Genomic DNA, 57,671 nt, shown 5'->3' on the forward strand with positions numbered 1-57,671 from the left:
ATCGACGAGCAGTTTAATTAAGAAAATAATCCCCTCAATATAACCGAGGGGATATTGAATACTAATGATTTTGTTTTTTTAGTCTGTCTACTTGACAGGGAGCACTTCAGTCTGTTAGGTTGGGCTAATCGTATTTGAACTGCCTTCATTGTCTGCCTACTTCTCAACATGCAATTGAAATCCGGACTGCTCAGCCTGTACCTCGAGCATCAGATCGCGTACCCGGTCTGCTTCATTCCCCAGTCGTTCTTGGCTGATTCGGTAGTTGGTCCATTTTAGCTCTAGTGGAAGTTTAATCGCACCTGTCAGGCAATCCCACAAGGCGTCGAGATTACCGCCATAAAAATCCGGCAGATGCAGCTTAGCCTTTAATTGCTGATGAAGTTCAGCGCTACTAGCAAATTCTTGTCCATCCAGAATCACAATATTCATGGCTGTTCCTTCCTTTATTTCATCCGTGTAAATGATGCATAGTGGTCTGTCGTTTTGTAGATGAGTCCATCATTGGAGTACACGATCCGATCCGAATTACGGAAACCGGAAGTATAGTTGATATCCGCTTCACGCCATGTACGTCCGCTTGCTGCGGGCAGAAGACCCTCCCGATTACCGAATGTGTCTCCGCCGATGCTTTTCCCGGGAGCGACGACAGCCAAGTTTCCTTTTGACGCTACCCAGCCGAGTCCTGTTGCCTGTGATTTGGTAATAAAGTTACATGGTAACGTTCCGTTTGCACTCAAATAGTTTGCTACACCCGTAAACGTATTGATAATGGTACATGTTGCAGCAGATGCCTTCTGCTGTCCGACTGGAGTGAACTGTGAACCTGTGAGGAAAACAAACGTTAGCAACAATGCCAGTAATGCGGTGGATATCAACTTTTTCATCAATCCGGCCTCCCGATCCTTCAAAGTAGATGAACATGTCACGATATATGTTCTGTAAGCCGCAACGCTCTAGTTGGATGTTCTGCTAAATTATAGTAAACAAGTCATCTCATGACTATTTATATCACACCATTTTGGTAGAAATATCAAATCAAGGAGTTTAAATTGTAAAATATTATAATTACAACATTTTAAGACAGAAAAAAAGACTCTCATATCTAAATATGGAGTCTACATGTTCTAGTATGTTTGGTTTGAATGGGTCTAATCGATCAGCTGCACACGTTGACGAGTTCGTGCCGATTCCAGGCACGCATCAATGACACGCATGTTCTGAATGGTATTTTCCGGACTGAAAGGCAAGGCTTCCCCTTCAAGTACAGCAGCTGCAAACGTGTCCGCCTGAAGCACATAGGAATTGGATACCGATACACGTTCCTCACGACTGACCGAATCCGTGTGCACAATAATCTGAGGTGGAATATCACTGTTCTCCCAGCCAAATACTTTTGGCAGTTCGATTCGCCCATCCGTACCCAGGATCTCCATCTCTGCTCTTCCTGAAGCCCACATGCCACAGTCAAAAGTTAAAGCTACCGAATTCGGAAATTCTACCAGTCCCGAGGCCATCATATCCACTCCATCATGCTCGTCCGAAAAAAGAGCGTGTACTGTCACCGCTTCCGGCTCTTGTCCCAGATACATCCGGGCCGCCGAGATCGGATATACGCCAAGATCGAATAAAGATCCGCCGCCCATCTCTCTTTTGAATCTTACATTCTCCTTATCATCAGCGGTATTACAGGTGAAGTTGCCATGGATGGCTCTTACAGTGCCAATCTCCCCGCTGGCTATAATCTCTTGTACACGTCTGTGCTTGGGATGATATCGATACATAATCGCCTCTGCAAATAGAACGCCTTGCTGATGACATACCTCAATCATTTCTGCCGATTCATCAGCATTCAAGGCAGCTGGTTTCTCACATAACACGTGCTTGCCAGCCTGTGCCGCTTTGATGGTCCATTCTTTGTGCATATGGTTAGGCAAAGGAATGTAGACGGCTTCGATGTCCGGATCAGCGATGAGTTCTTCGTAACTGCCATAGGATCTCGCAATGCCGAGTTCTTCGGCAAGGGCTTCCGCTTTTTCCTTACTGCGGCTAGCAATCGCCAAGACTTCACCACGTTCGGACTGCTGGATTGCTGGAATGACTGCATTTTTGGCTATGGTCGACGTACCGAGTACACCCCACTGTAACTGTTTATCCATGCTTATCTTCCTTTCGTACCGTAATTGTCCTCATCTGCCTTGTGTAACATGCCGAGACAACGATCCAGATCCGTTTTGACCTGTTTCTTGTATAATTCAGCTTTCTCTGCACCATCATCCGTGAAGTGATATAGAACGATTTCCTGAAAATCGACCTTTGGATCATTGCCCTTCAGCTTCTTCGTGCGATAAAATACACCCTGCTGTACCAATTCATGTAATGCCCGATATACTTCGCTCTGGGGTGGTACATAACCGTAGTCTTTGAATTCCTGCTTCATCGCCTCCAGCATCTCGTAACCATATCCCCTGTGCTGTTCAACCATCGTAATCAGATAGAGCTTGATAAATGCCCGTTGTGCAATCATAAAAGCCACGTTCATACCCCTCCTGTCAGAACCTATATATCTAGTATTATAAAACTTATGTTCGGGTTCTGCCATCTTTCTCCGCTTTGCTTCCCTTTTATCGATCGTATAAGAGGGCGAGAAAGTAATGGTGTGAATACGCACCAACATAGAGGAAGCACAGTAAAAGGTTTACTTTTGTGAATTTTTCATGTAATGAAATTTTAAAATAATTATAAAAGTTGGTGTATCCAGGAGATTAATGTGAGCCACGCCAATTCCATGTATTAAACACAATGATGCAACGCTCGCAATTTTGCTCGCATCGGTATGCCTGTGCTTCTGCAATACTTCCTTTACGCCTTTACCTTGTTATGAATTTTTCATATGTTGTTATATTCATTTATTGCGAACAGACTTTGGTACGGTTCCCACAATCCATTTCCCCCAGCTTACGCGGGAGATGAGCCATGTCAGCACACAGGATAAGGCGAGAGCCAACAACCAGGTGATAATCATTCGAACGACAGGGTTCAAGCCCATAGCGACATAAAACAGTTCATCCGGAATGTAGCTGTACCGCAGCATCAACATATGCATCAGATATCCGCCGTACGATACACCACCAATCCATCCAAGCAATTGTATAGTCCTGAGATTGTGCAACTTACCAGCTAGCTGATACATGACCATAATCGAAGCAATCAGAAAGAGTGCCATATCAGGACGAATCAGGCTGACCGTATAAAACGTAATTTTGATTCCCTCCGGCTTCTGAAACTCCAGCATTAATAAATATGTAAACCGAAGACCCAGCACAATAAACATCGTCCAATATACCCAACGTAACCGATGAATCCATTCATTCCAGCGCTGGACAGATAATCCCGCCGCTGCACCAAGCACAAAATAAATAAAGAAATAGAGGAAATTGCGGTCTGCATACGTTGTAAAAGCATCCGTCAGTACCGGGATATTCAGCCATTCCATGAATCTGGCGATGTTACCTAATTGATCTGCGAGCACCAGATACACAGCACCCGTAATCAGCAGCGCAATCATGCGGCCCTTGGCCTCATATCGGTTATATACATAACGAATGGCTCGCAAGAAGAGCGGAAATAACAGATAAAATTGGATCAGCATAATAATGTACCAGAAGTGTGAAGTCGTTTTGCCAGTAATCAGCTTCAGGCCAAGGTCTGGGATGTCATTCCATCCAAATCCGGTCCAGCCCCGCGGTGCAAGTGTAAAATATATGAGTGACCAGATGAGATAAGGAACGATGACATCGGTTACTCTTTTTCTCATGAACTGGCCATAATGCAGCTTGTCTCCCGTGTTATAAAAAAGCACCATACCTGTTATGAATATGAACAAAGGAACTGCAAATTTGGAGAGCATCAGCAGTATAGCCAATAACACGCCATCCTCCAGTCTCGTTTGCGGTACAAGGGAGTAATGTGCAATGGAGTGCTGGAGAACCACTGCTGCAAAGGCTATTCCCCTCAAGCTCTCAATTTCTGTAATACGTTCTCTGCGAGGCATACATTCAGCCGTCCTTTCTTGGTTTTGCGATAAAAACAAAGTACAATGAAGCCGTAGATCTGATGAACGGAGTGATTCATATTTCTTTAACTGACAAGGACTTAACCACTACCGACTCCAAGTATGTGCAGCAACATCTGGCTAACGAGCGAACTTTTCTGGCATGGGTACGCACCGGTATTGCCATGGCAGGCATCGGTTTTCTTGCTGCAGGATTTGGCTTCAATTCCTCGGCTTATGACCGTCTTGCGCACATTGCCGCGATTATCACAGGTATCACTTCCCTGGTTGGCGGTATATCCATCATTTTATATTCGGCAGCAGCCTATCATCGGAAGCGTACACAAATCAATGAACAGACGTTTCAGGCATCGACCGGATTAATCCGGTTTCTTACCATGATGCTACTGGTGATTGGACTCGCTTTGGCTATTCTGCTGTATGTATTGTTATTCCCTGCTTGAGGAAGTAAAAAAACATCATCATTTTAGTATGCACAACTATAACACAGGGACAAAAGCCGGCTTCCCTTAAGGAAACCGGCTAATGACCATCTTGTGGATCATATATGTCATTTTATTTACAGGAACGTATTATTACCCAATCGAGCTGCCTTGCTTTGGGCTTCCAATCTGCGTTCTTCCATGTCCAGATCCGGACGTTCGGCAGGCACATCTCCGCGATGAGCTGCTTCGGCTCTGTCCCGATTAATCTGACTGTTGCCGCTGAACACATCGTACACATCAGAGTCCCGATCCGTAGAATCTACGAGCAGCAGGATTTTACCATTTTGTACATACTCCTCATACTGTCTGGCATCCTCTTCCGGAATACCAAGACCTACTAATCCACCCACCAGTCCACCAGCTCCCGCACCTACAGCTGCACCGGTAAATGCTGCTGCAATGGGGCCTGCGGCCAGAATTGGTCCTATGCCGGGTATGGCCAGTGCACCGATACCTGCGAGCAGACCAGCTACGCCACCAAGTACACCACCTGTTGCTGCACCAGCAGCCACGCCTTCAGGGGCTTTCGTACCTGTCTCTTCCCGAATCGCCTTCAGTTCATCCCGATCTTGCGTCACCACGGAGATTTCGTCTGAAGTGAATCCTTGTGCTTTCAGACCCTCGATAGCCTGCGATGCTTCACGTTCTGTATTAAACACACCTACGATTTTCTTCTGCATAGTGAATCCCTCCTCATCTTATTGAGTGGTTCGCTATGTTATTACCCGCCCTGTTTTCTTTCAAACGCTTGCAAGCCAATATACTAATCTGAAAAGACAAATTAATTCATCATTTCCCCCGTGGTTTGGCTCGGTTGGTCGCGACTGCTTCAAGCGGATTATCCGGCCAGTAATGCTTCGGATAACGGCCTTTCAGATCTTTTTTAACCTCAAAGTATGTCTCTCGCCAGAAATTAGCTAAGTCTCGCGTGACTTGTACAGGTCGCTGGGCTGGTGACAACAGGTGGATGGTCAATGGAACTCGCCCTCCAGCTATGCGAGGCGTCTCCTGTTGTCCAAACATTTCCTGTAGTCTTACCGCAAGCGTAGGATCTTCCGGACGGCTGTAGTCCACGGGAATACGGGAACCACTGGGCACCTGTATATGCGTTGGTGCTTCATCGTCCAGTTGTTGTCGCTGACCCCAGCTCAGTCCACCGAGCAATACATCATGCATCGATAATCTCTTCAGGTCGGCTGCAGATCTCATGCCTGTCAGATAAGGTGTGAGATGTTCTGCCAGCTCTTCGGTCAGATCATCTTCGATAAGGTCTGGCCACTCGGGTAGATGGAGATGCAGGAACCGCAGCCTGTCCGCAAGTTGTCTGGATGCTTTGTTCCAGGGCAGACAGTCCAGTCCTTCCATTCGTATTCCTCTTAGCAGTGCTTCGAGCACCTGATCTTCAGGCGGCTGTGCAATACTGCTATCTTTGATTACAATGGCTCCGATCCGCAGTCTCTTATGTGCCCGCACACTTCGAGTGTTGGAATCCCAAGCCACTTGCACTTCATTGTGCAGCAGGTGCTGGCCTGCCTGCAACAAAGTGTGCTCCTGCAACGGCGCAGCCAGCAGGATGCGCGTATCTGCGCCCTGGTCGTCTGCCTCGGCTGCGACCAGATAAGCTGAACGGCTCAGCGATTCTGTCGCTGCGAGCCGTACACCGCGGCCGCTGCTTAGCAGATAGCGGCCGTCCTCCCGGCGCTGCCCAATCCGGTCCGGATAGGCAAAGGACAGCAGCAATCCGCAGCTGTCCTCATCCGGCCGCACCGGATCGGCCGCCGGGCCGAGCGCCGAGCGCAGCTGGCGGCTCTCCTGGAGCATGCGCCGCACGGCCGCGCCGTCTGCGACAGCCGCTGCCGCTTGCGGCATGCCGCTGCTGTCCGCGGTCAGCAGCGATTCTACGCGCGGGCGGAGGTCCGTGCCCGCGCCTGCACTTCCACTGCTGCGGAGGCCGGCAGGCTCCTGCAGCAGTGCCGCCAGCATGCTGGCGTAGCTGGCCAGCCCAAGCTCCGCCGCGCGGAGCAGCATGCTGGCCAGTCGCGGATGCACGCCAAGCGTGTTCATCCGCCGCCCGAAGGGCGTGATGCGGCCTGTGTCGTCCAGGCCGCCCAGCTGGCGCAGCAGCGCCTGTGCCTGGCCGTAGGCGGCGTCAGGCGGGGTGTCCAGCCATTGCAGCTCTGCTGGGGACTGAACACCCCAGACGGCAAGCTCCAGCGCCAGCGGCGCAAGATCCGCGGAAGTGATCTCTGGCCGAGCTGCCTCAGGCAGCCCGCCATGGACCTCTTCGCTCCACAGCCGATAACATACACCCGGGGCGATTCGCCCTGCACGCCCCCGTCGTTGATCGGCTGACGCCTTGGACACCGGCTGGGTGACAAGTCTGCTCATGCCTGTACGCGGCGAGAATGCCGATGCTCGACTCAGCCCCGCGTCTACCACAATCTTAACTCCAGGGAGTGTGAGACTGGATTCAGCAATAGAGGTGGAGAGCACAATTTTGCGCGACCCCTCAGCGGCTGGCCGTATGGCCTCATCCTGTTGTTCCACCGGCATACTGCCATACAGAGAATGAACTTTCACATGTGCAGGAAGAGAACCCTTCAATAACTCCCGCTCTGTACGGTGTATCTCTTTAGCGCCAGGAAGAAAAACAAGCACGTCCCCCTCTTGTTCGGTCAATGCCTTGACTATGGTCTGAGCCGTGAATGGTTCCAGCTGTATAGCTGCTGGTCTCGGCACATATCGTGTTTCCACCGGAAACGTACGTCCCGGACAGTGAATTGATCTTGTATCTTCGCCAAGCAATGCACACACGGGAACAGGATCAAGGGTTGCCGACATCACCAGCAGCTTCAGATCCGGACGCAACATCGCTCGGGATTCCAATGCTAGAGCCAGACCCAAATCCCCATGTAGATGACGTTCATGGAATTCATCGAATATAATCATCGCCGTGTCCTCAAGTCCCTGATCCTGCTGCAACATCCGGGTCAACACGCCTTCCGTCACAACTTCAATGCGTGTCGCTTGACTCACCCGGGTATCCATGCGTACCCGATATCCTACGGTCTGTCCAGCCTTTTCCCCAAGCGAAGCCGCCAGCCTCGACGCAGCTGAACGTGCGGCCAGCCTTCGGGGCTCCAGCATAATGATTTTCCGTCCGGCAACCCACGGCTCCTCCAGCATAGCGAGCGGTACGACAGTCGTTTTTCCCGCACCCGGTTCTGCAATTAACACACCTGTATCCTGATCCCGAAATAACTGTCTTAGCTCCGGAATAATCTCTTGTATCGGTAACTCTATATGCATATGATCGCTCCTAATGAATGTACCCTACTGCTCTTCAGTATCACTGTTCGAATGTTAGCATTATAACAAAAAAAGCCGTTCCAGAGGAACGACTATCCAAGACACACTTATTTAGCATCATGAAATTACGCAACATACCTATTTAGCTCAGCAGTGATTCAGCACCATCAATGACAATCTCTGCTCCGGTAATATGTCTGGATTCAGACGAAGCGAGAAAGCTTACCAGATCCGCAACATGTTCCGGCTGACCAGGTCCATCTGCAAGTGGCTGCTGGCCTTCCGGGAACTCCATTGGAATAATGATCTGTTGCAGATCATCCGTTTTGACCGTACTTTGATCGATATTGGTCGCAATTGCTCCTGGACAGATCACGTTTACACGTATCTTGAACTTCGCGAGCTCAAGCGCCGCCATCTTCGCAAAAGCAACCTGTCCTGCCTTGGATGTGCTGTACGCCGACATACCAAAGCTTGAGAAGCGTTGATTGCCGTTAATCGAACTTGTAATGATAATGCTGCCGCCACCCCGTTTTTTCAAGTGAGGCAATGCATATTTAACGGTGAAAAATGTGCCATCCAGGTTGGTTGTAATAATCTGCTGCCAATCTTCAACCTGAATCTCTTCAATGGGTGCCGATACCCCATTAATGCCCGCATTGGCAAAAACAATATCCAACCCGCCGAATAACTCGACGGTTTCAAGTACTGCTTTTTCCACACGTGCCGGGTCGGAAATGTCAACATCGAATGCTCGCGCCGCACCTGGATGCACCGCATTAATCTCTGCTTCTGTTTCCGAGATCCGATCATTCACCAGATCAAACAGTGCAACTTGTGCACCTTCCTTGGCCAACTTAACCGCAGTGGCTTTCCCAATTCCTGAGCCTGCTCCGGTAATAATCGCCACCTTGCCTTGAAACCGTGACTTGCCGTTATGTTGTGTCATTATCCATCCACTCCTTCAATTTAGCAATTATGTAAGAATGTAAGGTCAAGCTCATCGTTAAAGTCAATTCTTCACAATATTACCCAAAAAGAGTGTCTTTTAAATCAACACCAGCAAGTTTTTTCACAGTTGATCTTCACCACTGTTACGGCTACATCAGGTCTATCCAACACTTTATGTCCGGCAGTTCACCATTCCAACTCAATGAAAGCGGCATCATCTTCAAGACCACCCGTATGTGTAGCATCCAGCAATACCTGAATGTGTTCATCAGGCACGTAGGCCTGGATCGCATCCAGGTCGTTCAGTCCATCTGTATATAACTGAAGACGTAGCGAGTCACTTGCTGTACCTTTTGTCTCATAGATGTGCGGCTTGCCACCCACGGGACCATCAAGTGTAGACCAACGCTCATTCGTTTTGCAATGTGCCTGGAACATGTCAGACTGTTCCTGATTATTGCGCCAGAGACGAATACGTGAATCTCCTTGCCACGCTAACCATACACGGCTTTTGCGTCCTCCTCCCGTGAGCTCAATCCGCCCACAGACATACATGGCCTGACTCCCACGGCTTCGTTTTTCCATTAATACTTCACGCAGCAACAGAGGGGAACTTTCCAATGGTTGTAATTTCTCCAGTTGCTCGGATGCAGGAAGGGTCAGATCATGAAGAAGACGTTCCACGGCCTCAACCGTCGGGTGCTGCGTCGTTTCCAGCCAATCCAGCAAAGCATTTCCCAGAAACCGTGCCGCAAAGTCGCCCAGATAACTCATGCCTACTCCATCACATAATACAAAATTGCAGACATTCCCATTCATGCGGACCGCAGCAAAATCCTGTCCGGAATCACCCTGATTAACCGTCTCTGCGGCTCTGCCGTAACCATATCTGCACTTGAATGCACCTTGATAACGAGTTAATGGCTGTTCTCCGGTCTGCACACTCACATACCGAAAGTTGCCATGCCGTTGCTCGACATGGCCCCCCTTATCACCAGCAGACAATGTTGCCAATCGCATCGCTCTCATGATTCCCCTCCTATCTCACAGGCGTAGCAGCGGACATCTGGAACCCGATCGATACCAATTCTGCACAGGTACCTGGCAGCATCATGAGTGCACCGGGAGCAAGCAAATAATCAGCTTCAACAAGCATTTCCCGATAACTTTCGGGCAGGACGGATGACATGTTACGCAGCTTCTCTCCATGCTCATCCTGAAGACTCGTTTCCGGAGAGATGCCCTTCCATCTTCTAGGTTCAGCAATCGGTCCTTCCAGCAGATGATCGGATATAAAAATATTCTCGACCAACACATTGCCGTCCGGCACACTCATGCCCATGATTCTTTTGGCAATCGGCTCGGGATCTTCACCTGTAGCCACCCCATCGGTCATGTGACATACAAGCGGCGCAGGACAATCCTGCATATTCGGAATTTCGGCCTGTAGAATCTTTTCCGCCTGTAGGAAAGCCTTCGCAGAATCCGAAAACCGTCTCGGTGTCAGGTCAGGCAACGAACCGACTGCAGCGATTTCGTCAATCCCTTTGATTCCGTTCAACAAGTCATATACATCATCACTATATGCTAATATCGCTATGCGATAGCGAGGTGTCAGACGATTTCCCTTCGTGGACCGAAACACCATTTGGCGGATTGCAAGTGATAGTGCATCATAGACAACGTCAATCCGCCGACGATTTTCCAGAACCATATTCATGGAGGCGCTAATATCAATTAAATATATAATAAGTGCGGGTGTACGCTGTGATGCTTGAATCGTGTAGTTCATCTAGGGTGAGCCACCTCCGTCGTTCAAGTTATTATTATAGGTTGGGCAACGTGTAGCTGTTGTTGCTCAGGAATTTGTTAATGGCACTCATTCGAGCCGCTACTTTGCCGACCCCTTTGAAATAGGCAGCATCGGTATTGTAAAGTTTTTTGAAATCACGAGCATACGATTCCGCATTTTCAATTTTTCTGCCTATTTGCGCATTATACGTTTTATTGTAATGAGCAATCAGCGTGACCACATTCTCGGCACGTTTTTTCTTGAGCGCAGCTGCCCGAGCAATCTCCTGCTGACGCTGTACTTCAGCTGCTGCCTTGCGCTCCGCTTCCTGTCTTGCAAGCTTGGCATCATTCTCTTTTTTCCAGACCAGATAAGCTTCATATTTTGCCTGTTTATCATACTTCTCCTGCTGTGCTTTCTTGGCAGCTTCTTTCTTCTGCTGCTCCTGCTTCACCAGATAGGCCTCATATTTCGCTTGCTTGTCATACTTGGCCTGTAATGCCTTGCGTTCTTCTTCTTTTTTCTTCGCTTCAGCTTCCTTTTGCTTGGCTTCAGCGAGTTTTTTCTTTTCCTCTGCGTCCAGTTTTGCGGCCTCCGCAGCCTTTTGTTTTTCTTGTTCTTCCTGCTGTTTGAGCGCTGCCGCCTTCGCAGCTTCAGCCTCTTCTGCAGCCTTGACCTCGGCCAGTCGTGTAGCTTCCAGTTGTTCTTTCTGCTTCACCTCTGCCTGATCCGCGAGTATTTTGACCGTTGGCACGGATCCTGCCAGCAATACAATAAGCACAGCAGAAGAGATCATGAACTTTTTGGATCTGTAGAAAGGGACCGGTACAGGCTTACTTGTATCCTCTTTTGGATGGAGCTTGGCATCCAGTTCCTTGATTGCAGCCTCTACTTCCATCTGCATCGCACTGTTATGCGGAATGAAATGATACAGCGAACGATACACTTCCAGAGCAGCAGCCGGCTTGTCTTCATCCTCAAGGGCTCTTGCTTGCAGGAATAAACGGTTCACAACCGCTTCCTGATCAGGAGATTGATGTGTTTGAGAGTTGTTCCCCTCTTGAACATTCGTCGTTTCGCTTGCTAGGTCTGAGCTTTTTTTCAGATTACTATTCACAGCATCTGGCTGCTCAGCAACTTCTTCTTCTGAGGTCGCAGCCGCAGCATGAGCCTGTTGGACGTCTACTGCCGCCAGTGCGACATACCACTCACCAAACGTCGGACAACTGCTCAGATCGTGACTTTCCCAGGCGCGAATAAACAGATCGGAAAGTTTCGAACCCCAACGCTTCTCCAGTGACTCCCGCATTGCATAATAGCGTTCACTCACCGTTTGCATTTCATGTTGGTCAAAATAGCTTTCGCCCCAAGCTTTCTCTACAATAACCGGGTCTGACCAGCTTAACATCTCAGCAATAATTACGGCTCCGGCAAATCGGTCAGCATACGAACTCCACAAACCGCTGTGCACTGTTCGATGGGCCGCATAACCGGGTGACCCGGCAAGCAGGGCATCCGGACGATCCATCTTTGAACCGTACATCTGCTCGACATCCACGAGTTCTACCGCAGACGTCTTCCCCAGGTTCTCCACTTCGGAAAAAAACGGAATCATTACATTGGGTGCGGACATATCGCAATGAGCCAACCCGCGTTGCTCCATCGCCGAACCCGTTCCGGCAAGCGCTCTGGCCAGCTTCAGGCTCTCTTCTGCCGTCAACTGTCTTTGATCACTGATCACGTCGAACCAGGTCTGACCTTGCACCCATGGCATCAATACCGCATATAACAGATCGGGATGTTTTCCAATGAGCGCTCCGTTTCTTTCCGGAGTGAGCACATCACGCTTGCATACCTGCAAACCTGGCAGTTCACTATAGGACTCCATATGCTCAGACTGATATACCATAGCCGGAATACGGAATTTAGGAAAAAATACTTTTAGTGCTTTGGCCCCATGAATGGAACCATTACGGGGTATCAATTGATAAACAATCCCCTGCCTTCCGGCTTGGGCGTAAGCCAGACCCGGCGCAGCCGGATGTTGCCCAATCGTATAGGCAATGTCGTTAATCACCACTTCATCCCCGGGATTTGGTTGAAAAGACATGCTTATCCCTCTCTCTGTCCTAGTGTCATAGTTGCAACAAAAACCGGGTGTTGTGAAAACGCCCGGTTTTTGCTGTAGTTGTACATCTTCAGCTTGCTACCCACCTATAATTCAGAGCGAATTCAGACTTCAAATCGGCCTGATCTATGTAAAGCAGATTAACGAGCTTGGTCAGCTGTACGGAATTTGTTAGCAATAGCTGTAAGTTCAGCGCTGATGCTGTTCAGCGTTTGAACGAATGATTGCATTTGTTTGCTAGCTTCTTGGAACTCCTGGAAGAAGCGTTGTTTTGTCATACCTTCCCATTGTCCTTCCATGCTTGTGATGGATTGAGTCAATGTAGATACGATTTGCTGACTTTGCTCACCGCTTTGTTTAAATTGGTTAGAAACTTGATCAAGCTGCTCTGGGGTAACTAAAATACGTCCTGCCATTGGTAAATTCCTCCTTGGTTTGTGCAATTAATTTTTTACTTGTTCAAATTGTACTATACCAGGATCAATCGGACAAAAGCCGAAGGACCTACTCCTATTTACCCCATTTTCAGCACTTGAAACTTCTCCTAACAGCCTATTTACAAAAAAATTCACTTTCTGCTGTCCATTTATTCTCCCTGATCAGGAGACCACAGGCTCGGTTCCTCTTCTACCGCGAAAGGAAGGATCTGTGAATCTCCATGCTACCGGCTCAGGCTGCATGGCCTGCACCAGTGTAGCGGGGGAGCCATCAGGCGGCGCGGCATCCTGCACACGGTATACGGCCGCCATTGCGGAAAGGGGATCGGATACTACAGCTACAGTTGCAGAATGTGCAGGCATGATTTCTCCTGTACGGTTGTTCTGAAGAACATTCAGCATATTGACCGCATTACCATAGGCTGTGTTCACATGACTCAGCACGGAACGATACTCCATGTCTGCCTGCTGGAATAACAACGCTTTGCGTCCCAGCTGTACGCTCAAGTCCATCAAACGACGGAGCGCATCCTCGCCCAGTCGTTTACTGTGATTCCATTCACTCATCACCGCTGCGCGGGATTCAACCTCCCACTCCAGCGAATGAATCGCCTGATCCAACACTGTCATCTTTTGCTGTATTTGCTCCGCTGCATACTGAATCTGCCTGCTCAGTGCCCGAAGCACATCCGGTTCCACACGAATGCGCATTTACCATCACCTTTCCTCTTCCCCTGCAGGCTGTTTAAGCCAGTCCAGCAGCATCTCGTGAAACTGTTCTCTAGTCGTCAGTGCTGCAACAAGCCAATCATCTGAAGCGGCGGTGCTCATCCGGAACAACCAGTTGGATACCGCACTTGCAGCAAATGCTGCCGACTGCGACTTCCACCCGTCTTCATTCCATACAAGCAACCGAAGCTCCCCATCTGACTCCTTACCCACCAGACAGCGTGCCAGCGCAAGTGACCCCTCAGGATCACTTGTCTCCTGTGCGAGTTCATCTGCTACGGTCTCTACCTTGCTGTTTTCCAGTTCATTCATAACATCATAAAACTTTTTCTTGGAGCACATTAATGCCGGTTTCTCCGCAGGAGAATGGCCGCTCCATTTCATCCGCTGAATCAGGACATCAATGGCCTCACGAACACTTCCCAGATCGTTAAGCCGGAACGAGTCTGGTACATCGTCAACACGGGAAACTTCAACGACCCGCTCATCCGTGCAATGGATATAACTCTCATATGACTTGCCGTTGATCGTGTAGCGAATCCAGCAAGCTCTGTCGGACAATCCGGCAATGGCTACTCTGGAGAAAACGGTCGGTGTCATGATCAGCTCATCCGTCTCCTGATCCTGAATCAGATATCCTTTGTCAAGCAGGGAGGTCTTGACACGCTCCCACTCCATCGCGATATCCTCCGCCATATAGCCTCGAAACGGATCTTCCACACCAAGCAGTCGGTCTGAACCGAGAATACCGGCCAGGAAAAAAAGTTCTTTTGTTTGCAACGTGACTACCTTTTGCTTAGAATCATGAACCGTCAACATTATGAGCCACCTCCCCTCAAACTACAACATGCCATCGGTCACGAATTTCAGAAATCCAATCGGTCATTTTCCAGCTGTCATCACATGAAACTGCACCTTTAACCCTGGAATATTTACGTTTTACATAATAACCTTGACCTGGAGGCAGTACCTTCAGCCCAGCTGAACTACCTCCGGATTCGGAATAAGGTATACGGAAGAACGAGAGATCGTTAGGGTCTAAAGTCCCGAATAGCATTCCGCTCTGGGAAGCCTTCACATCCGTTACCCAGTCAGAACCAAAGGTCGGGAAGTCTGCGGGTACCCCTGACAGAATGACATGAACACCGCGATCCCTTCCTTGACGAACAATCGCTCCCAATTGATCTTTTACATTAAAATCGTTTAGCTGCTTGGACAAGGTGTCCGCATCATCGATGACGAGCACAAGTTCCGGTCCACCGGAAGTCTCGCCTCTTTTCAGAACTTCATCGTACAACTGTTGAATCACAGGTGCAAGCTGTTCTTCTCGCGATACGTGTCCACGGACATGGGGCAAACTGCTGATTTCTCCCAGCCCACCTGCACCATAACGCATATCTACCGTGTATATTTGCACATCTTCCGGAGAAGCATGATAAGCCAGTGATAACATCCAGGTTAACAAAAATGTCGTTTTGCCGCCTTCCATCGGACTCGTTACCATGAAATGCGGGCCTTCACGAAGATTAAGCTGGAACGGTTCCAGATCGTCCGTAAGCAGCCCTACAGGTACAGTTACAGACGAAGTATCCCAAGCCTGACCATATGTTCCTGTCCGAATGAGTAGATCCTTGAGTCTGATCTCTTCCGGAAGGGGAGCAATCTGTGGTGCTTCTTCCCCTGTCCAGCCTTGGCGAATCTCAGCGATCGTCCGGCGCAGTGCCGAGGAACGCTTGCCCTCATCTGCTCCAGCAGAAGGTAATGCCGCCTGGAACATCAACGGTGGCACCTGCCCTTTAACCAGACCTCTACCTGGCGGAAGTTGGTTTGGTGCCTTGGAGGGTCTTCCCACGGCATAATAATAATCACTTGGATCGGATAATTCAAATGAAACTGCATTAGGAATATTGCTTCTGAATTTCTCAAATACATCCGTTACCCGATTGGCAGTTAGCACAAATGTGATGCCTAGACTGCCGCCTTCACGCAGGATCGTCTCCAGAAGTTCATTTTCTTCCGGGTAGGCATTACGGAATGAAAGATAACCGTCGATAACCACCACAATCTGCGGGACGGCCGCATGAGCTGTCCGACGGTAGGCCGAAATCGTTTTAACGCCCGCCTCCGAGATGATATCTTTGCGTTGTGCTAACAGCTTGAGAATATAGCGGAATAACCGTTTGATTCGGTCTTCCTCCTCAGCCATCATCACGCCACCGATCTGAGGAAGTGCTGCAAAATCCTTCATCATGCGTCCCATATCGATAATGTAACCATGCCAAGGTTCAGTTCTGTGGGAACGTGCCAAGGACATCAACAAGGTCTGAACAAATGATGTTTTTCCGAGTCCCGGCATGCCGTAAACGACCAGATGGCCTTGATCCACAGGCAATGCAAGCGGCTGCTGGCGTTGATTAGGGAGGTCATCCAGCAATCCAACCAGTGGTTTCAGACCACTCGCGCCGCCATCAAGCAGCACATCGCGATTCTCTTCTTCCTGCCAGTCCTGAAGACCTTCCCATTCCAGTGTCTCTGGTAAAGGTGGCAACCACGGTCCTGGCAAACGACGGATACCTGCATCTGCTGCAGCCTTCGCTACATAGTCAATAAAGACCTGGAGCTGTTTCGGAACATCTTCCCCTTTAAGAACGGCTCTCCGCTCTCCGGTTAGCAGGGGTTCCCGCTTACCGTTCAGGCGCACTTCCATAACAGGCAATACAGTCGTTGCGTCCTCCTGCTGGTTATACGGCGCACCACTCCAGGCGAATTGCATCTCTTCAAATACTTCATCACTACCGACCTGGAAATATCCACGCCCCGGCTTCGTAATCCAGGCAGCATTTGGAATCTTGATCATGTCCCTGCTATCTCCCTCACTCTGTACGCGTAGGCAGATCCGGAAGCGAGAATTACTCCATATTTTATCATCCACAACGCCAGCTGGCTTTTGGGTAGCCAGGATTAGATGGACCCCAAGTGTCCGTCCAATGGCCGCTATACTGATCAATTCATCCATGAACTCCGGCTGGTCCCGCTTCAATTGAGCAAACTCATCAATGATAATGACCAGATGCGGAAGTGGTTGCTCATGTCTGGAACGCAGAATCTTGTAATATTCATCAATGTGCTGGAGGTTTCCCGCATCATTTAATATTTTTTGCCTTCTGACCAGTTCGGCACGAAGGGAAATATTCGCCCGCTCAATCAGATTTCCATCCAGATTGGTGATCGTACCCACTACATGTGGCAGATCAACAAATGTATTGGACATCCCGCCACCTTTGTAGTCAATCAACATGAACGCCAGATCATGTGGATGAAATTCAGCAGCCAGTGAGGCTACGATGGACTGAATGACCTCACTTTTACCTGAACCGGTTGTACCCGCAATCAGACCATGGGGGCCATGACCCTGACGTTCGATTTTATCATGCAGGTTAAGAGCAATTTTTTTCCCACCAGCTCTTACGCCCATAGGTACGGGAAGTGTGTCAGGATATCTCGTCTGTCCCCACCTGGACACCACATCCAGATCCTCCACACGTGATGTGCTCAGCATATCGAATAACGGGAGCAGTTGCGGGATATCCGAAGCAGATGAACGCTTCAAACGAATCGGTGACATATATCGGGAAAGTGCCTCTGCCATCTCCTTCGAGATTACATCAGGCTTGTACGTTTGCTGAATAACATCCGCATCTTCGGTTTTTTTGATATACACACCTTTGCCCTTGGAGGCTTCCATAATCAATTGACAGTGCATTGGAAGAGATTCCTTGCGATTAGCCAGTATAATGGTGCATACATCGATCTCCTGCGCCGACTCCAATAGTAGCGGAAGTAGCGGTTCTTCTTCAATCAATTGTGTATCGGAGAGAATCACAACGTAACACGGCGTTTGCACGCTTTTCTTGTAACGCTCTTCCTTATTGTTACGGCGCCGGTTCAACACGGAAAACAAGCTGTCCGCCAATTGATGCGCACCGCTGTGCCTGTCGGCCATATAGCGTTGTCCCTGGTCTTCATCCCAGATATGAGGCATCCAGCGAAGCCAATCCCATTCTTTGTTGTCTTTCTCTTCATAGAATGCAGCAAGCTTGAGTTCATCCGGTGAATGCCGTACCGTCAGTTGTGAGATAATGACTCGCAGGGAAGCGAGAACCTCATCCCGATCACCGACCAGCCCCATAACTTTCGATTGAAACAGTGGCAATGTGATGGAAGCATCCGGTACCGTCTGGAATTCGGCCGCAAGTTCATGGGCAGCCTCGATGAGCTCATCCTTTTCGTAGCCATCAATCCGTGGAACCTGAAGCTTGATTCGGAATGGAATCTCTCCCGTACCGATACGCACTTGAAGGAAATCATCGTCCTCCGGTGAACGTTCCCACAAGGAACTGTTCCGATTCTTCACCACTTGAAGACACACACCCGGATCACCGTGAATCTCGTACAGACTCTTCACTTGCTCTGCCTGTGCTTCCTTCAGTTCTTCGCGGTGTTTGTCCAGTTGAGCAAGATACATGACTTTGCGTTCTTCCAATTTTTTGCGATATGATTTCTTGTTGCTCAGATACACGAAGAATGGAATGGTGTAAGAAGTAAGCATCATCATGACCGTCATCATCTGAAACATCATATAATTGCTGTTGCCCATTTTGCCGGTCATGTTGATATATACGTAGAAACCAATGCTGACCATGGTCATCATGATCGGCACAATAATGGATATCATGGAAAACGTGGGTTTGCTCGGTTCTGTTGGAGGCCTGAGTATTTCAAGCCCTTCTTCCTTGAGAACCGGTGTCATTCTTGGAGAACGCTGATATAACACATTCACGAAGAGAAGACCTCCTTTAGTTCGTTCAATAATGAATGTATACGTTCAAAAGCCCTATTTGTTGCTGTCGTGCTGAAACAATGAACGTCTTCCATATACAGGCGCTTCTTCTGAAGTCGTTGAAAATGCCCGCTGGACACGTACGCAACTGCCTTGCCGCAACCCGGTTTCCATTAACTGCTGCGTGTTCTGTGGAGAGAACCACAGACCTTCCGGGAACTTTGCTTCAAGGATGTACTGAATGCCGTCTCCCGGTGCCTGTCCGAAAATACGAACGCCGAGTAATGTCTTCAAATGTTCAATGGTACACTCGTCCGGAACCTCAATATCGAACCATTCGCCTTCCTCGCGGCCAGAATACACGGTAAGAATCATCCGAATCCCTCCCATGGTCTCATATGTAAATTGTCCTAATGTCAGATTAAATCAAAAAAAAAGAGAATGAATCGTTATACCAACCCTATTTTCTTACATAAACACCCTGTTTGCAATGTACCTCCTGTAATTTTGTTACATATGACCCACGTATATATTAAAATATCGTACATTCGACTCAGAACTTTCGTGGCAGTTATGCATTTAAATATTGCGAGGATGCGAAACTTTTTGTTTTTGTTCCATTTAAATGGGAAATAACTTCAGTTTTTCAGGACTTTTATTACTTCGCCCACAATCTAATTGTGAACACTTTTCAAACATTACCCACCTTTATGTTTTCATAAGCTGATTTTAAGGTAATTTTAAGCATTGGAATTTAATATTAGCTGTATGAAATAACTCCCGTGAGGTGATTTCAAGTGAGAACCCTAATAACCTTTCAAAACAAATCAATCCCTGTATATTTTAATCAAGAAAACAAACAACCGATGCAGAAGACATTAAGATTGCTTAGCAGTGCTCTTGAGCATAAAATTAGCAACGGTAAACGCGCCATTCAAAAATGTCTGCATTCTTTGATTAGTATTGAGATTGTTAACGGAGAAGCTATTCTCCACAGTCGAAGTGAAAATGACTCCCTTGCTTTATCGTTATATTAAAAGGAGTTCATCAAGTTACATTCATTATAAGACATGAAAAAGGAAGCTGTCGCTAAAGACAAGCTTCCTTTTTTGTGTATACACGTTAACCGCAGATTGGGATCCATATTAGTCATCATTTAATGCAGTTTGCTTAGGACATAGGTGGCATCATGTTCTTCCGCAATCTCGGCTTTACGAATACGAATGACAAACAGCCGAACCAAATTGGCACGTGTATGTTCTTCCTGACAGGTATCCAGCTTCCTCAGAATAAAGCGGTCAATGGACATGAATTTCTGGGCCCCTTTTCCATTGGATTTACGGATCGGTTCTTCCGTGTATCCATAAATAACCAGATAAAGACAGCCCCAAACAGCTTTTTCGCCCTTAGGCTAAGCAGTATTTTTCTGAGGTGTAAAATCGTGCAAACAGCCTGTCCCTTCAGGCTGGAGACGGAATTTCGCATGAATTGTCGATCTTTAGGTGAACCGTTCTAACCCTCCACAATTAACCCTGCTAATTCAACTTTTTTCGACTTAATGTACTCCCGGATAGTCTCGATATTGGTGCTGAATGCTGATCCAGCGAGTACGTGTGAACTTCTCAATCGCCCAATCTCCGCCGAAGCGTCCAATTCCCGAAGCTTTCTCACCGCCAAACATCACATGCGCTTCATCGTTCACGGACTGATCATTCACATGCACCATGCCGGATTCGATCTGCTGGGCGACCTGATATCCTCGATTGAGGTCTTTGGTGAATACCGAACCACTGAGTCCATACGGGGTATCATTCGCCAGACGCACAGCTTCCTGCTCATCACTTGCCTTCATGATCACAGCCACTGGACCAAACAATTCCTGCTGCACAATATCTTGTTCAGGTTTGACATCCGCAAGTACAGTCGGTGATAACACACTGCCTTTGCTGGTCCCTCCGAGCAATAACTGTGCTCCTTCAGCTTTGGTTTTGTTCACAAGCTCCAGTAATCGCTCTACCTCTTTTTCCCGAATGAGAGGACCAACCAGTGTTTTGGCATCCGATGGATCACCTGACTGGATATTCTTCGTTTTGGCAACAAATGATTCAACGAACTTGTCGTAAATATCGGCATGTACAATGATGCGATTCAGAGCCATACAGATCTGTCCCTGATGCAGAAACTTGCCAAAGACCGCTGCTTCGGCAGCACGTTCAATGTCGGCATCTTCCAGCACAACCATGGCATTGTTACCACCCAGTTCCAGTGCCGTTTCTTTTAAATGTTCACCAGCCAATTTGCCAATTCCCTGTCCGACTTCCGTAGAACCCGTAAATGAGATCACTTTAGGAACCGGATGAGTGACAAAGTAATCCCCAATCTCGCTGCCACTTCCAGCAACCACATTCAGCACGCCCTCAGGCAGTCCCGCCTGTTCAAACAAATCGGCGATGAGCCAGCCTGCCGTAATCGGAGTGTCCGATGCCGGTTTAATAACCACACCATTACCAAGGGCTATTGCCGGAGCTACGGATCGCAGGCATAGATGCAAAGGGAAATTCCATGGTCCGATGACACCAATCACTCCCTTTGGCTCACGAACCACACGGTTCTCTTTACCAGTGGTGTTGGAAGGGATAATCTCCCCCTTCATCCGATAAGGAAATGAGGCTGCTTCGTCCACAATGCGTTTAGCCGCTGCGAACTCCGCCTCCGATTTGATTCGGGTACTCCCGGATTCCGTGATCAGCAGTTGAACGATCTCGTCTTTCCGCTCTGCCATCAGGGATGAAACTTTACGCAGTACCTCTTCCTTCACAGCAGGTAGAGACTTTGCCCATTCAATCGAATTTTCCTGAGCTGATTCATAAGCGTTATCTATGTCTTTCTTATTGGAAGAGCGCCATGTGGCAATAACTTCTCCCGTATAAGGGTTGATATTCTCCATTGTTTTCTCGCCGGAGCCATCTACCCATTGGCCATTAATATATTGTTTCGTCCATGTTGTATGTTCGGTGTCCATTAAAGTCATCTGAATACGCCTCCTGATCAAGATTGAATGTCACACCTGCAAAACAGTGTAATACATCATTAACCTTGTTCAGAATTACGCAAACGTGCAGACCTGAATTAACTCTTCCATTCCTTGGGCTTAAGGAAACAATACAATGCACCAATTCCGTCGCTCCCTACACGCCTTTCATCTTTCAGGCAGGCTCTTCTCTCCAAAGAGGCTCAAGTCTTCCCATCCGTAGCCAACTTCAATCAAATCTTGACCCCCGATGCGGATGGACTGTGTATGGACTGGAGAGCCTCCCATCTTTTCATAGAAGCGGCACGCTGAATTACGCTCCAAAGCCCATATGATCAACCTTTTCATATTATGGGTTCGCAGATGATTAACAACATGTGTAGCCAATTGCTGACCTATCCCCGTTTGTTGCATTTCCTTCAGCAAATATATGGCGTACAACTCTCCATCATAAGCTAATTTGCCTTCACGCTCCCTACCCCCACAGGCAAATCCGACAATGTTCCCATCATGCTGTTCAGCTACTACCAGGATCTGATCCTTTTCGTCAGAGCGAATCGTCTTTTCCCACTGGGACAATCTTGATTCTATAGTCAAATGATCCAAAAAATCGTCGGGCACAATTCCGCGATACGTTGTTTTCCAACTCTCTGTATGTACATGGGCTATTCCCTGTGCATCCCCTTCACGCGCCTGCCTGATCTGCATGGCTATCACTCGCTTTCTCTCGTAACTGCCGTAGCTTTACCATATTATATGTTCTTCTTTCTTTAATTCCAAATTCATCCACTTCAGTCCCTCTTATAGAGGTTGTTCAAAAATCCCGCTTTTGATTACAAAGGATGCCTAACGGCATCATCAGCATCGAATATGGAATCCCCGAAATGTCCGTTGCTCACGTAGTTTTCCCTACGCTCTGCTACTCCATTTCTAGCTTCATCCCATCTTCTCGGTACTGAAAACCAGTATTTTTGAACACGCACTTATAAAGTAAAATCCGGCCCTACGGCCGGATCGTTACTCTCGTGCCTACAGAAACCTTGGAAGACAGATCCAATACATCCGAGTTGTACATGCGTATACAACCATGGGAGACGGATTTGCCAATGGACCAAGGCTCATTGGTTCCGTGTATGCCATAATGGGGTGCAGACAGTCCCATCCACAACACGCCAAATGGCCCTCCTGGGTTGGATTGTTTGTTAATAATAGTGAACTCCCCGCTAGGAGTCTGCGTGAGCATCTTGCCGGTTGCCACTGGATAGCCCTTAATCACCTGGTTACCATCCAGAAGATATAACATGTGGTCGGATAGATCCACAATGATCCTGTAATCTGGCATAATGACATCCCTCCTGACCTATCTTATGCAAGATTAAGGATGTTGCCCGCCTGATTTCAGACTTCTTCCCACTCTTTCACACTACGGGAGTGTTTGGGTTTGCGACTACTGGCCGGTTTGCTGGAAGCTGTTCGCCTTCTTGTTGCTACCTCTTCTTTACGTTGTTGATATTGCAATTCCTTCTGCATTTTCAGATAATTGCTCAGCCGTTTTTCATCCAATGAGCCATCCTCTATGGCTTCCTTCACTGCACATCCAGCTTCCCGTGTATGACTGCAATCCAGAAATCTGCATGTAGCCGCGAGCTCTTCAATTTCTCCAAACGCATGCGAAAGTCCATCATTGCCTTCATCCCAGAGATTAAGCTCACGCATTCCCGGAGTATCAATCAATACCGCTCCCTGTGGAAGCACAAACATCTCCCGATGAGTTGTGGTATGTCTTCCACGGCTGTCTCCCTCACGGACGGATTGGGTAAGTTGTACATCCTCGCCCATCATCCAATTCACAAGCGTAGACTTACCGCTACCAGAAGAACCTGTCAGTGCAACAGTCAACCCTGGCTGTAGATATCTTTCAAGTAGAGACTTACCTTGGTCCTCTACAGCGGATATCGCCAGCACTTCGACGCCTGGAGCAATTCCCTCTACACTTCGGATCTGCTCTTCCACATTCGGGCACAGATCACTTTTGCTCAGAACAATGACCGGTCTTACGCCACCATTCCAAGCCATCATCACATATCTTTCGAGCCGTCGAAGATTGAAGTCATGATTAAGTGCAGCAACAATCAGCAATGTATCAACGTTTGCGGCGATTAATTGTTCCTTGGTCACCGGACCTGCGGCCTGTCTAGACACCCGGCTCTGGCGTGGCACCAGATTGTGAATAATTGCTTCTTCGCCTGACTGGCCCGTAATCGCCACCCAATCTCCAACTGCTGGCACCAAGCTGGTCTCCAGACTATCATGACGCATTCGGCCCGAAATTCTTCCCCAGCACTCGCCCTCTTCTGTGATCAAACGTTGCAGATGTCCATGGTCTGCGATAATTCTGGCTGGTTTGCTCTCCTGATCCTTCATCCCTGTCTCTTGCCATAGCTCCTGCCACTTTGCAGACCAGCCGTACTTCTCAATATGGTTATCTAAAATAAAAATTCCTCCCAAAATAAGTTATTTACTTCGTTCAAGCCGATTGAACATTAGTCTCCGGTTCCAGATCAAAACAAAAAAACCACGAGTATAAACACACCCGTGGCAATACGTAGTTATCCGAATGAAAGACTGCCCTTGTTATCGATATAACGGATAGAGCATTGATCATCCGCTACATTCAATTCAAGGAACACCCTTTATTGCAGACAAAAAAGCCACGGGTTCGTCACCCGTGGCTTCATCTGAGCATGCGATATTTTACGTTACCATTGGATATTACTATCCACCTAACGTAAAATTACATGCTTTGATCCGTTCCGGAGACGCTGTTCATATTCAAATTAACGTATACAGCATTTAAGTTTGTCATAAACAATCGCCTCCCTTGTAGAATTATCCATTATGTTACACACTGAGCTTTGCAGTTGTCAAGCCCAAACTATTTTTACCAGCCTACTCTATTTGACCTGATCCCAGCGCGTCCACATTTCCTTCGGATTCAATTCATAGATCTCCTCTTCCCGGTACATGAACTGATGCATGATGAATTCCCGCCGAATGGTCGCAAAATCCTCATGATACTGCTGTATAAATATATTAATCTCTTTCTCCGTGTACTTGCGACCGAATTCAAGCTGCTCCACCAGATGACCGAGTACTATCAGTTTTTTCTTGTATTGAGCCGGAATCTGACGCAATCGTCCATCTTTGGAGAAAAAATTTCTCATGACTGACGCTTTCAATGTTTCATTCACTTCACTCATATCCGTAACCTCCTCTCGCTTAAAGATAAAATCAACCGAAGCCTGTGCATTCTCGCGGATAAACGAAGGATTGAGTGTGAAATACACTGTATTTTTCTCCCGTCGTTCCTTAATCAGCGCCGCCTCTCTCAGCTTGGATGCATGATGTGTCACGGTTGGCTGTGACAGATTGAGCCGCTCGGCAAGTGCCTGCCCGTGCAGTTCACCCTGTGCCAATAACAGCAGCATGCGAAGCCGGGTCGGGTCAGCCAAAGCTTTATGATAAGCCACAATTTTCTCCAGCTGCATCATCGTTCATCTCGCTTTCGTTTAGATAAATATCTAATTCGATATTAGTCTATTCTTCTTTTCAAGTCAACTCCTATGAGGTCAAGTCTGTCTGCCTGAGTTAAACTCACGCTTGAACTGGCATTGGTCCGTTTTTTACGGTAGGATTATATTGCTTGAAATAAGGAGGATTAAGAATATGGAAGATGTCATTATTATCGGCGGAGGCCCATGCGGTCTGTCTGCTGCCATTGAATGCGAGCGGTTGGGACTCTCCGCTGTGATTGTTGAGAAATACAATATCGTCCAATCTATTTATCTGTATCCAACCCATATGCAGTTTTTCAGCACAGCCGAGCTGCTTGAGATCGGAAACGTTCCATTCAGCACACCTAATGATAAACCGTTTCGTTATGAAGCACTCGCCTATTATCGCAGGGTAGCCGAACATTTTGGCCTGCGTGTTCATAACTATGAGGAAGCCCGTGAGATCAAACGCAAGGATGATGGCACGTTTGAGGTACATACGCTCAATCGACGCGGGGAGGCCATCGTACATGTTGGACGCAATGTCGTTGTTGCTACCGGTTATTTTGACCATCCTAACTATCTGGGTATCCCCGGGGAAGACAAAGATAAAGTAACCCACTACTTCCGGGAAGCCCACCCTTATACTCGTACGCGTGTCGCCATTATTGGCGGGAGCAACTCAGCCGTGGATGCGGCCATGGAACTGGTTCGTGTCGGAGCGCATATCGATATGGTTTATCGCGGCAGTGGTCTGTCCCAGCATATTAAACCATGGGTACGTCCGCTATTTGAGAGCATGGTGACGAAAGGCCGTATCACACTGCATCTGGAATCACGCGTGAATGAAATATGGGATGATTCGATTCGTCTGATACACACAGATGGCTCCACTAGTGAATTGGAGAATGACTTTGTACTGGCAATGACCGGTTTCCGTCCGGATCGTCAACTACTCACATCGGTAGGTGTGGAGATGTCTGATGATATGGATAAACCTCTATACGACGCACAAACGATGGAAAGCAGCGTACCTGGTGTATATGTAGGTGGAGTCATTGCTTCGGGGCGTAATGCCAATGAAGTCTTTATTGAATCCGGACGCTGGCATGGACGGTACATCGCGGAACATATCGTTAGCAAACGACGCGGTCAGACTGAAGGGAAATGAAAACCATGGACATGACTTCCCTGCTGTTGCTCGTGTTTGCGGCCCTTGGGATTATTAGCAGCAACACACCTGTGACCGTAGCGATGGTATTTCTGTTGTTGTTACGGGTCCTGAACCTGAATCAGGCTTTTCCATGGCTTGAAAAATACGGACTCACACTGGGTATCATCATTCTGACTATTGGCGTAATGGCACCACTTGCCAGTGGCAAGATGAGTCTGCAGACCATCGGCGAGTCTTTCCTGCACTGGAAATCACTGCTCGCCATTGGTGTAGGATTACTAGTGGCTTATCTCGGTGGACGAGGCGCTACGCTGATGGGAACACAACCAACTATCGTTGCGGGGCTCCTGATTGGAACGGTTCTTGGCGTTGCCCTGTTCAAAGGTGTGCCTGTGGGGCCATTGATTGCGGCAGGAATATTATCGCTGCTACTGGGAAAATCCTGATGCAGGTTATGATGGTTGTGACCTGACATGGTCTGCAGATTGGCTGTATTTCCCACCGTTGTGTGATATACTTCTATTCATGCAAATCATGTACACGAGTCTACAGCAGAATCATCCATATTGTGGTTATGCTGTTGCATAATCGTATAGATTCACTTTGCAACTATTAATGGCGCAGGAGGATTCAGGAACCATGTCACGTCAGTTTATTACAGAAGCCGTGATGGTGGCCATTTACGGTCAATTGCTCGCGCCGCCCGCGCCTGTAGAATATATTGTTCCTTATACCACCATCCTTGAGCTATATGAATTTCAGACCAGTCCTGATCCTATGATGGATAACCCGGCAGACGACCAGCATGTCAAATCCAAAATCAATGAAATGATTTCTTATTTCGAGGAACCATTGAATAAGAAAAAAATAGAGCGTGCGTTGCTTGTTCCATGGGCAAAAAGCCCCTCCATTCTATTTGGTAATCAAGTATCCATTGCCATTATCAATGCAATAGATACGGCACAATACGGGGAATATTTCGATCCCATTGAGACCGAATTGCTCCTGACATCTCAGCGCCTCAGTATTCCGATTCTCACCGATCAGGTTGAACTGATCGCACGTATTATTGAATCGGAATCACCTGTACAGGTATTCGATATTGATGATTTTGATTTTGCGATGGATGATGAACCTCTCGATCAGGTATAAATAAGGCACTTGAATATGTGAGTCAAATTCAAAAAAATGACCTCGTCACCCACTTTATCGTGGATGACGAGGTCATTTTTGCGCATGCTTATTTATTCTGCAATATCACGGGCTAACAGGATTCGGCTAATCTGATTCAGAGGTGGTAATGACTCCAGAGCAAAGAACTTCAGACCTGCATCACTATTTACACGTGTTTCCACAAGGTCATCCTGAAAGATTACGGTCCGAAACAGGGCAATAACATAATACTCTTCATCTCCGCTTGAATGCAGATACCGAAGATCAGGTCCTGAATACAACCCTTCGAGTGTCATGTTATCGGTTGTCCAACCTGTTTCTTCCCATAGCTCCCGATGTGCGGCATCCTCAATGGCCTCACCCGGGCGCATCTCACCGTTTGGCATCCGCCAATGACCAAGCTCAGCATGCTGAATCAGCAGCAATTCACCTTGTTCGTTCTCAGCCCGCACAGCCGCCTTTACAACAATATGAGAGCGTTTTGCGATATACTGGGCCAAATCTCGGGCTGGCAGATTCACTGCTTATCCCCTCCTCCTATTTGGAAGCCGGTGGCGACCTGTGACTCCTCTATTGCCTTGCAGAATACTTCAAGAATTAGGGCATGTCTCAAAATCACCCTAGATTTCGGTATAACGATACTCGATATCCTGACCTTCATCAACGATATCCACATGCAGTTGGTGCCCCTTCAGATACCAATAATCATGATCTTCCATAAAGAATTGGATACCCGACACTTCGGTTTGATCCGCAGGGTGTCTTGGTTTCTCCACAGCAATGCCCAGCGAAAACCCAGGGTGAAGACCTCCGCCAGAGCTATAACGAGCAAAAAATCGGATGCTGTCTCCCTCGTTCAAATTCAGTTCTTCCTTGTACCAGCGAGCAGCTTGATCGGATACATGTATGGTACTCATTTGGTGTCAGCTCCTTCTGTATATATATGTTCCATCATATCTCTACAAAGACTTGAATACAAACCCGAGTGACCACATAAAGACAAATTAAGTTGTGAAAAATGTTTGACAGATTGTAAAATCCGGTGTTAAGATGCAAACATACGAGGTCTACATTGTATTTATTTCCAAAAAAAGAAAGGGTGATTACGGTGTTTAACAAACATATGATAGGTCAATTCAGCACACAACTAAATACCGGAGCACACCCGAAATCATTATTCCGTTCATAAGTCGGCATCACAGGAGTCTCTTTATTGAGAAACTCTGTTATGTTTACTCACAGTGAAACGATATGGTGGCGGCTCTGCTCATGGAGCCATGCTGCGTATGAATATATCAAGACATACCGCCTGCGTGCGGTATGTCTTTTTTTGTGGGTATATATCGGCATACATGAACGGAATCTGTATTTCACGGACATTGAAAGGAAGGGATAACACTTGTTCTCTGTACTTAAAAACCTGGCCTGGTTCTTCCGGCTGGAACGCAAACGATACCTGACCGGTGTCATTTTGCTTATTCTGGTGGGCGTTGCCGAACTGCTGCCTCCCCGTCTTCTTGGCAATGCCATCGACGAGATCGTGCGTGGTTCGATTACAGGGGCCTCACTCACCCGTTACATTTTGCTTATTCTGGGAACCGTCATCATTATCTATCTTGTTACATACGTTTGGATGCACAAGCTATTCGGTGGTGCCAATCTGGTGGAGCGCCTGCTTCGTTCACGCTTCATGGACCACTTGTTACGAATGACTCCTCCCTTTTTCGAGAAAAACAGAACCGGTGATCTGATGGCTCGGGCCACCAATGATCTTCGTTCCATTGCCACCACAGCAGGCTTCGGCATGCTGACCTTAACAGACTCTACGGCCTTTCTGGCCACCGTATTGTTCGCCATGGGTTTTCTGGTCAGCTGGAAACTGACCCTGGCAGCAATCCTGCCTCTACCTTTTATCGCCATTGCCATGATGATCTATGGTAAAGCTGTACATCAACGTTACACCCTGGCACAAGATGCATTCGGAGATATGAATGACCAGGTGCTGGAATCCATCGCCGGTATCCGTGTCGTACGTGCCTATGTGCAGGAACGTCTGGACGAGAAACGGTTCGCCGACGTGACTGAAGATGTATATCGCAAAAATCTGGCTGTTGCCAGAATGGATGCCCTATTCGAACCCACCATCCGGCTCTTCGTAGGACTCAGTTATGTGATTGCACTTGCCTACGGCATATATCTTGTATTTCATAATGAAATTACCTTGGGAGATCTCGTATCGTTTAACATGTACCTGGGGATGATGATCTGGCCCATGTTCGCTATCGGGGAATTGATTAACCTGATGCAGCGTGGTAGCGCTTCGCTTGATCGGGTCAACGAGACTTTATCGGTAGAACCTGCCGTACAAGATGTGGAGCAACCTGCTCACGTTACGAATCCGGAAGAAATTGCGATGCAGGATGTTACATTCCGTTACCCAAGTTCCACTGTCGACAATCTCAGTCATATCAGCTTTTCGCTGCGACGTGGTCAAACATTGGGTATCGTAGGTCGTACGGGTAGCGGTAAGTCTACTTTGCTCAAACAGCTGCTTCATGAATATCCTGCCGGTTCGGGCACATTAAGTATCTCGGGTCATCCGATTCAGGATATCGCCAAAGATGACTTGCACAGCTGGATCGGGTACGTACCACAGGAACAAGTTCTATTCTCCAAATCAGTTCGTCAGAACATTCAATTCGGTAAACCTGGTGCCAGTGATGAAGTGATTATGGAGGCCATTCGTACCGCCGCTTTTGACGGAGATCTGGGGACTTTGTCCGATGGACTGGATACACTTGTTGGTGAAAAGGGAATCTCTCTGTCCGGTGGACAGAAACAGCGCGTATCGCTGGCACGTGCCTTTATCGCTAATCCTGATATTCTGATCCTGGATGATGCCTTGTCTGCCGTCGATGCACGCACGGAAGCCAAAATTATTGAAAATATACGCAACAAACGCTCGGGCAAAACCACGCTGATCTCGACTCATCGTCTGTCCGCTATCGAACACGCAGATCGAATCATCGTACTGGAGCACGGGAAAATTACGGAAGAAGGCACTCACCAGGAACTGTTAGCCACGAACGGCTGGTACCGTGAACAGTATGAACGGCAACAGGTCGAGTCCAATTTGTCCACGTAGGAGGTCAATTCATTGAAGTCTAATACAGGCAAGAGGCTGCTTGATTACGCCTTGAAAGCCAAAGGAACATTTATAGCCGCATTAATTATGCTTACCATTGGTGTTGCAGCCGAGCTCGCCGGACCGTTCATCGCCAAATCCATGATCGATAATCATTTGCTCGCGATTGAGCAGCCTTTCTATGAGACGACTGCTTCGGATGAAGCCGCAGTCTACAACGGCAAGAACTACAAACGCGAAGGCTTGTTCGAACCCGATGAAAACAAAGGTCCCGAAGTGCGGGTACTACAAGCAGGTAGAAGCTTTTATTTTGTAAAAGAACCGGTAAGCGCACCTGATGGGGACCGCACATATGCGGATGGAACCCTCACGGTTACACGCGCAGGCGAAGTGACAGGCCAATATGCGGCAGCACCCCTGTCTGCTGGTGAACTCTTTGCTTTTTACAAACCGGAGATGCCCAGCATCTATCAATTAATTGTGTATTACATGATCTTCCTCGTGATCTCGGTCATTATGGAGTTTGGTAAAACATTCTGGCTGCAATCCTCGGCCAACAAAGTCATTCAAAGACTGCGCAACGATGTGTATGCCCATATTCAGCGACTCCCGGTGCATTTTTTTGATAATCTGCCCGCTGGTAAAGTTGTATCTCGGGTCACGAACGATACAGAAGCCGTCAAGGATCTGTTCGTTGCCGTTCTTTCGAACTTTTTCTCAGGAATCATCACGATTACAGGTGTGTATGTCGCACTCTTCCTGCTTGATGTTCGCCTCGGCCTGATCTCATTATTCGTCGTGCCGATGCTCATTGCGTGGATTGTGCTCTATCGCAAATTCGCTACTCGCTACAACACGATCATTCGGTCAAGGCTGAGTGAGATCAATGCGATCATTAACGAGTCCATTCAGGGGATGTCCATTATCCGCGTATTCCGCCATCAGAAACAAACCAAGCAGGAATTCGAAGATTTGAATGATGACTATATGAAGCACCAGAACAAAATGCTCAACCTGAATGCCTTCACCTCACACAACCTGGTTAACGTATTACGGAATATCGCTTTTGCGGTTGTCCTGTGGTACTTCGGTTCAAGCGTGCTGGATGGCACAAGTATTATCTCACTGGGTGTTCTATATGCCTTCGTCGATGTTCTGGGCCGCTTGTTCCAACCGATCACCGGCATGGTGAATCAGCTCGCCAACCTGGACTCCTCCCTCGTATCCGCTGGACGCGTCTTTGAGCTGATGGATGAAAAGGGAGAAGCCGTTACCGATGGCTCCATGCCAAGATACAAGGGAAATGTTGTATTTGACGATGTATCCTTTGCTTATAAAAAGGACTTCGTACTCAACAATATCTCGTTCAAAGCATCCCAAGGTCAGACGGTCGCTCTGGTCGGTCATACCGGTTCGGGTAAAAGTTCGATCATCAATCTGCTATTCCGGTTCTATGATCCGCAAAAAGGCAAGATCACGATTGACGGTCAGAACGTCAAGGATCTGCCCAAGCAGTGGATTCGGGAGCATATGGGGATTGTACTGCAAGACCCCTATCTGTTCACAGGTACCATTGCTTCCAACGTCAGTCTCGGTGATGAGAAGATCTCCCGTGAACGAATTGAACAGGCGTTGCGTGATGTAGGCGCTGAACGCATACTGGCTCATTTGCCTCAAGGCTTTGACGAACCTGTCATCGAAAAAGGAAGTACATTGTCTGCTGGGCAACGCCAATTGATCTCCTTTGCTCGGGCACTGGCGTTCGATCCCGCCATCCTCATTTTGGATGAAGCGACAGCCAATATTGATACGGAAACAGAAGCTTTGATTCAGAACGCACTCGAAGTCCTCAAAAAAGGACGTACTACCTTCATCATCGCTCACCGTCTGTCCACCATTCGATCGGCAGATCAGATTCTGGTTCTGCATCGCGGTCGTATCGTAGAGCAAGGTGCACATGATGAACTGATGGAGCTTAAAGGGCGCTATTATAAGATGTATCAGCTTCAGCAAGGTGCACAAGCAGCAGTAGGCGCAATTATCGAGAGTCCGTCAGGCGATTCCGTTCCAACCTCAACCTCCTTTGCCGGAGGAAATGCATAACAGAGTTAAACAGAAACTTCTTTTAAAACCAATTAGAAATGATGTGCGCTCAACAGGCAACACAAAAAAACGATCTACATGGCTACCTTAGGGGTTTGCGTGTAGATCGTTTTTTCATCTGGAGCCAGGTTCCGATATTGTTCATTTCGCCCGAATAAAAAAACAATCCGCGCGCAACCTCACGGCTGCTGCCGATTGTCTATCCATCCTTTGATCGTATATCCCATGTACATCACGGTCTCTCTTGCGAGAAAAGGAAACTTGCTGCGCCAGGTTCGATACGCCGTAGTTCGTGTCGGAGAGGGTACAGCATCCATACCCAGTCCGGCAGCCAGCTTCATGGCTCGTTTCATATGTAAAGGGTCACTCACAATCGTATACGTTTCGTAACCGGCCTGTTCACCTATTGGAATTGAATTGATCAGATTCTCCTCGGTAATTCTGGATTCGATCTCTACACGAATGTCCGCTGGATCTACTCCATGTTCAATGGCATACTTCTGACCAACTTCAGCCTCCGTATGTTCTCCATCATCACCTGACCCGCCTGTAAAAAGCAGATTACGAACGGTACCCTGACGGTATAATTCAATCGCGTGTTCAATACGTTCGCGAAATACAGGTGAAGGGTCATCCCCCGACACGGCTGCGCCCAGAATGATCGCTGCATCCGATATCCTGGATGAGTCCTCATTCGTATAGGCTGATATACGTACTGCCGTAACCACAGTCCATAAAATTCCTACCAATACTACGGCCAGCGTCGTAATTATAATCCAGCGTTTCGTTTTGCGTTTGCTGCTCATTGATCCTCTTCCAAAGCCCGTGATTGCATGCTCTCGGCATGCATACGCTCCAGCGTTTGCAGGGCTGCTGCCGATTCGGCATCCAAACCAAGCTCTGCAATCCAGGCACCCGTATATTGCTGAAGACTGATCTCCAGCTCCTGAGCACGGTCTTTGAAATCCTCCAACTCCTTAATCATGCGTGATCGTCCTTCCGGACTGAATGTCTCATGGATTCGTTCCTTGAAGTAATGATGAACGATACGGTTACGTTGCTGCCACAATTCATTCAATTGAAGAGTTTCTTCCTCGGAGAATGTAAAATGATGGCGCACTTCGTGAATGAGTTGCCCTAGTGAACTGCTCATTTTTCGTTCGTACAGATCTTCCAGATCCTCTTCAGACACAGCCTTACCCTGAGACAATTTCATTAATAAAATCAGATTGACCAGCTGCTGTTCAAGCGCCTGCCCGTAGTACACGGCCAATCCGTAATATGCAAACAATTCCCTGGAGTGTTCGCTGTCCAGCATGTCACCATTCTGGATGTCTGTATTTTGCATATGCGAGCGCCCCCCTTCAACCGTACAATGTTATCCATTCATGTCCCTCTATCCTAACCAAACCAAGAGCAACATTCAAGTTATCGGGAAGCGCGGCTTCTAACTCCGTAGATCTCTTCTTCCGGACAGCCATACATGGATGACGAGTAGCCCCAATGCATAGAGAACAGTCCACAGCGTAACCGAAACAAAGGCGCCCATCTTCGAATCTTCAAATAACATCATCTCACGAACCAGATAAAAGGCTGGTGGCAGAATGCGCCCAAGCCATTGTATCGATTCAGGCAGACGTTCACTTAAGGAACCTTGGACAAACGATAGTAATAATACAATAATGAGGGCCGGCATGCTACGACTAAGTAAATGGATATACGATTTTTGAAAGAATACACCGATGCCCAAACCCAGCAACGATAACCCCAAATGTCCTAACCAAGTCATTATCCACTCCTCACCTGTGGGTTGTCTCTCGAACATTCCAGCGAACACGGGATACAACACAGTGATTACGGTGAGCATGAATTGCATTATCCAGGCACAGATGAGTTGACTTAATACAACTTTACGCCTGCTTCCTGTATGAAGGACAAGTAATTGATACTGCTTTGCAGGTTCGGTATTCATCACCATTACTCCGAGCCAAGCAGCTGCCAGAAATAACAGCATAGCCGTGACACTGTAACTGTCCGCAATAGGGTTGGGTTTGTAGGAATAAATCAGCAGCATGGCGATGATATAAAAGATAACCGGTGCAAAATATTTCTGTGAACGAATGTGATTCCTTAACAAATATCGGGTCAGATAGATCATTCGACTTCTCCCCCCGCATCATCCATGGAAGAGCTTAAGTCCACAGGATCTGTGACACATCCACGACTCGTATGTACAGCTGGATGTTGTCCTTCCAACAGACTTTCCATATGTAATTGACTTTCCTCCTGTTGTACAGACACAACCGAACCGCCTGATGCCAGAATCATTCTGAGGACATCATCTGTTGATTGTTGAACTACTTTCCAATCCCACAACCAAGAATTGGATTTCTCCAAGCTCGTATTACGAACTAAAGACAGTACTCCCGGTTGTTGTAAAATGGATGGATCGTTAGCCATATCCTCTCCAGCTTCCGTCAGACTTTGAATACGTACAACGGGTTCGCCAGCTTGAAGTATATCTTCACGACTCCAGTAGCGGAGCACGCTGCCTTTCTTCAACACAATCACCTGGTCTGCCAAACGTTCAATGAGCAACGGTTCATGGCAAGCTGTAACGATGGATGTCCCTTCAAGCTTCCATTGCCCCAATAAGGATACTATCGCCTCTTGAGCTGGAATATCCAAGCCTGACAACGGTTCATCCAGCAGCAAAAGCCCCCCTGGCCCAGGTAATAGAGCTTGAATCAAATTCACTTTTTGCAGTGTGCCCTTCGATAATAAGGGTAACTTCTGATCGATCGCGGTATCCAGATATAAAAGTTCACTAAGTTCTCTAATCCGCCCACGCAGTATTTCGGGGCGAATGCCCCGAATCCGTCCCATGTCCCACAAGTACTCTCTTGAGGTAAAAGGTAAACGTGGTAAGCCATCTACTGCATACCTCTCAGAACCTTTCATCGTGAGCTGAATCGATCCTGTATCAGGTAACAAAATACCCGCCAGTATACGTAGTAACGTGCTTTTGCCAGAACCGTTTCTGCCAACAAGTACAGCACATTCTCCCTGCTTCACTTCCAGATTAATTTGATCAAGTACTTGAGCATTATCTAGTCTTTTGCTCACTTGTTGAAGCTGCAAACCTCGACCTGATGAATCTGATATAGCTTGATCGGATTTCTTGAAAAGTCCACGTTTACTCCATATCACTGGGATCACATCCGTTCTGGAGCTTGCACACCTAGCAAATGCAAACTGTACGCGAGGCGTTCGGCAGTCCGTTCAGCTAATGTCACTCGGAAGGATCTTACTTCAGATGGCGCATCCGCAATCCGTTCGGCGTGATAGAAGCGGTTGAAAGCCTGAGCGACATCTATTGTATATTTGGCAATGACCGAAGGCTCATTCCGATGAATTGCTTTTTCCAGATACTCGGGGTATTCACCGAGCAGTTTCAGCAACGCCCATGAGGTATCTCCGATACGGGATGGAGTGGTTACTGTGTCATTCTCACCTTCCGCAAGGCTGGATTGAGGTAATTGGTTTTCATTTTCCACACGTTTCGCCTCTTCAGCTTTGGCAAGTACACTTTGAATCCGGGCATGGGTATATTGCACATAAGGTCCGGTCTCCCCCTCAAAACTCACCGCATCCTCCAGAGAGAAGTCTACATCGTTAAGCCGATTATTACGCAGATCACCGAAGATAATGGCACCTACACCGACCGCCTCTGCCACCTTCTGAGGGTTCTCCAGATTCGGGTTTTTCTCCTGAATAATCTGCAGTGCACGAGCGACTGCCTCATCCAATACTTCCTGCAAAAAGACGACTTTACCGCGACGCGTAGACATTTTCCGTCCCTCAAAACGCATTAATCCAAACGGAATATGTTCACAATTTGCAGACCATTCATGCCCCATCCGGGATAAAACTGCAAATACCTGACGGAAATGAAGCTTCTGCTCACCTCCGACCACGTATAACAACCGATCTGCCTTCATCACCTCATGACGATAGACTGCCGTAGCCAAATCCCGTGTAGGATAGATTGTTGTGCCGTCTTTTTTGATAATCAGACACGGGGGCATGTTCTCGTCCTCCAGCCGAACCACGAGTGCTCCATCACTTTCTTCAAGTAAGCCTTTCACCTTGAGTTCTTCAACCACCGCGCCCATCTTGTCATTGTAAAAACTTTCCCCCAGCGTATGGTCAAATTGTACGTTCAGACGTTCATACATCCGGTTGAATTCCTTCATGCTCACTTCCACAAAGAACGCCCATAACCGCTGTGCTTCCTCATCCCCTTGCTCCAGCTTGCGGAACCACTCGCGTGCCTCAATCTCCAGTGAAGGATCGTTCTCCGCCTCATCGTGGAAGCGCACATACAGTTCCAGTGACGTACGGATCGGGTCTGCCTGCAACGCTTCATCATTGCCCCACCGTTTATACGCTGCGATCTGCTTGCCAAACTGGGTTCCCCAGTCTCCCAGATGATTCACACTTACAGAGGTATAACCCGCTTCGTTATACAACCGATACAGCGCTGCACCAATTACAGTAGAACGCAAATGTCCGATTCCGAAGGGTTTTGCGATGTTAGGGGAAGACATATCAATTACAACTCGTGAACCTTGACCAAGCAGAAGCTTACCAAATGCGGCATCCCCCAGTTCTTTCAGCAGATTCGGCGCAAGCTCCTCCCGATTGAAACGGATATTCACATACGGCCCGGCGGGAGTCGCTTCAAGTCCTTCTGCCTGCAATCCCGTTGCGAGCTCGGTCGCAATGACTGCCGGTGCTTTCTTTAATGACTTCGCCAATGCAAAACAAGGGAATGCTGCATCCCCCATCTCCGCCTGTGGTGGGACTTCCAGTAATCTCAGAACCTCTTCTTCATTCAATCCCGTTAAAGGGGCAATATCGGCCGCAGCCTGCTTCATCAACATGTCAAACACTCCTTATCCATTCATTATTGGCTGAAAATAAACACAAAAAAGCTCTCGTCTCTAAATAAGAGACGAGAGCTGACTTAACAGTTCCCGCGGTACCACTCTAGGTGAACAGCTACTCCTAATATGCATCAACATGCATACCCGTAGAACCTGTTCCGCTCGATGCGTATAACGGTCGCAAGCCGGATTACCCTCAGACAGATATAGTACATCCACGATCAGGATTCATTACATCTTTTCGGATAACCATCTCACGGGTGCGGTTCACTCAGGTCATGTCATACCGGCTTCCACCTCTCCCGGCTCGCTGTCATGTATGGATCTGGCTACTCTCCCGATCATTGATATTCTTCGTTTCAATTCATTGCCATCATTATACATACCACGATCAGACTTGGCAACCTGCATTAAAAATCCCCTACTGAAAGGCAACACATAGGCACATCGTCTCAGATGCCTCTGTTCACTGCCTTCCCTTAGGGGACAACGGTCATTATCGATATTAATTATATATTCCAGTGAATTAATATTTACGCTACTGCTGCCATCAACCGGCAAGCTTCTGCACATCTGCGGCAAGCCTCTGCACATGCTTGGCAGTGATCATGGTGGTGTTTGCCACACTCTGCGGCGCAAGCTTCACAAGCTTTCACACACAATTCGCATATTTCAGCAATGAAATCACTTCCACGTGTCATCGCTTGTGCAGCAAAACTGCAGATCTCCGCACATTCCCGATTCAAACGAATGCAATCACGCAGCATCGCCAGATCATATTCTTTCAGACTCGATATGTAACATACGTTGCAAGCATTCATGCATTCCAGGCAAGCATCGATACATTGTTGATATTGTTGTTGTGTCATTTAAAGTTACCTCCCAGGCAAAGTTTGCTATGCATCTTAATACCCAGTTCGGAGGAATATTGAATCATCTAACCTACTTTATCGCTTCCAATTCCAGTAATTGGTCACGAATGACAGTTTGGTCAAAATGTTCACCTATAAACACAGCAACATTAGGGACATCTCCCTGAGGTGTGATCTTCATGTAGTCCGATTCACGGTAAGCATACTGGAACCAGAAACGGCTCGCCGTGTCACTAAACGATAAAATGCCTTTCGCTCGATACACGTCTCGTGGCAAAGCAGATACAAATTGTTCAAATGCCTCACTGTTCACCGGATGACTGAAATAATGCGTATACACCATAACATGTTCGTGTGAGACATGAGGAGCAGAATGCTCGTGACCGTGGTCATGACTATGGTTATGAGATGCGTCAGTATTCTTAGCATCGCCTTGGACCGTGTGATGCTCATGTCCATGATTGCATCCATGTGTACCACAGGTTTCCGTATGCACATGATGCTCTTGGTGAGCCGGCTTACCTGCTTCAGAAGCTGAATCACGCACGTGCACGTCTGCACCGCTGCGAAGCAACAGATCCATCTCCACCTCACATTTAACCGTAGGAATTACAGGTGCGAAGCCATTCCATTTTGCCAAAAGCTGCTCCAGATCCTTCAGTTCCTGTGCATTCACCCGATCTGTTTTGTTTAAGAGAAGCACAGACGCACAACGAATCTGCTCCTGCATTAGTTTGAAGGTCTGCCCCTTCTGCTCCTGATACAGACCAGATAGATGTGCTGCATCCACAACGGTAATGAGACTTTTTAGTTCCAATCGCATGTAGAGTGAAGTCTCTGTGACTGCATCCAAAATCTCCATTGGGTTCGCGGCACCGGTAGCTTCAATGATGATCACATCCGGTGATTCCTCTTGAACGAGCTCGGCAAGTTGCAATCCCAAGTCGCCACGTACGGTACAACAGATGCAGCCCCCTAACATCTCCGTCATCGGAACGGTAGAATCCACAATCTGACCATCCAGATTGACTTCACCTAACTCATTCATGACCACTGCGGGACGCAAACCCTGCTGTTGCCAATGTTCGATCAACTGAACAAGCAGTGTTGTTTTGCCACTTCCCAAAAAGCCTGACAGTATATATACAGGTATGGATTTTTCTTTTGAAATCGTTTCGTTCATCCTTAAACACCTCTCTGATTGTCCTCTTGTAACCTGATCTATCTATATCTAGCGAGTGTACACTATCCCGCATTCGTTGTGCAATAATGTTCAACTCTTTCCCAGTACATTGCCTGATTCTTTCGGATGGTCTATGCTATGAGGACATGTTGATTGAAGGAGGAAGTTTCATGACTAATTCAGTGGAACAACATCGCCAGGAAGCCCCTGACACGGTATCGTGCATGATTGTTACGGTGTCGGACACACGCACCAAAGACACTGACACCAGTGGCCAGCTCATGCACCAGCTTCTGAATGAAGCGGGTTATCAGATTGTTGAATACATCATTACACCAGATGAAACGGAGAACATTCGAAGCATCCTGCAAGATGCAGCCGTTCGTGATGATATCGAAGCCGTGCTGCTTAGCGGCGGAACAGGGATTGCACCCCGAGATACAACCTACGAAGCAGTGTCTTCACTGCTCGACAAAGAACTTCCGGGCTTTGGTGAGATCTTCCGTTTTCTCAGTTACACCGAAGATATTGGTTCCGCTGCCATCCTGAGCAGAGCCGTCGCTGGAACGATTGGACGAACAGCTGTGTTCTCCATGCCGGGCTCCAAAGGAGCTGTCAAATTGGCCATGGAAAAACTCATTTTGCCTGAACTGCGACATGTCATGCGTGAAATATATAAACCCGTCTGAAGAATCAGACGGGTTTTTCGGATTTATTTTCAGCTATACGGCAAGGTACGCAAGGTATCTCGCTCTACTACCTTAGTTGCTCCAGCACATGTTGGAACACCTGCATAACGTCCTGCTCATACTCATCCTTTTCGCCACCGGAAGCCGTATAGACCAGCGAAACGTAATCTTTGCTGCGAATCGTTGTTCGGCCAAGCACATTTTCCAAGACAGCCTCATCACTATGCTCACTATACATTTGTTTCATGCCGGCAACTCGTGCAGCCTTATCACTGAAAATATGGACTTTCACGATGTGTCTGCCACTTCCATTCAACAAATACATATAAGAGATCCCACCATGGCCGTCATCGGCAGACATGTTATTCATCAGCTGGATGCCCTTTGCTTCAAAACTCTTACTCATCTCATTCGCCAATGCACCGTTTAATCCGTGTCCTTGACTCTGTGCCCGCATATTTCCTTCATCCGTCGCTTCACGTGTATAGACCTTCCGCTCCTGCTCAATGGATGATGCCGAACAAGCCACCAGGGCCCAGGCATTCGTGATCAACACACCACTTACAAGTACCGACTTGATTGTTCTTCCAATCAGACTTCGCACCTTTCTGCCAAACCACATGCCAATCCTTCCTTTCCAGCCACGTGTACTGTGACCCAATCAGGTAGAATTAGCATGTCTAAGGACTAAGAATCTTATTCGGCTGGCAGATCTGATATCGTATTGACCACGGTACGACCTACTGCACCACCTTGGAGTATCGTCTCCAGCGTATGAGGCAATTGGTCTAATGAGATTTCCCGGATTCCAAGTTCAAGCGCACGCTCCGGTTTCCAATCTCCGCCGAGCAGTTTCCACAGTCGTTCCCGACGTTCCATTGGACAATATACAGAGTCTATGCCAATAAGCTGGATGCCGCGCAATATAAACGGAAGTACCGTGGATTCAAAAGCTGTGCCTCCAGTTAACCCGGATACCGCTACCGCACCTCCGTATTGAATCTGTTTTAATCGCTCCGCAAGAGCGGGGCCTCCTGTTGGATCAACAACTCCTGCCCATAGCTGTTTCCCCATCGCTCCTTTAGCCGGAGCATCAGCTTCTTCACGAGTAATAACCTCTGAGGCGCCCAAGTTTCGGAGCAATGCCTCCTCCTGATCCTTCTTGCCTGTGCTGGCTGTTACATCGAAGCCCAGCTTCGCCAGGATCGCAACTGCCATACTGCCAACACCACCCGTTGCACCCGTAACCAGAACCTTGCCCATCTCCGGTGTAACTCCAGCCTGGAACAGCGCATCTACCGAAAGTGCAGCGGTGAATCCTGCGGTCCCAATCGCCATGGCTTCTTTTTCACTGAGACCCGGTGGCAGAGGTACCAACCATTCACTGCGCAGACGAGCATACTCGCTGTAACCCCCATAATGGGATACGCCTGGTTCAAACCCTGTACTGATCACCCGATCTCCCGGTGCAAAACGTCCGCTTACCGATTCCTCTACCGTTCCTGCCAGATCGATTCCAGGTACCATGGGGTATTCACGAACGACACCACCCTTCTCAAGGGTAGCGAGCCCGTCTTTATAATTGACACTGGAATACTGCACCTGTACCGTTACATCTCCATTCGGCAGATCTTCCTTCTTCAGTTGCTCTATAGCTACTTTTACTCCCCCCTGGTCTTCTTTGCGGACTACATATGCGTTAAAATGATTTTTCATCGATAGCCACTCCTTCTTTGGATTTTATATTTTTCCATTAAGCACATGAATTGTTCGCATTCAGGCTTAACAGCTACCTATTGATTATTTCTTAATAATTCCTGTTCAAGCTCAGTGTCTCCTAAGCGTCAACAGATAGATTAGCGGGCCCACAATGGGGATAATCCCTGCCGCAGCCCAAGCAAATGAACGTCGACTCACTTCAGTATCCCTGTATATCCCAAGTACCGAAAGTAAGGTCAACAGTACAAAATCAATCGTCATGATATGTACAAAGGCAGATTGCTTGAATGCTTCCATATATACATCCGGATGACCTTGCGTCACGGCATAGAATGCTGTCCCCAGCGTCAACAGCAGAAGGGCTACATGCGTCAACTTATTGGCGGCTACCCGTCCAATTCCCGACTCCCGCTGACGACCAAAATGCAAGCTTACGTAGCCCGAAGATCTATTCGCGGATGATGACCATGCATAATAGGGAAGCAGGGCAAAAGCACCCAGTCCGAAAGAAAGTATAACAAAAGGCCAAGCAGGTACACGGCCACCTCGTTCTTTCACAGATGTTCTTAACAGCATACAAGCATACACTGCCGGAAAAATACCTAACCACGAAAACACCGTAAGTAACCAAGGTTCTTTGCTTTGCATTGTGATCAGTTCTTTGAATATCGGATCACTTCCAGGTGACTGCCCCGGTGCCAACAACAATGCATAGGCCATAAAAGCGATCCAGACCAGTCCTAATATCCATCTCATGTCTGCACCTCCTCTTACTTTCATCCCCTGCGACAATGGTATTGAAACAATACCAGCACACTCAATCGGCACTGAAGGAACTGTTCTAATATGTTGAAGAAATTTAAAATTGCGAAAGATGCAGAATTTGGCGTCTCCTGCGCTTTCCCGAGAAATAATGACTGCATTTCCCCTTTAAGCTGGGCAAGCTAAACTCCAGTATAGCCTGCTACCTAGATAGTCTGTCCATGAGATTTCTTACATCCTGGTCCAGATCATCAAGATCATATTAAAAAGGCATAAGCCAGTATTCCTCACTGGTTATGCCTCTCTGTATATCTTATGTGTGGATCATTCCTCTGTGGATTTCACATGTTCCGCAATGAGCTTCTGCTTCATATTCCAAGCCGCCGGGCTGATATTCACACGGTAGATCTCCGGGTTGAGTTTCCGCTGGTATTCAGGCCAGAAAAGGTCCATCTGCTCTCGATGATACGCCCGAATCTCATCCAAATTAGGCAAGTCATACACTTTGCGTCCGTTCACAAAGATCGGCTCCAGCATATTTACCGCTTCGTAGCGGGTAACGGTCTTTTTCAGATAAGGGTGTAGCGGGTTGAACAGCTTGAGCGGTCCGCCTTGTAGCGGCTGCTCTTCCCCTGGATAGCAGATATAATCTGCAATCGCTTTGCCATGCTTCGGATCAATGATCCGGAACACTTCCTTTTTACCTGGTGTAGATACCTTTTCAGGATTGGCAGATATCTTGATCGTAGGCAGCATAGTACCGTCTACTTCACGCTCCACCAATTTGTATACTCCACCCAAAGATGGTTGGTCAGAAGCGGTAATCAGCTGTGTACCGACACCCCATGTATCAATCCGCGCTCCTTGAGCCTTCAGGTTGAAAATCGTATTCTCATCCAGATCATTGGATGCAACAATTTTCACATAATCCAAGCCAGCCTCATCCAGCATCTGACGTGCCTGAATCGACAAGTACGCAAGGTCACCACTGTCGAGACGAATGGCATTCATCTTTTTACCCTGGCTCTCCAACTTCTTGGCTGTCTTGATCGCGTGAGGTACCCCACTGTTCAACGTGTCAAAGGTATCAACCAGCAGCGTAACCTGATCAGGCAACACTTTGGCATACACGTCAAACGCCTCCTGCTCGCTCATAAAGCTCTGTACCCAGGAATGGGCATGTGTACCTGCTGTTGGGATGCCGAAGCGCTCTCCGGCCAGCATATTGGACGTTGCATGGAAGCCTGCCACATACGAGGCACGTGCGCCCCAGATAGCAGCATCCGCTTCCTGTGCACGCCGTGTACCGAATTCGAGTAAGGTATCCTGTTGTGCCACCTGTTTGATCCGTGAAGCCTTGGTTGCAATCAACGTCTGATAATTCATGAAGTTAAGTATCGCCGTCTCCACCAATTGTGTCTCCATAATGGAGCCTTCTACCCGAATGAGCGGTTCGTCAGGGAAAACAATTGCACCCTCCTTCATGGAATGAATTGTCCCCTGAAATGAAAACTGGAGCAACTCTTCCAGAAAGACCGGATCGTAATTTTCCTCTTGTTTGGATAAAAATTTGATGTCGTCCATCGTGAACCGAAGCTGGCTGATATAGTTCACAATCCGTTCCAATCCGGCAAATACCGCATATCCATTGCCAAATGGAAGCTTACGGAAATAGGCTTCAAATACTGCCTTCCGTTTGTGTGTACCATTCACCCAATGGGCGTACATCATATTGATCTGATATTTATCCGTATGTAAAGCCAGGCTAGTTGTCTGCATTTGTCTCATCCTCTCTGACTTCCGCTCGCGCCCGCAGATTTCACCTGTGGACACGGGTTAACATAAGGAGACTTATTCTTCATGATTCTGTTCATCGTATTAACAAACAAGTCTCCCGTACAAACTCTATATACCATTCAGCACATTCATCGGGTTCCTAACATTAGGTCAGACAGACATGATTGTCGAGTAAATTAAGCCAGGACTGTCTCGCTCGCCTTAACCACCGAAGCACCAAGGCTGGAACGAAAATGTCCAAGTGCCCACTCATGTCCTGCCGGATTGAAGCTGGCAACAGCATCTTCATATACCGTAATATGAAACCCTTTATTGTAAGCATCCACTGCTGTATGCAGTACGCAAATGTCCGTGCATACCCCAATGAGTGCAATATCTGTAATGCCACGTGCACGCAGTCTGAGTTCCAGGTCTGTACCACAGAATGCGCTGTACCTTGTCTTATCCATCCACCGAATATCCGCTTTCCGTTCTTCCATCACTTGGGCAAGACGACCATATAACTGCCTTCCTTCCGTATTTCGGATGTTATGAGGCGGGAAAAGGGCTGTCTCCGGGTGATACGGATCATTCTCTTCGTGCAGATCCACAGCCATAATCACTTCATGTTTATGATTACAATAAGCTTCCGTTACAGCTGCGATCGTCTCTTCGATCTCAACCGCTGGCTGGCCTACAGGTAGAGAACCTGTCACAAAATCTTGTGTAAAATCAATGACAATCAGTGCTTTCATCGTCAACACTCCCTTGGCCCAGAATGATTTGATCCTGATTCAATTCAGATTGACACACCTACACATTATTACGTATAGATCGACAGCCGTGGTACGAGTTCTGTAAATCGATATAGCTGCGCCGGACGCTGTGAATACTGATTGGAACTCACAAGGTTCCCCTCTTCATCCCGTACTTCTTCCACTATGCCTTTGCGACTGCGGGTAGACGTAATCTTGCGAATGAAGTTTGGTTCTTCAAAATCCGGTACAACACTTTGAATAACCTGATATAATTCACTTAACGTAAAGTCCCGTGGCAGGAATTGCCTAGCAATCGTCGTTTCCAGCATCTGCTGTTGAATACGTCGATATGCATCTTCAATGATTGTTCTGTGATCAAAGGCCAGTTCCAGTTCTTGCAGCGCCTCCTGAATGGTGAACAATCCAACATCCTCAGCATCATCTGCTGCTTGGCGTTGATCCAGCATCCATTCTTCCACAAGCGCAAAAAATGCATGAGAGATAATCCAGCCCCTCGGGTCACGACCCGGCTGACTGTATACATTCAAGTACTCCAGATGTCCACCGTCTACACCTGTCTCTTCCATCAGCTCACGCTTTGCTGCACCGTAGATGGATTCATTCTCCTGACAAAATCCACCGGGTAATGCCCATCTACCTGCAAAAGGCCAGCCCTTACGCTTAATCAGCATCACTTTCAATTCCCGAATGGGAAGTGTCTTGGTCACCGTCTTGCGCTCCCGCTTGGTCAAGGTGAACATAACGATATCCGCAGGAACACCATCGGGGGTACGATATTTCTTGGAACTATAGGCACGTGCTGCTTGTTCGTCGCTCTCTGCATTGAAGTGTTCGTAGTTTTCGCTCATGGGCACCACCGACTATTTTCATTTTGATAATTTCATTATGACATAATAATATCTTTTGTCAACTGCGGGATTCCTATTTTACGTTCTTGGACGGGCAATGCGGAATGTCGCTGTAGCCATGCATCCCAATGTACCTGATGCATCACGTACTTCCGAATGAGTCGTAACACTACGTCCCGCCTGATGCAATACCGTAGCTGTCACCATCAATTCTCCTTGTTTCATGGGTGCAAGAAAATGTACATTCAGATTCGTTGTCACACAGCCGTCTACTTCCATGGCTGCTGTGGCTACCATCCCCATCGCCTGGTCCATCAGTGAAGTCAATACTCCCCCATGAATAATCCCCATGGAATTGGTGTGATGTTCACCTGCCGTCAGCGCGATCTGCACTTCTTTTCCGTCCCCTTTTATATAACGACAGCCGAGAAATCCCCAGAACCGTCCATCTCCGTCTTCCACCATTTTGTCCAAAATGCTCATTATTCATTTCTCCTTTATTGCACTGTACGTATCAAGCTCTTGATGTCATGTGCCTTATCATTTTTAAAAAACGTCGCACCACACAAAATAACCCCACAGTGTGGAGCTTTGCTTGGAAGTATATTCCGAATACTGGCGATAGCCACTCCATGTTAACGATAATAATGTAATGTCAAAAAAGGCGCGGACCGCGTCCGCACCCTTCCGTCATTTAACCGCAACTGGTCGGAGGTGAATCCGTTCCAGCCTCCACGTTCACTTTTTCGGAAACCGTATCTCGGATTACAGAGATCACAAGCTGAAGCAAGTAGTTGATATCGCTCTGGCTCTGCTGGAATTCCGTAACCAATGGAATGCTGTCCAGTTCGCTTTGCAGATCGTCAATTTCCTGTTCAATTTTGCTGACCATCTCAACATTTTTGAAGCTTTCAAAAGCAACGATCTCTTTTTGTTTCTTCTTGATGGTTGCAATCAACTGTTGAATGCGCTCATGATCACGAATTTTGGTTTCAGCCTGTTGAAACTGTCTAACTTCCTCACTCGTCCCGAGCATATCAGCCAATTCTTTGGCTTTTCCCATAATGTCGTCGCGTATGACCAGATTGCGAGTATCGTAGGTAGGCATTCCATAATGATTGTACTGCACTTCTTCCTGCGCCACTGAAATCGCTCCATTCTATGAGATGATATAAGATGAGAACCTGGGCTCAAATGAGTTCAAACGTTTGCTCCATGACCGCTGCGGGTACGGATCGTTCTTTTGATCGCTGTTGTCTCCGGATTTTTCTGATTACAATTGTTCAAGGTTAAAATCCGGAGACAAAGGCGAACGCTTCGCTTCTACAGACCGATTCCGTCCCCTCCGCTACTTGCGCGAATGTCCGAACCTGAATTTGACCCCATAAATACTCATCTTATTGGTGTGTGTATTACTGATTGGCAGCTACCGGCTCAGAGAGCAGGTTGCCCCGAATATAAAAAGTCATCGGATCGGTGATTTCCACTTGTACAAAAGTACCGATCAACTCTTTGGGTCCTTCAAAATGCACCAGCTTGTTGCTGCGCGTACGTCCTGCCAGAACTTCGGAATTCCGTTTGCTCTCGCCTTCAACGAGCACTTCAACGATTTTGCCGCGTTGCTGTTCATTGCTTCGTTGGCTGTATTCGTTGATCGTTTCGTTCAAGCGCTTCAAACGTTCCTTCTTCACTTCCATCGGTACGTTGTCTTCCATCACCGCAGCCGGTGTACCTTCACGTGGGGAATAAATAAAGGTATAGGCAAAATCATACCCTACTTCACGGACAAGGGAAAGTGTATCTTCAAACTGTTCTTCCGTTTCCCCCGGAAAACCAACAATAATATCCGTTGTCAACACAACATCCGGGATGGCCTTTTTAATTTTGTCAGCCAGCTTCAGATAGTGTTCCCGGCTATACTTGCGGCTCATACGTTTGAGTACTTCCGAACTGCCAGATTGCACCGGAAGATGAATATGCTCCACCAGGTTTCCGCCCTTCGCCAGCACTTCTATCAAACGATCATCAAAGTCACGTGGGTGACTGGTTGTAAACCGTACTCGCGGAATATCAATTTGGCGAATGGCATCCATCAAGTCGCCAAAGCTGTAGTTCAGGTCGGTGAAGTCCTTGCCGTACGCATTCACATTTTGACCAAGCAGCGTGATCTCCTTAAAGCCTTGTCGTGCCAAATCCCTAACCTCGGCAATGACATCTTCCGGGCGACGGCTGCGTTCTTTGCCACGTGTGAACGGAACGATGCAATATGTACAGAACTTGTCGCAGCCATACATAATGTTCACCCAGCCGCGCATCCCCTCACGTTTCTTCGGCAGGTTCTCAATGATGTCGCCTTCTTTGGACCACACCTCAACAACCATTTCTTTGCTGAACAGCGCTTCCTGAATCAGGTGTGGCAACCGATGCACATTATGTGTACCGAAGATCATATCCACAAAGCCATGCTTCTGCATGATTCGATTGACGACGCCTTCCTCCTGAGACATACACCCGCATACGCCAAGTAATAATCCTGGACGTTCGAGTTTTAGCGTTTTCAGGTGACCAAGCTCACCAAACACCTTATCTTCCGCATTTTCCCGTATGGCACACGTATTGAGCAGAATAACATCAGCCTCTTTGCGATCCTCTGTAGCCTGATATCCCATAGACTCAAGCAGTCCTTTGATGGTCTCCGAGTCATGCTCGTTCATCTGACATCCATACGTATATACAATATAGTGTTTTCCGTTTCCTATGTTTTTCAGTTCATCGGGAACGGCATTTTCGTAAAGCACCTGAACGTCTTCCTTGCCCCGCTGTTTCTCCTGACGATGATTGGGTTCCGATTTGATGTTAATCTCACGGCCCCGGATTCTTATCTTTTTGCTGAATTCATCTTGCGAAATTACTTTGGCATCGGAGAAATCAAAATACTGGGAGTAATCCTTTTTTGAGTCTTTAGCCATTTCCTTCGGTCACTCCTTACAGCCTCAATTAATAAAAAATCGTTCATTCATCCCTGTTCCACGTGATTTTCTTGCTTGGAACAGCAAAAGAGCATTACAGCAAATTATAGCATGAATTGGGCTGTAGTTCCACATCCAAACAGCCTGTCCCTTCGTCTAATCCGAAACATAGAAGGCTCAGAAGAACTCTCCGAAACCAATAAAAAAACCTGAGCCTTGCCATCAGGGTTGGAATTAACCGACCTTGTTGGCTGAGCTCAGGTTTATACGGTATTCAGACCGCTTTAATTCGCGACTGAAGGCTGTTCATGTATTAGTCGATGATTTCAGCAGTGTCGCCATTACGAGCGCCAGCAGCGTTTGCTTCATCTGTATCAATATGCATGTCCAGTGCGAAAGAATCGGATACACGAGCCAGTACATTTTCCAGTACCAGACCACGATCTCCGCTCAGGCGAACTTTCAGCAATTGTTTGTCCTCGATACCCCATTTTGCAGCATCAGAAGTGTGGAAGTGGATGTGACGAGCAGCAACGATAACACCTTTTTCAATCGTAACTTCGCCAGCAGGACCTTTAATCGTGATTCCCGGTGTACCTTCAATGCTTCCGGACTCACGTACAGGTGCTTTAACACCAATAGCAAATGAATCTGTCATCGAGATCTCCAGTTGCGTTTCAGGGCGAACAGGTCCAAGGATACGCACTTTATCAAACTGTCCTTTCGAACCAATAACCGCTACAGTTTCGTTAGCAGCATATTGGCCAGGCTGAGACAGAGGTTTAAATTCAGTCAGTTCATAACCTTTACCAAACAAAATTTCAACGTGCTCTTGGGATACATGAATGTGACGGGCAGATACGCCCACAGGTACTGTTTTACTCATCGTAAATTTCACTCCTTGTTTATCTATGGCCTGTACTCAGGCTCTTAACAATCCAATGGTATTATACCCCTTTTTGGAGTGAAATGAAAACGAAGTGGTGAAAATTCATGAAATACACTTATTTCGCCATCATTCCTCTCCTTTATATGGAAAACAAGTTTCAATTTAACCCATTTAATCACACACACCAGTTCACTATTTCATGGAATTCCCCTTCATCTGCATCTTCGGATTGCTCTCTGGCAAGTGTTCCCCCAGATAACTCATTGCATTCCCCCACAACCAACCACGTACCAGTTGTTCATCATAATGCTTGAGCAGGATTTCCGTCAGTCTCGGATAGTGTCCTGAGTGTTCAAGTCTCTGAATATACGTTGAAATTCCATCAAAATCGGACCCCATCATCAGATGATGCTGCCCGCCGAGAGAACAGATCTGCTCGATATGAGGCAGCAGGTCCTCTATCCGAACTTCCCCCTCCTGTTTAACAAACCAAGGGACAAACGTCAGTCCGATCCGCCCTTGCCGGGCAATGATGGCCTGAATCTGATCATCTTTCAGATTACGTACATGGGAACATACGCTATAACTGTTAGAATGAGATGCGATAAAAGGACGTTTGCTCAAGTCAGCCAGTTCCCAGAAACCTTTCTCCGTTAAATGTGACACATCTAACAGCATGCCGACTTCATTGCACAGGTGCACCAGTTCCTTTCCCTTTTCGGTCAGACCCGCTCCACGCTTCTCCATGATTCCATCAGCTGCCCAATTGGCATAGTTCCAGGTAAGTCCAACAATTCGAACTCCCATCTGATAACACAACTCCAGATAGAACAGGTTGCCCTCCAGGCCATCCACACCCTCCAGTGTGATTAATCCCCACGGACCCTCTGTTTGCCCCACCTGAGCCACCTGTTCACGCCACAACAACGTCTGTGTGCCGCCAGGCCGCTCCTGACTTCTCTCTACGCGCTTACGGTAAATATCCAACTGCCCCATCACATGTTCAAACTTGCCTCTGCCTAGTACTTCGGGCAAATAGATCGCGAAAGCCTGCAACCCTACATTACCCTCTTTCAAACGTTGCACATTCACATCCAGTTGTGGAGCATCTTCAAATGAAAGTGTCGGCTGCATCAAGATTTTGCTCAGTGCATCACAGTGAAAATCGGCTATACGCCAATCAGACATGGACATCGTTAACCCCTCCTTCTATGATTCGCTGCAAAAAAACGCAAAAAAACCTGTCTACATCGTAAACAGGTTCAATGCATACTGCATGTATTATCTGGGCTCCACAATCAGCTTAATGGCCGTTCGGTCCTCGCCGTCGATCACAATGTCTGTAAAAGCTGGAATACAAATCAGGTCAACTCCGCTTGGTGCTACAAATCCCCGGGCTATCGCTACCGCTTTAATGGCTTGGTTCAGTGCTCCCGCTCCAATTGCCTGCAGTTCAGCATTTCCACGTTCACGAAGAACCCCTGCAAGAGCGCCGGCTACAGAATTAGGATTGGACTTTGCTGAAACTTTTAATACATCCATGGTAAGTACCTCCCTGGGAATGTTGAAAGTTTGTTTCCACTTACTAGATGTTATTCGCGGGAGGCAAAAAAATTCCTTCTTTTTAGACGGGTTTCCCTGCAAAATGGGACAATACCCCTATTCCATGCGCCACTCGTCTTCCATCAGACGAATTTTTTCGATGCGTGTTGCCGCACCTGTGGCTTCATCAATCTCTACTAAGACACCATGGAAATGCCATTTGCCATCATCAACAACAAATCGCACAGGTAGCTGGGTGTAGAACTTGCGCAACACGGCTTCACGCTCCATGCCCAATATGCCGTCACGCGGCCCTACCATGCCCGCATCCGTTAAGTAAGCCGTTCCTCCAGGCAAAATCCGATCATCGTTACTCTGTACATGCGTATGTGTACCTACAACGAGCGATGCACGCCCATCCAGATGCCATCCCATGGCAATCTTCTCTGAAGTCGCTTCAGCATGCATATCGACCAGAATACATTTGTAGTCCTGGCGTAGCTCATCTACGATCTCATCAGCTACACGGAATGGACAATCCAGGGCAGGCAGGAACGTTCTTCCTTGCAGATTGACAATGGCCAGCTCCTTGCCTTCACCTTTGACAACCGTATACCCTCGTCCTGGTGTGCCTGGTGGAAAGTTCGCTGGTCGAATCATGCGCGGTTCATCATCTATAAAATCAAAAATATCCTTATTGTCCCAGGTATGATTACCAAGTGTAATGCCATGTACACCCCAGTTGAAAAACTCATTCGCGATCGCACCTGTAATGCCGCGACCTGCCGCTGCATTTTCACCATTAACAATCACCACATGCGGCTTATACTTCGATTTTAGGTACGGTAAATTTTCCTTTAATGCCTTACGTCCCACATTGCCCACTATGTCACCAATAAACAAAACTTTCATTGATTACTGCCTCCTCAATCCCTGCAAATTCCCTTTACTTCAATTGTTGAACCTTGCAGGACTCTATCTCATGCTTCATGATGTGTAGTTTACTATTAACCTTATAACAGGCTATCAACAGGAAAAGTGGCCCACTACTGCGGCCACTTTTCCGTAATGCTCTATTTTGCGTATTCAACCGCACGGGTTTCCCGGATGACGGTGACTTTGATGTGACCCGGATAGTCGAGTTCATTCTCAATCATCTTCGTGATGTCACGGGCTAGGCGGAAGGCTTCAGCATCATCGATCTTCTCAGGCTGTACCATAACGCGAACTTCGCGTCCGGCCTGAATGGCGTACGATTTCTCGACACCTTCGAAGGATTCCGAAATCTCTTCCAGCTTCTCCAGTCGTTTGATATACGTTTCCAGCGTTTCGCGGCGTGCGCCTGGTCTTGCTGCGGAGAGCGCATCTGCTGCGCCAACCAACATGGCAATGACCGAAGTCGCTTCGCAATCTCCGTGATGGGACGCGATACTGTTGATTACAACCGGATGTTCTTTGTATTTCTTCGCCAGTTCCACGCCAATTTCGACGTGTGATCCTTCCACTTCGTGATCCAGCGCTTTACCGATGTCATGCAATAGACCTGCACGTCTTGCCAGAGTTACGTCTTCTCCGAGTTCGCCAGCCATCAGTCCAGCCAGATAAGCGACTTCCATGGAATGTTTCAAGACGTTTTGACCGTAACTTGTACGGAACTTCAACCGGCCCAGGATTTTGATCAGATCCGGATGCAGACCATGCACGCCCACTTCAAAGGTAGCTTGCTCACCGTATTCACGGATGCGCTCATCCACTTCTTTGCGGGATTTCTCAACCATCTCTTCAATCCGTGCCGGGTGAATACGTCCATCAGCCACCAGTTTCTCCAGGGCAGTACGGGCGATCTCACGGCGAATCGGGTCAAAGCCCGACAGAATAACAGCTTCTGGCGTATCATCGATAATGAGGTCAATCCCTGTAAGGGTTTCAAGCGCACGGATGTTACGTCCTTCACGACCGATAATCCGGCCTTTCATTTCTTCATTTGGCAGGGTAACAACAGATACCGTTGTTTCCGCTACGTGGTCAGCCGCACAACGTTGGATAGCGAGCGTAATAATCTCGCGGGATTTTTTGTCCGCTTCTTCCTTCGCTTGTTGTTCAATGTCCTTGATCATTTGAGCCGTCTCATGACGAACTTCCTGTTCTACGTTGGACAGTATGATACTGCGTGCGTCTTCCATAGTGAGGTTGGATATACGTTCCAGTTCCGTCACCTGGTTTTTGTAGATCATTTCGATCTGCTGCTGTGTCTCATCAATTCGTTTCTCTTTGTTAGCCACTTGCTCTTCTTTACGTTCGAGTGATTCCAATTTTTTATCCAGCGACTCTTCTTTTTGCAACAATCGTCTTTCTTGTCGTTGAATTTCATTCCGACGTTCACGAGTGTCTTTTTCAGCTTCGGCGCGAATGCGATGAATTTCATCCTTCGCTTCCAGCACCGTTTCTTTCTTCAGTGCTTCTGCCTCTTTCTTCGCGTTCTCCACGATTTGTACGGCAGCTTGTTCCGCACTAGAGATTTTAGCCTCTGCAAGAGATTTGCGAATAAAATATCCTACTCCGAACCCAATGAATAGCGCGGCTGCAACGAGAGCGATCGTGATTGCAATTTCCATACTGTTCACCTCCTCGTTGGTTCCTCCAAGGCATTCCTTGGGTCAATTTGCAGTTTTCAAAACCTTACATATGTTTGGGAATAACGAATACTCACGGCGATCCCCCGCCGATTTTCATTTCACATGTACATGTCACCATGTACTATTCACTGTTGCCAGCGAACCCATAATTAAGAATGGTATAAATCTTAAGAAACCGAAACCGCTTTTTTGGAAGGAAAAAGGGTTGTCCATTTCTTACAGACTCATGTCCATTTTAGTATTTGACGAAAGAAATTGTCAAGAGAATGCAGTATAGAGACTCCTGTCTGCTAATCCCATAACAACGCCTCGTCATCTTCAGGGTCTCCAGCCTCATCTTCTTCAATTAAACAATTCACGACACGGCGCACCATATCCATTGAAAAACCACGTCTCATTAGGAAGGGAAGCGTTTTATGTTTCTTCTCTTTGACGTCTCCTTTGACCTGATTCCACTTTTTGCGTCCGGCGCTCAGAGCAGTCTCAAATTCCGTATCTGTACTGATCCCTTCGAGTGCCTCAATAATGAGATCATTGGCAATGCCCTTTTGACGCAGCTCTTGCCTTATCCACAGTTTTCCCTTCCGCTTGCCCTCCATACGCTGTCTTGTCCATTCCTTCGCAAATAGATCGTCATCTACCAGGTTCTCACGCTCAAGCCGATCCAGTGCCTCTTCAATCAATGGTGCAGCAAACTCCTTCTGACGAAGTTTCTGACTTAACTCATGCCGTGTACGAGGTTTATGCTCCAAAAAACGCAGAGATTGTGCATAGGTCCGTTGTCGCTCGTCAGCTACGATGATTTCTTCCAGATCCTTCTTCATAAACGTGTTGCCCTGCGTCATCCTGTATTTAATCATCACGTCTTCAAGGACAGTAATGGAGTGTATGCCAAAAGTGATGCGATAACGAGCTTGTCTGCTCTTCGTTCGTTCTACCCGTGTAATGGTTAGTTCTTCGTTGTCCGGAAACTGGGAAAGGCCATCCCCTTCTGCTTCTTCATATAAATCCTCGTCATGTTGATCCATTCAGGTCTCCCCTTTCATAACTCTTTATGTTTGAGCTTTACGCTAACATTCACAGAAGATAGAGAACGCTAATACAAAAAGCCGGGAACTCAGCCCGGCCTTTTCTCTCACAGTCATTGTGCAACAGCCCCTGTCCATTGGGACAGGGGCTGTTGCACACCGAGACACTCCACCACAATTCCTTATCCAAATCGAGCCAAGCTCAATCAGACAGGTTTGCGAAATTCAAAGGGCAGCGCCCTCTGGATCCTCCCTACAAGGAAGGGTTTAGGAAGATTACTCGTTGATTTCGAATAATTCTTGTTCTTCTTCTGCTTCTTTTTGTTGCTCTTCACTAGTTGGCGCAGGAACTGCAGTAGTCAAGTTGCTAGCTACACGAATTTTTTGTTCAATGATTTCAGCAATGTCCTTATGCTCTTTCATGAACTGCTTCGCGTTCTCACGGCCTTGGCCTAAACGCTCGCCTTCGTATGAGTACCATGCACCACTCTTGTTAACGATGTCCAGCTCTGTACCAATATCAATGATACTGCCTTCTCTCGAGATACCCTCACCGTACATGATATCCACTTCCGCTTGTTTGAACGGAGGTGCTACTTTGTTTTTCACCACTTTAATACGAGTACGGTTACCAATCATGTCATTTCCTGATTTGATACTCTCAATACGACGTACATCCAGACGTACTGTGGAATAAAACTTCAGGGCACGACCACCAGGTGTTGTTTCCGGGTTACCAAACATAACGCCGACTTTCTCACGAAGCTGGTTAATGAAAATTGCGATTGTTTTGGATTTGCTGATTGCACCGGACAATTTACGTAGCGCTTGGGACATCAAACGCGCCTGCAAACCGACGTGTGAATCACCCATTTCGCCTTCAATCTCAGCTTTTGGAACCAATGCAGCTACAGAGTCAATAACGACAATATCTACTGCACCACTGCGCACAAGAGCTTCTGCAATTTCCAGCCCTTGCTCACCCGTATCTGGCTGAGATAGAAGCAATTCATCAATGTTAACACCCAATTTGCTTGCATATTGAGGATCAAGAGCATGCTCGGCATCGATAAATGCTGCTTGTCCACCAACGCGTTGTACTTCAGCAATCGCATGCAATGCGACAGTTGTTTTACCTGAAGACTCAGGTCCATATATTTCAACAATACGGCCTTTAGGCAAGCCGCCTGTTCCTAATGCAATATCCAAAGCCAAGGAACCACTGGGAATAATTTCCACGTTCATATGAGTGGACTCACCCAGTTTCATGATGGATCCTTTACCAAATTGCTTCTCTATTTGACGGAGCGCCATATCAAGCGCGGCACGACGGTCTGACAATAAGCTCACACCCTTTACTGTTTATAAGATAATGATACCTTGTTTTAACACGTTTGCCAAGCTTTTTTTCGAACATACATTCGTTTTTTTTGTAAAGGCCGAGGCGCCTCTTCCTCTAAGAAACTTTCCATTAAACAGAAAAAAGAACCGTAAACAAGGCTGTTACGCCTAATTCTACGGTTCTTCCGTCTTCCTTAATTATACTTGCTTGGAACTCTAAATGCAATCCACACTGTTAACTAATCAATCCATCGCCACAAGTTTTTGCCATAAGCGATAGAGAATTGCTTTGGCTGAGCGAATGCGAACAGTCTCGCGATTACCATTGATGCGCAGCTCATGAATCTCGGTTTCTTTTCCTCGTTCAGCGAGAGCGATAAAGACAAGTCCTGGTGGCTTGCGTTCCGAATATCCCGGTCCCGCTACACCGGTAACAGCCAGACCAAAATCAGCATCGCCAATCATTCGGATCTGCTCAGCAAGCACTTTTGCAACCTCTGGACTTACCGCCCCTGGCGCCTCTTCACCTTCCAGATAATCATGAGGCACATTCAGCAGCTTTTCTTTAATCTCATTGGAGTAACAGACAATTCCACCCTTAAGCATCGATGCACTTCCAGGTACAGATGTCAGACTTTGCATGACAAGCCCTCCAGTGCAGCTCTCAGCAGCGCTAAGCGTCAGACCCATGTCAGACATCATGGTTACAATTGTGTACTCTATAGGCACATCCTCGTTCGCGTAGAGATGTTCGGTCAACCGC

The 57,671-nt window shown here is 47.5% G+C and carries 57 protein-coding genes (1 of these 57 running past the window's edge); 8 read left to right on the plus strand and 49 right to left on the minus strand.

Going from position 1 to position 57,671, the window contains the following annotated elements:
• Positions 1-156: 156 nt before the first annotated feature.
• The 5 genes from WFI24_RS25695 to WFI24_RS25715 form a co-directional block, all read right to left on the minus strand.
• On the minus strand, positions 157-432 hold the full coding sequence (locus WFI24_RS25695) for a barstar family protein (protein ID WP_336764871.1): 276 nt from the start codon (positions 430-432) through the stop codon (positions 157-159).
• A 14-nt stretch (positions 433-446) separates the two neighbouring features.
• Positions 447-887, minus strand: a complete 441-nt coding sequence (locus WFI24_RS25700; protein ID WP_336764872.1) for a ribonuclease — start codon at positions 885-887, stop codon at positions 447-449.
• Positions 888-1,151: 264 nt separating this feature from the next.
• Positions 1,152-2,159 (minus strand): Gfo/Idh/MocA family protein, encoded by a 1,008-nt coding sequence (locus WFI24_RS25705; RefSeq protein ID WP_336764873.1) that lies wholly within the window; start codon positions 2,157-2,159, stop codon positions 1,152-1,154.
• Between the two features lie 2 nt (positions 2,160-2,161).
• A complete protein-coding gene (locus tag WFI24_RS25710; protein WP_105598241.1) occupies positions 2,162-2,536 on the minus strand; it encodes a helix-turn-helix transcriptional regulator in 375 nt (124 codons plus the stop codon).
• Positions 2,537-2,905: 369 nt separating this feature from the next.
• A complete protein-coding gene (locus WFI24_RS25715; protein WP_336764874.1) occupies positions 2,906-4,054 on the minus strand; it encodes an acyltransferase in 1,149 nt (382 codons plus the stop codon).
• Positions 4,055-4,116: 62 nt separating this feature from the next.
• Between WFI24_RS25715 and WFI24_RS25720 the strand changes: the two genes are divergently transcribed.
• Positions 4,117-4,518, plus strand: coding sequence for a YidH family protein (locus WFI24_RS25720; protein ID WP_336764875.1), 402 nt, complete (start codon positions 4,117-4,119; stop codon positions 4,516-4,518).
• Positions 4,519-4,634: 116 nt separating this feature from the next.
• Here WFI24_RS25720 and WFI24_RS25725 read toward each other — a convergent pair whose 3' ends face one another.
• From WFI24_RS25725 to WFI24_RS25775, 11 genes are all read right to left on the minus strand, one after another.
• The gene (locus tag WFI24_RS25725) at positions 4,635-5,240 is read right to left on the minus strand and encodes a general stress protein (protein WP_145318680.1); all 606 of its coding nucleotides are present in this window, start codon (positions 5,238-5,240) and stop codon (positions 4,635-4,637) included.
• A gap of 109 nt (positions 5,241-5,349) precedes the next feature.
• Positions 5,350-7,869, minus strand: coding sequence for an ATP-dependent helicase HrpB (hrpB, locus tag WFI24_RS25730; RefSeq protein WP_336764876.1), 2,520 nt, complete (start codon positions 7,867-7,869; stop codon positions 5,350-5,352).
• A 142-nt stretch (positions 7,870-8,011) separates the two neighbouring features.
• Positions 8,012-8,818: an SDR family oxidoreductase gene (locus tag WFI24_RS25735; protein ID WP_336764877.1), complete on the minus strand. Its 807-nt coding sequence runs from the start codon at positions 8,816-8,818 to the stop codon at positions 8,012-8,014.
• Between the two features lie 188 nt (positions 8,819-9,006).
• A complete protein-coding gene (locus WFI24_RS25740; protein WP_145318686.1) occupies positions 9,007-9,849 on the minus strand; it encodes a hypothetical protein in 843 nt (280 codons plus the stop codon).
• A gap of 10 nt (positions 9,850-9,859) precedes the next feature.
• Positions 9,860-10,612, minus strand: coding sequence for a vWA domain-containing protein (locus tag WFI24_RS25745; RefSeq protein ID WP_336764878.1), 753 nt, complete (start codon positions 10,610-10,612; stop codon positions 9,860-9,862).
• A 34-nt stretch (positions 10,613-10,646) separates the two neighbouring features.
• A complete protein-coding gene (locus WFI24_RS25750) occupies positions 10,647-12,722 on the minus strand; it encodes a hypothetical protein (RefSeq protein WP_336764879.1) in 2,076 nt (691 codons plus the stop codon).
• A 158-nt stretch (positions 12,723-12,880) separates the two neighbouring features.
• Complete coding sequence (locus WFI24_RS25755; protein ID WP_017689071.1) at positions 12,881-13,156, minus strand: WXG100 family type VII secretion target; 276 nt, start codon at positions 13,154-13,156, stop codon at positions 12,881-12,883.
• 183 nt (positions 13,157-13,339) lie between these two features.
• Positions 13,340-13,888: a WXG100 family type VII secretion target gene (locus WFI24_RS25760; RefSeq protein WP_145318696.1), complete on the minus strand. Its 549-nt coding sequence runs from the start codon at positions 13,886-13,888 to the stop codon at positions 13,340-13,342.
• Positions 13,889-13,894: 6 nt separating this feature from the next.
• Positions 13,895-14,725 carry a hypothetical protein gene (locus tag WFI24_RS25765; RefSeq protein ID WP_336764880.1) on the minus strand — a complete coding sequence of 277 codons (831 nt, stop codon included), beginning with the start codon at positions 14,723-14,725 and terminating at the stop codon, positions 13,895-13,897.
• Between the two features lie 16 nt (positions 14,726-14,741).
• Positions 14,742-18,746, minus strand: coding sequence for a type VII secretion protein EssC (gene essC, locus WFI24_RS25770; protein WP_336764881.1), 4,005 nt, complete (start codon positions 18,744-18,746; stop codon positions 14,742-14,744).
• A 54-nt stretch (positions 18,747-18,800) separates the two neighbouring features.
• Positions 18,801-19,121 (minus strand): hypothetical protein, encoded by a 321-nt coding sequence (locus tag WFI24_RS25775; protein WP_336764882.1) that lies wholly within the window; start codon positions 19,119-19,121, stop codon positions 18,801-18,803.
• A 422-nt stretch (positions 19,122-19,543) separates the two neighbouring features.
• On the opposite strand from WFI24_RS25775, the gene WFI24_RS25780 reads away from it, so the two are divergent.
• On the plus strand, positions 19,544-19,783 hold the full coding sequence (locus tag WFI24_RS25780; RefSeq protein WP_074094612.1) for a hypothetical protein: 240 nt from the start codon (positions 19,544-19,546) through the stop codon (positions 19,781-19,783).
• A 119-nt stretch (positions 19,784-19,902) separates the two neighbouring features.
• Here WFI24_RS25780 and WFI24_RS25785 read toward each other — a convergent pair whose 3' ends face one another.
• The 6 genes from WFI24_RS25785 to WFI24_RS25810 all read right to left on the minus strand — a co-directional run bounded on the left by WFI24_RS25785 (position 19,903) and on the right by WFI24_RS25810 (position 25,325).
• Positions 19,903-20,055 (minus strand): hypothetical protein, encoded by a 153-nt coding sequence (locus WFI24_RS25785; protein WP_186327703.1) that lies wholly within the window; start codon positions 20,053-20,055, stop codon positions 19,903-19,905.
• A gap of 246 nt (positions 20,056-20,301) precedes the next feature.
• Positions 20,302-21,777: an aldehyde dehydrogenase family protein gene (locus WFI24_RS25790; protein ID WP_336764883.1), complete on the minus strand. Its 1,476-nt coding sequence runs from the start codon at positions 21,775-21,777 to the stop codon at positions 20,302-20,304.
• A gap of 168 nt (positions 21,778-21,945) precedes the next feature.
• Complete coding sequence (locus WFI24_RS25795) at positions 21,946-22,485, minus strand: GNAT family N-acetyltransferase (protein ID WP_145318710.1); 540 nt, start codon at positions 22,483-22,485, stop codon at positions 21,946-21,948.
• Positions 22,486-22,780: 295 nt separating this feature from the next.
• Positions 22,781-23,119, minus strand: a complete 339-nt coding sequence (locus WFI24_RS25800; RefSeq protein WP_062833875.1) for a L,D-transpeptidase — start codon at positions 23,117-23,119, stop codon at positions 22,781-22,783.
• A 56-nt stretch (positions 23,120-23,175) separates the two neighbouring features.
• On the minus strand, positions 23,176-24,285 hold the full coding sequence (gene rsgA / locus WFI24_RS25805; protein WP_145321351.1) for a ribosome small subunit-dependent GTPase A: 1,110 nt from the start codon (positions 24,283-24,285) through the stop codon (positions 23,176-23,178).
• Positions 24,286-24,731: 446 nt separating this feature from the next.
• Positions 24,732-25,325, minus strand: coding sequence for a DUF2087 domain-containing protein (locus WFI24_RS25810; protein WP_336765003.1), 594 nt, complete (start codon positions 25,323-25,325; stop codon positions 24,732-24,734).
• 178 nt (positions 25,326-25,503) lie between these two features.
• On the opposite strand from WFI24_RS25810, the gene WFI24_RS25815 reads away from it, so the two are divergent.
• From WFI24_RS25815 to WFI24_RS25825, 3 genes are all read left to right on the plus strand, one after another.
• A complete protein-coding gene (locus WFI24_RS25815; protein ID WP_336764884.1) occupies positions 25,504-26,502 on the plus strand; it encodes a YpdA family putative bacillithiol disulfide reductase in 999 nt (332 codons plus the stop codon).
• 5 nt (positions 26,503-26,507) lie between these two features.
• Positions 26,508-26,951, plus strand: coding sequence for a DUF441 domain-containing protein (locus tag WFI24_RS25820; RefSeq protein WP_017689083.1), 444 nt, complete (start codon positions 26,508-26,510; stop codon positions 26,949-26,951).
• Between the two features lie 193 nt (positions 26,952-27,144).
• Positions 27,145-27,657, plus strand: a complete 513-nt coding sequence (locus WFI24_RS25825; RefSeq protein WP_336764885.1) for an ADP-heptose synthase — start codon at positions 27,145-27,147, stop codon at positions 27,655-27,657.
• Between the two features lie 92 nt (positions 27,658-27,749).
• Here the strand turns inward: WFI24_RS25825 and WFI24_RS25830 are convergent, their stop codons facing one another.
• Positions 27,750-28,199 carry an NUDIX domain-containing protein gene (locus tag WFI24_RS25830; protein WP_336764886.1) on the minus strand — a complete coding sequence of 150 codons (450 nt, stop codon included), beginning with the start codon at positions 28,197-28,199 and terminating at the stop codon, positions 27,750-27,752.
• A 99-nt stretch (positions 28,200-28,298) separates the two neighbouring features.
• Positions 28,299-28,595 carry a HesB/YadR/YfhF family protein gene (locus WFI24_RS25835; RefSeq protein WP_017689086.1) on the minus strand — a complete coding sequence of 99 codons (297 nt, stop codon included), beginning with the start codon at positions 28,593-28,595 and terminating at the stop codon, positions 28,299-28,301.
• Positions 28,596-29,077: 482 nt separating this feature from the next.
• On the opposite strand from WFI24_RS25835, the gene WFI24_RS25840 reads away from it, so the two are divergent.
• Positions 29,078-30,823, plus strand: coding sequence for an ABC transporter ATP-binding protein (locus tag WFI24_RS25840; protein ID WP_336764887.1), 1,746 nt, complete (start codon positions 29,078-29,080; stop codon positions 30,821-30,823).
• A 12-nt stretch (positions 30,824-30,835) separates the two neighbouring features.
• Positions 30,836-32,926: an ABC transporter ATP-binding protein gene (locus tag WFI24_RS25845; RefSeq protein ID WP_336764888.1), complete on the plus strand. Its 2,091-nt coding sequence runs from the start codon at positions 30,836-30,838 to the stop codon at positions 32,924-32,926.
• Positions 32,927-33,105: 179 nt separating this feature from the next.
• Here WFI24_RS25845 and WFI24_RS25850 read toward each other — a convergent pair whose 3' ends face one another.
• From WFI24_RS25850 to WFI24_RS25885, 8 genes are all read right to left on the minus strand, one after another.
• Positions 33,106-33,732 carry a YdcF family protein gene (locus WFI24_RS25850; protein ID WP_336764889.1) on the minus strand — a complete coding sequence of 209 codons (627 nt, stop codon included), beginning with the start codon at positions 33,730-33,732 and terminating at the stop codon, positions 33,106-33,108.
• Positions 33,729-34,274: a hypothetical protein gene (locus WFI24_RS25855; protein ID WP_336764890.1), complete on the minus strand. Its 546-nt coding sequence runs from the start codon at positions 34,272-34,274 to the stop codon at positions 33,729-33,731. Before WFI24_RS25855 ends, WFI24_RS25850 begins: the two co-directional genes overlap by 4 nt.
• A gap of 99 nt (positions 34,275-34,373) precedes the next feature.
• The gene (locus WFI24_RS25860) at positions 34,374-35,084 is read right to left on the minus strand and encodes a hypothetical protein (protein WP_336764891.1); all 711 of its coding nucleotides are present in this window, start codon (positions 35,082-35,084) and stop codon (positions 34,374-34,376) included.
• A complete protein-coding gene (locus WFI24_RS25865; protein ID WP_336764892.1) occupies positions 35,081-36,136 on the minus strand; it encodes an ATP-binding cassette domain-containing protein in 1,056 nt (351 codons plus the stop codon). Before WFI24_RS25865 ends, WFI24_RS25860 begins: the two co-directional genes overlap by 4 nt.
• A 5-nt stretch (positions 36,137-36,141) precedes the next feature.
• Positions 36,142-37,872: an arginine--tRNA ligase gene (gene argS / locus WFI24_RS25870; protein ID WP_336764893.1), complete on the minus strand. Its 1,731-nt coding sequence runs from the start codon at positions 37,870-37,872 to the stop codon at positions 36,142-36,144.
• 279 nt (positions 37,873-38,151) lie between these two features.
• On the minus strand, positions 38,152-38,286 hold the full coding sequence (locus tag WFI24_RS25875) for a hypothetical protein (RefSeq protein ID WP_256704105.1): 135 nt from the start codon (positions 38,284-38,286) through the stop codon (positions 38,152-38,154).
• A 122-nt stretch (positions 38,287-38,408) separates the two neighbouring features.
• Positions 38,409-38,744 carry a four-helix bundle copper-binding protein gene (locus WFI24_RS25880; RefSeq protein ID WP_036609230.1) on the minus strand — a complete coding sequence of 112 codons (336 nt, stop codon included), beginning with the start codon at positions 38,742-38,744 and terminating at the stop codon, positions 38,409-38,411.
• Between the two features lie 73 nt (positions 38,745-38,817).
• Positions 38,818-39,930 (minus strand): CobW family GTP-binding protein, encoded by a 1,113-nt coding sequence (locus WFI24_RS25885; protein WP_336764894.1) that lies wholly within the window; start codon positions 39,928-39,930, stop codon positions 38,818-38,820.
• Positions 39,931-40,100: 170 nt separating this feature from the next.
• Between WFI24_RS25885 and WFI24_RS25890 the strand changes: the two genes are divergently transcribed.
• A complete protein-coding gene (locus tag WFI24_RS25890) occupies positions 40,101-40,619 on the plus strand; it encodes a MogA/MoaB family molybdenum cofactor biosynthesis protein (protein WP_036609234.1) in 519 nt (172 codons plus the stop codon).
• Between the two features lie 67 nt (positions 40,620-40,686).
• On the opposite strand, the gene WFI24_RS25895 is transcribed toward WFI24_RS25890, so the two are convergent.
• From WFI24_RS25895 to WFI24_RS25975, 17 genes are all read right to left on the minus strand, one after another.
• Positions 40,687-41,241, minus strand: coding sequence for a hypothetical protein (locus WFI24_RS25895; RefSeq protein ID WP_336764895.1), 555 nt, complete (start codon positions 41,239-41,241; stop codon positions 40,687-40,689).
• Between the two features lie 74 nt (positions 41,242-41,315).
• On the minus strand, positions 41,316-42,335 hold the full coding sequence (locus tag WFI24_RS25900; protein WP_336764896.1) for an oxidoreductase: 1,020 nt from the start codon (positions 42,333-42,335) through the stop codon (positions 41,316-41,318).
• Positions 42,336-42,446: 111 nt separating this feature from the next.
• Positions 42,447-43,094 carry a hypothetical protein gene (locus WFI24_RS25905; RefSeq protein ID WP_336764897.1) on the minus strand — a complete coding sequence of 216 codons (648 nt, stop codon included), beginning with the start codon at positions 43,092-43,094 and terminating at the stop codon, positions 42,447-42,449.
• 330 nt (positions 43,095-43,424) lie between these two features.
• The gene (locus WFI24_RS25910) at positions 43,425-44,879 is read right to left on the minus strand and encodes a nicotinate phosphoribosyltransferase (protein ID WP_145318764.1); all 1,455 of its coding nucleotides are present in this window, start codon (positions 44,877-44,879) and stop codon (positions 43,425-43,427) included.
• A gap of 194 nt (positions 44,880-45,073) precedes the next feature.
• On the minus strand, positions 45,074-45,631 hold the full coding sequence (locus WFI24_RS25915) for a cysteine hydrolase family protein (RefSeq protein ID WP_145318767.1): 558 nt from the start codon (positions 45,629-45,631) through the stop codon (positions 45,074-45,076).
• A gap of 68 nt (positions 45,632-45,699) precedes the next feature.
• Positions 45,700-46,503, minus strand: a complete 804-nt coding sequence (locus WFI24_RS25920; RefSeq protein ID WP_062833857.1) for an NUDIX hydrolase — start codon at positions 46,501-46,503, stop codon at positions 45,700-45,702.
• A gap of 78 nt (positions 46,504-46,581) precedes the next feature.
• Positions 46,582-46,986: a PaaI family thioesterase gene (locus WFI24_RS25925; RefSeq protein ID WP_145318772.1), complete on the minus strand. Its 405-nt coding sequence runs from the start codon at positions 46,984-46,986 to the stop codon at positions 46,582-46,584.
• Between the two features lie 211 nt (positions 46,987-47,197).
• On the minus strand, positions 47,198-47,611 hold the full coding sequence (locus WFI24_RS25930) for a RicAFT regulatory complex protein RicA family protein (protein WP_272907590.1): 414 nt from the start codon (positions 47,609-47,611) through the stop codon (positions 47,198-47,200).
• Between the two features lie 304 nt (positions 47,612-47,915).
• Positions 47,916-49,472, minus strand: a complete 1,557-nt coding sequence (gene miaB, locus WFI24_RS25935) for a tRNA (N6-isopentenyl adenosine(37)-C2)-methylthiotransferase MiaB (RefSeq protein WP_336764898.1) — start codon at positions 49,470-49,472, stop codon at positions 47,916-47,918.
• Positions 49,473-49,785: 313 nt separating this feature from the next.
• A complete protein-coding gene (gene pduL / locus WFI24_RS25940; RefSeq protein ID WP_336764899.1) occupies positions 49,786-50,358 on the minus strand; it encodes a phosphate propanoyltransferase in 573 nt (190 codons plus the stop codon).
• Positions 50,359-50,553: 195 nt separating this feature from the next.
• Positions 50,554-51,555 (minus strand): dipeptidase, encoded by a 1,002-nt coding sequence (locus tag WFI24_RS25945; protein WP_336764900.1) that lies wholly within the window; start codon positions 51,553-51,555, stop codon positions 50,554-50,556.
• A gap of 87 nt (positions 51,556-51,642) precedes the next feature.
• Positions 51,643-51,903: a stage V sporulation protein S gene (locus WFI24_RS25950; protein WP_007430104.1), complete on the minus strand. Its 261-nt coding sequence runs from the start codon at positions 51,901-51,903 to the stop codon at positions 51,643-51,645.
• Positions 51,904-52,020: 117 nt separating this feature from the next.
• Positions 52,021-52,815, minus strand: a complete 795-nt coding sequence (locus WFI24_RS25955; protein ID WP_062833853.1) for a TIGR00282 family metallophosphoesterase — start codon at positions 52,813-52,815, stop codon at positions 52,021-52,023.
• Between the two features lie 161 nt (positions 52,816-52,976).
• Entirely contained in the window at positions 52,977-54,518 is a 1,542-nt protein-coding gene (gene rny / locus WFI24_RS25960) for a ribonuclease Y (protein ID WP_036670418.1), read from the minus strand.
• Between the two features lie 311 nt (positions 54,519-54,829).
• Positions 54,830-55,567 carry a regulatory protein RecX gene (locus WFI24_RS25965; protein ID WP_336764901.1) on the minus strand — a complete coding sequence of 246 codons (738 nt, stop codon included), beginning with the start codon at positions 55,565-55,567 and terminating at the stop codon, positions 54,830-54,832.
• Between the two features lie 276 nt (positions 55,568-55,843).
• A complete protein-coding gene (recA, locus tag WFI24_RS25970; RefSeq protein WP_062833851.1) occupies positions 55,844-56,908 on the minus strand; it encodes a recombinase RecA in 1,065 nt (354 codons plus the stop codon).
• Between the two features lie 243 nt (positions 56,909-57,151).
• Positions 57,152-57,671, minus strand: partial view of a competence/damage-inducible protein A gene (locus WFI24_RS25975; protein ID WP_336764902.1) — the end only. 737 nt of this gene lie beyond the right edge of the window; the window shows 520 of its 1,257 coding nt (coding positions 738-1,257); its start codon lies off the right edge, out of view; its stop codon occupies positions 57,152-57,154.

The sequence above is a fragment of the Paenibacillus sp. USHLN196 genome (genome assembly GCF_037144955.1).
GTDB classification, from domain to species: Bacteria; Bacillota; Bacilli; order Paenibacillales; family Paenibacillaceae; genus Paenibacillus; species Paenibacillus xylanexedens_C.

Coding starts and splice junctions, on each gene's coding strand:
- WFI24_RS25905 (WP_336764897.1), bottom strand. CDS start 43,094: ATGAGATGGATATTAGGACTGGTCTGGATCGCTTTTATGGCCTATGCA.
- WFI24_RS25705 (WP_336764873.1), bottom strand. CDS start 2,159: ATGGATAAACAGTTACAGTGGGGTGTACTCGGTACGTCGACCATAGCC.
- WFI24_RS25790 (WP_336764883.1), bottom strand. CDS start 21,777: ATGACTTTAATGGACACCGAACATACAACATGGACGAAACAATATATT.
- WFI24_RS25930 (WP_272907590.1), bottom strand. CDS start 47,611: ATGCCTACCTACGATACTCGCAATCTGGTCATACGCGACGACATTATG.
- argS (WP_336764893.1), bottom strand. CDS start 37,872: ATGTTGATGAAGCAGGCTGCGGCCGATATTGCCCCTTTAACGGGATTG.
- WFI24_RS25910 (WP_145318764.1), bottom strand. CDS start 44,879: ATGCAGACAACTAGCCTGGCTTTACATACGGATAAATATCAGATCAAT.
- WFI24_RS25775 (WP_336764882.1), bottom strand. CDS start 19,121: ATGATTCTTACCGTGTATTCTGGCCGCGAGGAAGGCGAATGGTTCGAT.
- WFI24_RS25760 (WP_145318696.1), bottom strand. CDS start 13,888: ATGCGCATTCGTGTGGAACCGGATGTGCTTCGGGCACTGAGCAGGCAG.
- WFI24_RS25885 (WP_336764894.1), bottom strand. CDS start 39,930: ATGAACGAAACGATTTCAAAAGAAAAATCCATACCTGTATATATACTG.
- WFI24_RS25915 (WP_145318767.1), bottom strand. CDS start 45,631: ATGAAAGCACTGATTGTCATTGATTTTACACAAGATTTTGTGACAGGT.
- WFI24_RS25900 (WP_336764896.1), bottom strand. CDS start 42,335: ATGAAAAATCATTTTAACGCATATGTAGTCCGCAAAGAAGACCAGGGG.
- WFI24_RS25955 (WP_062833853.1), bottom strand. CDS start 52,815: ATGAAAGTTTTGTTTATTGGTGACATAGTGGGCAATGTGGGACGTAAG.
- WFI24_RS25720 (WP_336764875.1), top strand. CDS start 4,117: ATGAACGGAGTGATTCATATTTCTTTAACTGACAAGGACTTAACCACT.
- WFI24_RS25880 (WP_036609230.1), bottom strand. CDS start 38,744: ATGACACAACAACAATATCAACAATGTATCGATGCTTGCCTGGAATGC.
- WFI24_RS25825 (WP_336764885.1), top strand. CDS start 27,145: ATGTCACGTCAGTTTATTACAGAAGCCGTGATGGTGGCCATTTACGGT.
- WFI24_RS25755 (WP_017689071.1), bottom strand. CDS start 13,156: ATGGCAGGACGTATTTTAGTTACCCCAGAGCAGCTTGATCAAGTTTCT.
- hrpB (WP_336764876.1), bottom strand. CDS start 7,869: ATGCATATAGAGTTACCGATACAAGAGATTATTCCGGAGCTAAGACAG.
- WFI24_RS25855 (WP_336764890.1), bottom strand. CDS start 34,274: ATGCAAAATACAGACATCCAGAATGGTGACATGCTGGACAGCGAACAC.
- WFI24_RS25785 (WP_186327703.1), bottom strand. CDS start 20,055: ATGTCCATTGACCGCTTTATTCTGAGGAAGCTGGATACCTGTCAGGAA.
- WFI24_RS25725 (WP_145318680.1), bottom strand. CDS start 5,240: ATGCAGAAGAAAATCGTAGGTGTGTTTAATACAGAACGTGAAGCATCG.
- WFI24_RS25695 (WP_336764871.1), bottom strand. CDS start 432: ATGAATATTGTGATTCTGGATGGACAAGAATTTGCTAGTAGCGCTGAA.
- WFI24_RS25890 (WP_036609234.1), top strand. CDS start 40,101: ATGACTAATTCAGTGGAACAACATCGCCAGGAAGCCCCTGACACGGTA.
- WFI24_RS25920 (WP_062833857.1), bottom strand. CDS start 46,503: ATGAGCGAAAACTACGAACACTTCAATGCAGAGAGCGACGAACAAGCA.
- WFI24_RS25925 (WP_145318772.1), bottom strand. CDS start 46,986: ATGAGCATTTTGGACAAAATGGTGGAAGACGGAGATGGACGGTTCTGG.
- WFI24_RS25820 (WP_017689083.1), top strand. CDS start 26,508: ATGGACATGACTTCCCTGCTGTTGCTCGTGTTTGCGGCCCTTGGGATT.
- WFI24_RS25945 (WP_336764900.1), bottom strand. CDS start 51,555: ATGTCCATGTCTGATTGGCGTATAGCCGATTTTCACTGTGATGCACTG.
- WFI24_RS25850 (WP_336764889.1), bottom strand. CDS start 33,732: ATGAGCAGCAAACGCAAAACGAAACGCTGGATTATAATTACGACGCTG.
- WFI24_RS25750 (WP_336764879.1), bottom strand. CDS start 12,722: ATGTCTTTTCAACCAAATCCCGGGGATGAAGTGGTGATTAACGACATT.
- WFI24_RS25795 (WP_145318710.1), bottom strand. CDS start 22,485: ATGCAGATCAGGCAGGCGCGTGAAGGGGATGCACAGGGAATAGCCCAT.
- WFI24_RS25895 (WP_336764895.1), bottom strand. CDS start 41,241: ATGTGGTTTGGCAGAAAGGTGCGAAGTCTGATTGGAAGAACAATCAAG.
- WFI24_RS25735 (WP_336764877.1), bottom strand. CDS start 8,818: ATGACACAACATAACGGCAAGTCACGGTTTCAAGGCAAGGTGGCGATT.
- WFI24_RS25815 (WP_336764884.1), top strand. CDS start 25,504: ATGGAAGATGTCATTATTATCGGCGGAGGCCCATGCGGTCTGTCTGCT.
- WFI24_RS25715 (WP_336764874.1), bottom strand. CDS start 4,054: ATGCCTCGCAGAGAACGTATTACAGAAATTGAGAGCTTGAGGGGAATA.
- miaB (WP_336764898.1), bottom strand. CDS start 49,472: ATGGCTAAAGACTCAAAAAAGGATTACTCCCAGTATTTTGATTTCTCC.
- WFI24_RS25875 (WP_256704105.1), bottom strand. CDS start 38,286: ATGCAGGTTGCCAAGTCTGATCGTGGTATGTATAATGATGGCAATGAA.
- pduL (WP_336764899.1), bottom strand. CDS start 50,358: ATGAGTAAAACAGTACCTGTGGGCGTATCTGCCCGTCACATTCATGTA.
- WFI24_RS25810 (WP_336765003.1), bottom strand. CDS start 25,325: ATGCAGCTGGAGAAAATTGTGGCTTATCATAAAGCTTTGGCTGACCCG.
- WFI24_RS25950 (WP_007430104.1), bottom strand. CDS start 51,903: ATGGATGTATTAAAAGTTTCAGCAAAGTCCAATCCTAATTCTGTAGCC.
- WFI24_RS25765 (WP_336764880.1), bottom strand. CDS start 14,725: ATGTTGACGGTTCATGATTCTAAGCAAAAGGTAGTCACGTTGCAAACA.
- WFI24_RS25700 (WP_336764872.1), bottom strand. CDS start 887: ATGAAAAAGTTGATATCCACCGCATTACTGGCATTGTTGCTAACGTTT.
- WFI24_RS25740 (WP_145318686.1), bottom strand. CDS start 9,849: ATGAGAGCGATGCGATTGGCAACATTGTCTGCTGGTGATAAGGGGGGC.
- WFI24_RS25800 (WP_062833875.1), bottom strand. CDS start 23,119: ATGCCAGATTACAGGATCATTGTGGATCTATCCGACCACATGTTATAT.
- WFI24_RS25965 (WP_336764901.1), bottom strand. CDS start 55,567: ATGGATCAACATGACGAGGATTTATATGAAGAAGCAGAAGGGGATGGC.
- WFI24_RS25860 (WP_336764891.1), bottom strand. CDS start 35,084: ATGATCTATCTGACCCGATATTTGTTAAGGAATCACATTCGTTCACAG.
- rny (WP_036670418.1), bottom strand. CDS start 54,518: ATGGAAATTGCAATCACGATCGCTCTCGTTGCAGCCGCGCTATTCATT.
- WFI24_RS25745 (WP_336764878.1), bottom strand. CDS start 10,612: ATGAACTACACGATTCAAGCATCACAGCGTACACCCGCACTTATTATA.
- WFI24_RS25835 (WP_017689086.1), bottom strand. CDS start 28,595: ATGAGTACCATACATGTATCCGATCAAGCTGCTCGCTGGTACAAGGAA.